General features: G+C 66.4%; 46 protein-coding genes (2 of these 46 only partly in view). 20 read left to right on the top strand and 26 right to left on the bottom strand.

Annotated elements, in window-relative coordinates; all coding sequences use genetic code 11:
• The 5 genes from astD to NP825_RS02740 form a co-directional block, all read left to right on the top strand.
• A protein-coding gene (gene astD / locus NP825_RS02760) for a succinylglutamate-semialdehyde dehydrogenase (RefSeq protein ID WP_257548190.1) crosses the window boundary here: on the top strand, positions 1–234 show its end. Its footprint begins 1,197 nt before the window's first position; the window shows 234 of its 1,431 coding nt (coding positions 1,198–1,431); its start codon lies off the left edge, out of view; the stop codon is at positions 232–234.
• An 86-nt stretch (positions 235–320) separates the two neighbouring features.
• Positions 321–1,199: a MurR/RpiR family transcriptional regulator gene (locus NP825_RS02755; RefSeq protein ID WP_257548189.1), complete on the top strand. Its 879-nt coding sequence runs from the start codon at positions 321–323 to the stop codon at positions 1,197–1,199.
• A gap of 159 nt (positions 1,200–1,358) precedes the next feature.
• Entirely contained in the window at positions 1,359–2,393 is a 1,035-nt protein-coding gene (locus NP825_RS02750; protein WP_257548187.1) for a 2-oxoadipate dioxygenase/decarboxylase family protein, read from the top strand.
• 5 nt (positions 2,394–2,398) lie between these two features.
• Positions 2,399–3,790 carry an FAD-binding oxidoreductase gene (locus NP825_RS02745; RefSeq protein ID WP_257551264.1) on the top strand — a complete coding sequence of 464 codons (1,392 nt, stop codon included), beginning with the start codon at positions 2,399–2,401 and terminating at the stop codon, positions 3,788–3,790.
• A gap of 5 nt (positions 3,791–3,795) precedes the next feature.
• Complete coding sequence (locus NP825_RS02740; protein WP_257548185.1) at positions 3,796–4,998, top strand: aspartate aminotransferase family protein; 1,203 nt, start codon at positions 3,796–3,798, stop codon at positions 4,996–4,998.
• Between the two features lie 40 nt (positions 4,999–5,038).
• Here the strand turns inward: NP825_RS02740 and NP825_RS02735 are convergent, their stop codons facing one another.
• The 6 genes from NP825_RS02735 to NP825_RS23550 all read right to left on the bottom strand — a co-directional run bounded on the left by NP825_RS02735 (position 5,039) and on the right by NP825_RS23550 (position 14,289).
• Positions 5,039–6,463 carry an amino acid permease gene (locus NP825_RS02735; RefSeq protein WP_257548183.1) on the bottom strand — a complete coding sequence of 475 codons (1,425 nt, stop codon included), beginning with the start codon at positions 6,461–6,463 and terminating at the stop codon, positions 5,039–5,041.
• A 119-nt stretch (positions 6,464–6,582) separates the two neighbouring features.
• Positions 6,583–8,925, bottom strand: coding sequence for a TonB-dependent receptor (locus tag NP825_RS02730; protein WP_257548181.1), 2,343 nt, complete (start codon positions 8,923–8,925; stop codon positions 6,583–6,585).
• Positions 8,926–9,031: 106 nt separating this feature from the next.
• The gene (locus NP825_RS02725) at positions 9,032–10,042 is read right to left on the bottom strand and encodes a DUF1611 domain-containing protein (protein ID WP_257548179.1); all 1,011 of its coding nucleotides are present in this window, start codon (positions 10,040–10,042) and stop codon (positions 9,032–9,034) included.
• 11 nt (positions 10,043–10,053) lie between these two features.
• Positions 10,054–11,574, bottom strand: a complete 1,521-nt coding sequence (locus NP825_RS02720) for an amidohydrolase family protein (protein WP_257548177.1) — start codon at positions 11,572–11,574, stop codon at positions 10,054–10,056.
• A gap of 325 nt (positions 11,575–11,899) precedes the next feature.
• Positions 11,900–12,346 (bottom strand): Lrp/AsnC family transcriptional regulator, encoded by a 447-nt coding sequence (locus NP825_RS02715; RefSeq protein ID WP_257548175.1) that lies wholly within the window; start codon positions 12,344–12,346, stop codon positions 11,900–11,902.
• Entirely contained in the window at positions 12,346–14,289 is a 1,944-nt protein-coding gene (locus tag NP825_RS23550; protein WP_306998141.1) for an isoaspartyl peptidase/L-asparaginase, read from the bottom strand. Before NP825_RS23550 ends, NP825_RS02715 begins: the two co-directional genes overlap by 1 nt.
• A gap of 126 nt (positions 14,290–14,415) precedes the next feature.
• Here NP825_RS23550 and NP825_RS02700 point away from each other — a divergent pair, with 126 nt between their 5' ends.
• From NP825_RS02700 to NP825_RS02680, 5 genes are all read left to right on the top strand, one after another.
• Positions 14,416–17,229, top strand: coding sequence for a TonB-dependent siderophore receptor (locus tag NP825_RS02700; RefSeq protein WP_257548173.1), 2,814 nt, complete (start codon positions 14,416–14,418; stop codon positions 17,227–17,229).
• A gap of 158 nt (positions 17,230–17,387) precedes the next feature.
• Entirely contained in the window at positions 17,388–17,891 is a 504-nt protein-coding gene (locus NP825_RS02695; protein WP_257548171.1) for an RNA polymerase sigma factor, read from the top strand.
• Entirely contained in the window at positions 17,888–18,910 is a 1,023-nt protein-coding gene (locus NP825_RS02690; RefSeq protein WP_257548169.1) for a FecR domain-containing protein, read from the top strand. Before NP825_RS02695 ends, NP825_RS02690 begins: the two co-directional genes overlap by 4 nt.
• Before the next feature lie 93 nt (positions 18,911–19,003).
• Positions 19,004–22,180: a TonB-dependent receptor gene (locus tag NP825_RS02685; RefSeq protein ID WP_257548167.1), complete on the top strand. Its 3,177-nt coding sequence runs from the start codon at positions 19,004–19,006 to the stop codon at positions 22,178–22,180.
• 75 nt (positions 22,181–22,255) lie between these two features.
• On the top strand, positions 22,256–23,077 hold the full coding sequence (locus tag NP825_RS02680) for a phosphatase PAP2 family protein (RefSeq protein ID WP_257548164.1): 822 nt from the start codon (positions 22,256–22,258) through the stop codon (positions 23,075–23,077).
• 26 nt (positions 23,078–23,103) lie between these two features.
• Here NP825_RS02680 and NP825_RS02675 read toward each other — a convergent pair whose 3' ends face one another.
• From NP825_RS02675 to NP825_RS02660, 4 genes are all read right to left on the bottom strand, one after another.
• Positions 23,104–23,514: a low affinity iron permease family protein gene (locus tag NP825_RS02675; RefSeq protein WP_257548163.1), complete on the bottom strand. Its 411-nt coding sequence runs from the start codon at positions 23,512–23,514 to the stop codon at positions 23,104–23,106.
• 62 nt (positions 23,515–23,576) lie between these two features.
• Positions 23,577–24,668: a prolyl aminopeptidase gene (pip, locus tag NP825_RS02670; RefSeq protein ID WP_257548162.1), complete on the bottom strand. Its 1,092-nt coding sequence runs from the start codon at positions 24,666–24,668 to the stop codon at positions 23,577–23,579.
• 12 nt (positions 24,669–24,680) lie between these two features.
• Positions 24,681–25,385 (bottom strand): histidine utilization repressor, encoded by a 705-nt coding sequence (gene hutC / locus NP825_RS02665; RefSeq protein WP_257548161.1) that lies wholly within the window; start codon positions 25,383–25,385, stop codon positions 24,681–24,683.
• A complete protein-coding gene (locus NP825_RS02660) occupies positions 25,382–26,734 on the bottom strand; it encodes a formimidoylglutamate deiminase (protein WP_257548160.1) in 1,353 nt (450 codons plus the stop codon). Before NP825_RS02660 ends, hutC begins: the two co-directional genes overlap by 4 nt.
• An 84-nt stretch (positions 26,735–26,818) precedes the next feature.
• Here NP825_RS02660 and hutI point away from each other — a divergent pair, with 84 nt between their 5' ends.
• The 5 genes from hutI (at position 26,819) to NP825_RS02635 (ending at position 32,695) form a co-directional block, all read left to right on the top strand.
• Complete coding sequence (hutI, locus tag NP825_RS02655; protein WP_257548159.1) at positions 26,819–28,027, top strand: imidazolonepropionase; 1,209 nt, start codon at positions 26,819–26,821, stop codon at positions 28,025–28,027.
• Positions 28,021–29,544 (top strand): histidine ammonia-lyase, encoded by a 1,524-nt coding sequence (hutH, locus tag NP825_RS02650; RefSeq protein WP_257548158.1) that lies wholly within the window; start codon positions 28,021–28,023, stop codon positions 29,542–29,544. The genes hutI and hutH overlap by 7 nt, the downstream gene beginning before the upstream one ends.
• Positions 29,544–30,341 carry an N-formylglutamate deformylase gene (gene hutG, locus NP825_RS02645; protein ID WP_257548157.1) on the top strand — a complete coding sequence of 266 codons (798 nt, stop codon included), beginning with the start codon at positions 29,544–29,546 and terminating at the stop codon, positions 30,339–30,341. The genes hutH and hutG overlap by 1 nt, the downstream gene beginning before the upstream one ends.
• A gap of 123 nt (positions 30,342–30,464) precedes the next feature.
• Positions 30,465–32,132, top strand: coding sequence for a urocanate hydratase (hutU, locus tag NP825_RS02640; protein ID WP_257548156.1), 1,668 nt, complete (start codon positions 30,465–30,467; stop codon positions 32,130–32,132).
• Positions 32,129–32,695, top strand: coding sequence for a HutD family protein (locus NP825_RS02635; RefSeq protein WP_257548155.1), 567 nt, complete (start codon positions 32,129–32,131; stop codon positions 32,693–32,695). Before hutU ends, NP825_RS02635 begins: the two co-directional genes overlap by 4 nt.
• A 169-nt stretch (positions 32,696–32,864) precedes the next feature.
• Here NP825_RS02635 and NP825_RS02630 read toward each other — a convergent pair whose 3' ends face one another.
• Complete coding sequence (locus NP825_RS02630) at positions 32,865–34,499, bottom strand: sulfatase-like hydrolase/transferase (protein WP_257548152.1); 1,635 nt, start codon at positions 34,497–34,499, stop codon at positions 32,865–32,867.
• Entirely contained in the window at positions 34,496–35,179 is a 684-nt protein-coding gene (locus tag NP825_RS02625) for a hypothetical protein (protein ID WP_257548150.1), read from the bottom strand. Before NP825_RS02625 ends, NP825_RS02630 begins: the two co-directional genes overlap by 4 nt.
• Before the next feature lie 110 nt (positions 35,180–35,289).
• On the opposite strand from NP825_RS02625, the gene NP825_RS02620 reads away from it, so the two are divergent.
• Positions 35,290–35,883, top strand: a complete 594-nt coding sequence (locus NP825_RS02620; RefSeq protein WP_257548148.1) for a TetR/AcrR family transcriptional regulator — start codon at positions 35,290–35,292, stop codon at positions 35,881–35,883.
• On the opposite strand, the gene NP825_RS02615 is transcribed toward NP825_RS02620, so the two are convergent.
• A complete protein-coding gene (locus NP825_RS02615) occupies positions 35,880–37,649 on the bottom strand; it encodes an arylsulfatase (RefSeq protein WP_257548146.1) in 1,770 nt (589 codons plus the stop codon). The genes NP825_RS02620 and NP825_RS02615 overlap by 4 nt on opposite strands.
• Positions 37,650–37,840: 191 nt before the next feature.
• Here NP825_RS02615 and NP825_RS02610 point away from each other — a divergent pair, with 191 nt between their 5' ends.
• Positions 37,841–38,569 (top strand): enoyl-CoA hydratase/isomerase family protein, encoded by a 729-nt coding sequence (locus NP825_RS02610; protein ID WP_257548144.1) that lies wholly within the window; start codon positions 37,841–37,843, stop codon positions 38,567–38,569.
• A gap of 118 nt (positions 38,570–38,687) precedes the next feature.
• Here NP825_RS02610 and NP825_RS02605 read toward each other — a convergent pair whose 3' ends face one another.
• The 11 genes from NP825_RS02605 to NP825_RS02555 all read right to left on the bottom strand — a co-directional run bounded on the left by NP825_RS02605 (position 38,688) and on the right by NP825_RS02555 (position 52,685).
• A complete protein-coding gene (locus NP825_RS02605) occupies positions 38,688–39,380 on the bottom strand; it encodes an N-acyl homoserine lactonase family protein (protein WP_257551260.1) in 693 nt (230 codons plus the stop codon).
• 62 nt (positions 39,381–39,442) lie between these two features.
• A complete protein-coding gene (locus NP825_RS02600) occupies positions 39,443–40,234 on the bottom strand; it encodes an enoyl-CoA hydratase/isomerase family protein (RefSeq protein ID WP_257548142.1) in 792 nt (263 codons plus the stop codon).
• A complete protein-coding gene (locus NP825_RS02595; protein WP_257548140.1) occupies positions 40,231–41,007 on the bottom strand; it encodes an SDR family NAD(P)-dependent oxidoreductase in 777 nt (258 codons plus the stop codon). The genes NP825_RS02600 and NP825_RS02595 overlap by 4 nt, the downstream gene beginning before the upstream one ends.
• A gap of 273 nt (positions 41,008–41,280) precedes the next feature.
• The gene (locus NP825_RS02590) at positions 41,281–42,612 is read right to left on the bottom strand and encodes a glycoside hydrolase family 1 protein (protein WP_257548138.1); all 1,332 of its coding nucleotides are present in this window, start codon (positions 42,610–42,612) and stop codon (positions 41,281–41,283) included.
• Positions 42,609–44,273, bottom strand: coding sequence for an MFS transporter (locus NP825_RS02585; RefSeq protein WP_257548137.1), 1,665 nt, complete (start codon positions 44,271–44,273; stop codon positions 42,609–42,611). The genes NP825_RS02590 and NP825_RS02585 overlap by 4 nt, the downstream gene beginning before the upstream one ends.
• 71 nt (positions 44,274–44,344) lie before the next feature.
• The gene (locus tag NP825_RS02580) at positions 44,345–45,238 is read right to left on the bottom strand and encodes an SDR family NAD(P)-dependent oxidoreductase (protein ID WP_257548136.1); all 894 of its coding nucleotides are present in this window, start codon (positions 45,236–45,238) and stop codon (positions 44,345–44,347) included.
• A gap of 99 nt (positions 45,239–45,337) precedes the next feature.
• Entirely contained in the window at positions 45,338–46,033 is a 696-nt protein-coding gene (locus tag NP825_RS02575; RefSeq protein ID WP_257548135.1) for a TetR/AcrR family transcriptional regulator, read from the bottom strand.
• 60 nt (positions 46,034–46,093) lie between these two features.
• Entirely contained in the window at positions 46,094–47,653 is a 1,560-nt protein-coding gene (locus tag NP825_RS02570; protein WP_257548134.1) for an AMP-binding protein, read from the bottom strand.
• The gene (locus NP825_RS02565; RefSeq protein ID WP_257548133.1) at positions 47,650–49,284 is read right to left on the bottom strand and encodes a carboxylesterase/lipase family protein; all 1,635 of its coding nucleotides are present in this window, start codon (positions 49,282–49,284) and stop codon (positions 47,650–47,652) included. The genes NP825_RS02570 and NP825_RS02565 overlap by 4 nt, the downstream gene beginning before the upstream one ends.
• A 21-nt stretch (positions 49,285–49,305) precedes the next feature.
• Entirely contained in the window at positions 49,306–51,609 is a 2,304-nt protein-coding gene (locus NP825_RS02560) for a TonB-dependent receptor (protein WP_257548132.1), read from the bottom strand.
• Positions 51,610–51,782: 173 nt separating this feature from the next.
• Positions 51,783–52,685 (bottom strand): hydroxymethylglutaryl-CoA lyase, encoded by a 903-nt coding sequence (locus tag NP825_RS02555; protein WP_257548131.1) that lies wholly within the window; start codon positions 52,683–52,685, stop codon positions 51,783–51,785.
• A gap of 124 nt (positions 52,686–52,809) precedes the next feature.
• Here NP825_RS02555 and NP825_RS02550 point away from each other — a divergent pair, with 124 nt between their 5' ends.
• Both NP825_RS02550 and NP825_RS02545 read left to right on the top strand, forming a co-directional pair.
• Complete coding sequence (locus NP825_RS02550) at positions 52,810–53,973, top strand: CaiB/BaiF CoA-transferase family protein (RefSeq protein WP_257548129.1); 1,164 nt, start codon at positions 52,810–52,812, stop codon at positions 53,971–53,973.
• A gap of 4 nt (positions 53,974–53,977) precedes the next feature.
• Entirely contained in the window at positions 53,978–54,682 is a 705-nt protein-coding gene (locus NP825_RS02545; RefSeq protein WP_257548127.1) for a glutathione S-transferase family protein, read from the top strand.
• Positions 54,683–54,967: 285 nt separating this feature from the next.
• Here NP825_RS02545 and NP825_RS02540 read toward each other — a convergent pair whose 3' ends face one another.
• Positions 54,968–55,693 carry a glutathione binding-like protein gene (locus NP825_RS02540; RefSeq protein ID WP_257548125.1) on the bottom strand — a complete coding sequence of 242 codons (726 nt, stop codon included), beginning with the start codon at positions 55,691–55,693 and terminating at the stop codon, positions 54,968–54,970.
• A gap of 2 nt (positions 55,694–55,695) precedes the next feature.
• On the bottom strand, positions 55,696–56,202 hold the full coding sequence (locus NP825_RS02535) for a DUF3237 domain-containing protein (protein ID WP_257548123.1): 507 nt from the start codon (positions 56,200–56,202) through the stop codon (positions 55,696–55,698).
• 125 nt (positions 56,203–56,327) lie between these two features.
• Between NP825_RS02535 and NP825_RS02530 the strand changes: the two genes are divergently transcribed.
• Positions 56,328–57,671 carry the 5' portion of a TonB-dependent receptor gene (locus NP825_RS02530; protein ID WP_257548122.1) on the top strand. 1,005 nt of this gene lie beyond the right edge of the window, so the window shows 1,344 of its 2,349 coding nt (coding positions 1–1,344); the start codon lies at positions 56,328–56,330; its stop codon lies off the right edge, out of view.

The following is a 57,671-nucleotide window of genomic DNA, read 5'->3' as shown; positions in this document are numbered from 1 at the left end:
TGGAATCGCTTCCTCGCCCGCTCGCGCGCGGGGGTGGTCAACCGCAACCGGCCGACGAACGGCGCCGCGTCGAACCTGCCCTTCGGCGGCTCCGGGGCGTCGGGCAACCATCGCCCCAGCGCTTGGTATGCTGCCGATTATTGCGCCTATCCGGTGGCGAGCGCCGAGGCCGCGTCGCTCCAGCCCGGGCAACCCGACCTTTCGCCCTTTCTGGAGCCCGGCCCCGCAGCGTAGCGCCGTTTGCCCGCCCGCGGATTGCTTGCTTCTCGATGACGTCAGATTTATGAAATCGCGATAGCAATGTTCCAATAGAGAGCGGAATGCCGGACATTTTCGAGCGCCTGGAAGCGGAAAACGAGACTTATACCGCGGCGGAGCGCCAGATTGCGCTCTTTCTGCTCAACAATCGCGACCTCATTCCGTTCGAGACCGCCGCCTCGATCGCCAATCGCCTCGGCGTCAGCGCGGTGACGGTGGGGCGCTTTTGCCGGATGCTGGGTTTCCAGCATTTCCGGGAGTTGAAGGAGCAATTGCGCAGCTCCGCGAACCTGCCCTGGCTGCAAGGAAATGAATTCCAGGAATTTCTGTCCGACTTCAGCGACAGCGACAAGCGCCGCAAGACGCTGGAGCGCGAAATCGAACTGATGGTCGCGGTGTACGAACGGTCCCAGAACAAGGTCTGGAAGGATGCGGTGGCGCTGATCGCGGCCGCCGAACGCGTCCAGATCGTCGGTTTCCAGACCGAACGGGGAATTGCGGCGCTGCTGGCGCATAATCTGCAATATGTCCGCCCCGGCATCGAACTGATCGACGGCTCTTCGGGGCATTTCGCCAATCTTCTGCTCGAGCGTCCCAAGGGCCGCTGCCTGATCATCATCGACATACGCCGCTATTCGAACCAGTCGCGACAACTGGCCGAAAAGGCGGTCGAGGCCGATATTCCGCTGATCATCATCACCGACACGCTGTGCGACTGGGCGCCGCGCCTGACCGCCCATACCTTGACCGCCGACGCCGACGGCGCGCTGTTCTGGCATTCGTCGGTGCCGATGGTGGCGCTGCTCAACCTGCTGATCAACGATGTGGTCGGCAAGAGCGGCGGACATGACGTCGAGCGCCGGCTGGAGCAGGTCAGCACGCTCTATGATGAATTCACCGGCTTTGTCCGCCCCGGCCGCAGCCGCGGCGCGCCGTCCTGAGGCGGCTCAGTAGCAGATAACGGCGGGCGACCGGCGGCCGTGTCCAAGGGACAGCAAGGAAACCTACATTCCGGCTGCGAATGAATAGCTGCGGATCGATTGATGGAATTTCGCCCGATTGCGCCGCATCGGGGGCGCACCACAATCGGCGAGGCACCCATGACGAACCAGATCAGGCCGCACCATTTGGAAGAGATGCTGGCGGCTATCGTCGGCCCCGATCGGGCCGCGCGCGCGCTCGATCGGATCGCCGTCCCGGCGGCGGTGGACTGGTCCAGGGCCGATGGCCGCATATCGGCCGCAATGCTGGCGATGACGCTCAATATCCTTCTGTTTTCCGACCTCTATGACCGGGTGCCGACGGCGCGCCGCTGGATCGAGGAGCAGGCTGCGGAGGGATCGGCGCAATGGCTCGACCATGGCGCGCTTCGCACGATCCGCTTTCCCGGCCGCGGAACCGGCGCGTTGCCCGGCGGCATCGATGCCTTTGCCCGCATTCTCCTCCCGCTGGGCTATGAGGCAGCGGCCGATTACCCCCTGCCCCGGCTCCGGATGACCGGCCGCGCATTCCGGCATCGCGACCTCCCCGACGCGGTGCCGCAGTTCTTCGTCAGCGAATTGCACGTCGACCAATTCGACGCCGTCTTCGTCGATGCCGCGAACCGGGTGTTCGGGTCGAGCCACGACCCGCTGTCGCCGCTGTCGCGGGCGTTGCTCGACCTTCTGGGCCAGCAGGGCTGGCTGACGCGCCAACAGGCCGGCGAACTGCTCCCCGCGATCGTGGGGGCCTTTTCGCGCACCCACGATATTCCGCACCTCGCGGATTATGACATTCTGCGCGCCGGCTCGTCCGAGGCGGCGTGGATTGCAACCGAGGGCAACGCCTTCAATCATGCGACGAGCCGCGTCGCGGATGTCGGCGCGCTGGCAGGGCAGCTCCGGCAGCAGGGCTATCCGGTGAAGGAGGCGGTGGAACATTCCGCGTCAGGACGCGTCCATCAAACGGCCTTCCGGGCGGACCCGGTATCGCGGCGCTTTCGCGACGACGATGGCGCGATCGTCGAGCGCGTGGTGCCCGGATCCTTCTATGAATTCATCACCCGCGACATCGACCCCGCCACCGGCCGGATCGATCTGGCGTTCGATAGCGGCAACGCCACCGGCATCTTCGCCGTGACGCGGGCGGCGGCGTGATCCGCATGGAGCCGTTGATCGCCGCACTGACCGCCCTTCTCGGTCCGAAGCATGTGATCGTCGATCCGCCCGACCTGGCCGGCCTCGCCCGCGATGGCCGCGGCGCGTTCGGCCGGCCCTTGTGCGCCGTGCGTCCGGCCACGGCCGCGCTCGTCGCCGACGCGCTACGATTGTGCGGAGACTTCAGCGCGGTCGCGGTGCCGCGCGGCGCGGGCACGGGCCTGTCCGGCGGAGGCTGCGCCGACGACAGCGGATCGCAGGTCGTGATCCTGACCGACGGGCTCGGCGGCGCGATCGAGATCGATGCGGCGAACCGGACCGCGACCGTCGGTGCGGGTGTCCGTCTCTCGGCACTCAACGCGGCGGCACGCGACCACGGCCTGTTCCTGCCCATCGACCTGGGGGCCGACCCGTCGATCGGCGGCATGATCGCGACCAATACCGGTGGCGCGCGCTTGCTGCTCCACGGCGACATGCGCCGGCACGTTCGCGCGATCGAGGTGGTGCTGAACGATGGCGAGATCGTGCAATTGGGAAGCCCGCTGTGGAAGGACAACAGCGCCCTCGACCTCAAACAGATGTTCATCGGCGCGGGCGGAACGACGGGGATCGTCACCGGCGCGACGATCGCGCTCACCCCCCTGCCCCGGCATCAGGTGACCGCGATGCTGGCGCTGGCCGACGCGCGATCTGCGGTCGATCTGCTCCTGTCGGCGGAAAGCCACTTCGGGACGCTGCTGACGGCGTTCGAGGGGATGTCGATGGCGGCCGTCCAGGCCGCGCTGGATCATGTCCCTGGTCTCGCATCCCCTTTCCCGCATGCCCAGCCCGGCTATGTCGCGATGCTCGAACTGTCCGGAAATGCGGTGTGCGATACGGCGACGCTCGAAACCGCGCTGGCGGAATGGTGCGCGCCCTTCCTGCAGGAGGAGGGGCCTGTTATCGACGCGGTGGTCGACAGCGGGGGACGGCACTGGGCCGTCCGCCACGCCATTACCGAGGGCATTCGCAGCCGGGGCAGCGTCATCGCGTGCGACATCGCCGTGCGGCGCGGCGACATCATGGCATGCCGCGCGCATCTGCTGACCGAGGTCGCCGCGCGCTGGCCCGACCTCGCGGTCCATGATTTCGGCCATATCGGGGACGGCGGGCTGCACTTCAACCTGGTCTGGCCGCATCAGCTGGGCGCCGCACCCACGGGCCTGGCCGAAGCGGTGCGGACGTGCGTTTTCGACATCGTCGTGCGCCATTACGGCGGCAGCTTCAGCGCCGAGCACGGCGTCGGCCCGCGCAACATCGATCATTACCGGCGGCTGGTTCCCACTTCGATCCAGACGCTTTCGACCCGGATCACCGATCAATTTTCCGCCCCGAATGCAATTCTTGAGCAAGGATGAAAGCCATGTCCATATCCCCCCTTCTGCCCGTCTATAATCGCGCCGAGCCGGTGTTCACCCATGGCGAGGGTGCGTGGATCGTCGCCGACGACGGCCGCCGCTTTCTCGACTGTGTGGCGGGTATCGCGACCAACGCGCTGGGCCACGCCCATCCGCGGCTGGTCGATGCGCTGACGCGGCAAGCCGGAAAATTGTGGCATATTTCGAACGTCTTTCGCGTGCCCGGTCAGGATGAACTGGCGAAGAAGCTGATCGCCGCCACCTTTGCCGACACCGTCTTCTTCGCGAACAGCGGAACCGAGGCGATCGAATGCGCGCTGAAGATGGCGCGCAAATATCACGCGGCCAAAGGCCGGCCGGAGCGGATCGACGTCATCGGCTTTGGCGGATCGTTCCACGGGCGCAGCTATGCGGCGGTGAACGCATCGGGGAATGCCGCTTATCTCGACGGCTTCGGCCCGCGCCTGCCGGGCCATATCCAGCTTTCGGTCGACGACCTGCCCGCGCTGCTCGCGGCGATTGCCGCGCCGACGACCGCCGCCGTCATCGTCGAGCCGGTGCAGGGCGAAGGCGGCGCGCGCGCGCTGTCCGGCGAATGGCTGCAGACGGTCCGCCGCGCCTGCACGGAAGCGGGCGTGCTGTTGATCCATGACGAGGTGCAATCGGGCATGGGCCGGACCGGAAAGCTGTTCGCGCATCAATGGTTCGACGACGCCGCCCCCGATATCATGGCGATCGCCAAGGCGCTGGGCGGCGGCTTTCCCGTCGGCGCCTGCGTCGCGACCGAAGATGCGGCCAGCGGCATGACCGCAGGCGCGCACGGATCGACCTTCGGCGGCAATCCGCTCGCCATGGCGGTCGCGAACGAGGCGTTCGACCTGATCAGCGCCCCGGGCTTCCTCGACCAGACGGTGGCGGCCGCCGCGCGGCTTCGCGCGGGGCTGGAGGACGTGGCGGCGCGCCACCCGGAGCTCGTGGTCGACGTGCGCGGCAAGGGGATGCTGATCGGCGTCAAGCTGACCGGCAACAATCGCGAATTCATGGCGATGGCCCGCGAAAAACTGCTGCTCGTCGCGGGCGGTGGCGACAATTGCGTGCGGCTTCTGCCGCCGCTGAACCTCAGCGAAGCCGAAGCTGACGAAGCGGTGGCCCGCTTTGAGGCGACACTGGAACTGGCGGGCGAGCGCTGGGCGAAACAGGCCGCCTGATCCGCGTTTCGGCGGGCAGACCCCCATTCCTGTCCGCCGATCAGTTCCCTCCCCCGTCCGTCCGCCGCCGGGGGCGCGAATAGGCGAGATAGAAGCCCGTCCCCAGCGCCATCCACAGCAGCAGCCGGATCCATGTATCCTCGGGCAGGCTGACCATCAGATAGAGCGTGCTGCATATGCCGATGACCGGCAGCAGCGGCGACAGCGGAACCCGGAACGGGCGCGGCGCGTCGGGAAGGCGTCGGCGCAGCACGAGGACGCTCCAGCACACGAAGGCGAAGGCAAGCAGCGAGCCGATCGACACCAGTTCGCCCAATATGTCGATCGGGAACAATCCAGCGATCAGCGCGCAGGCGAAGCCGACGATCAGCGTGCCGTGCACCGGGGTGCGGAATCGCGGCGAGATGCGGGCAAAGATGGGCGGCACCATCCGGTCCTGCGCCATCACATAGAGGATGCGGCTTTGGCCGTAGAGCCCCATCAGGATCGCCGAAGCGAGGCCGATCACGACGCCGACATTCACCAGCGAGCGCAGCCAGTCGAGATCGCCGCCCGCGGCCGCCAGTGCGACCGACACCGGGTTGGCGACGTTCAGCGTGCGATAATCGGCCATGCCGGTCATCACCAGCGCCATCGCGACATACAGGATCGTGCACACCGCCAGCGCGCCGATGATCCCCCAGCCGATGTCGCGTTGCGGATTGCGGCTTTCCTGCGCGCTGGTCGAGACCCCGTCGAAGCCGAGGAAAGCATAGAAGATCACCGCCGACCCGCGCAGCACGCCGCTCCACCCAAATTCGCCGTAATGGCCGGTGTTTTCGGGAATATAGGGGATGAAATGCGCTGGTCGGACATAAGCGGCGCCGAACGCGACGACCAGCAGGATCACCCCCACCTTGATGACCACCATCGCGATATTGGCGCGGTTGGTTTCCTTGATCCCGACGACCAGCAGCGCGGTGACCAGCCCGACGATCAGCGCCGCGGGCAAGTTGAACAGCGCGCCGGTCGCCACCGGATGCCCTGCCGCATCGAAATTGATCGGGGCGGCCGCGATCCATTGCGGAACAGGCACGCCGACGCTCGCCACCAGATCGACGAAATAGCTCGACCAGCCGACCGCGACCGTCGAGCAGGCGACCAGATATTCGAGCACCAGGCACCAGCCGACCGTCCAGCCGATCAGCGGCCCCGAACTGGCGAGCGCATAGCTGTAGGCCCCGCCGGACTTGGGCAGCAGCCCCGCCAGTTCGCCGTAGCAATAGGCGGTGCACAGGCAGACCGCCGCGGCGAGAAGGAAGGAGAGTGAAATGGCGGGCCCCGCATATTGCGCCGCCGCCGTGCCGGTGATGACGAAAATCCCCGAGCCGATCGTCGATCCGACGCCTGCCGCGATCAGGTGCCACAGGCCCAGATGCGGGCGCAGCGTCGGTTCGTCGTCGGTATCGACAAGAGTCTGTACCATGCTCGAAATCCCTCAATGCCGCCATCGACGATCGACGCGGCTCGTCGGCGAACGCCGCGCGGCGACGTTCGAGGTGCGCGTGTCCTGCCCCGTCGATCGAGGCGGGTCGCCGGTTGCGATCAGAATTCGGTGCCGATCTTCAGCCCGAAGAATTGCGGCTTGGTCGGATAGATGCGCCGATACGGCCCGCAAAAAGTCGTCGCGCAATATGTGTTGAGGCTGAGTTGACCGCGCCGGTCGAACAGATTCTGGACGAACGCCTCCACCTTCCAGTCGCCGATCGTCATGCCCGCGGACAGGTCGAAGGTCGCGAAGCCCTTCGTCGATCCGATCGCGGCGAAATCCTCGTCGGTCAGGAAGGATCGGGTGCCGTCCTGAAAGAACATCGACGCCTGAACGAACGCCGTCTTGTTCGCACCGGCCGGGAATTCGTAGCGCGCGGTCACATTGCCCTTCACCCGCGGCTGCACCGGCAGCCGGGTTCCCTTGGGCGCCGCCGCGGGAATCCCCGGAAGGCAGACGATGTTCTGCGTCACCGGGTCGATCTGGCAGAAATTGGTCGCCAGTCGCGCGTCGATATAAGCGATCGCCGCGACCAGGCTGAGGCCGTTCGCGCGGTAGGACAGATCGCTTTCCACGCCATAGATATTCGCGTCGCCCGCATTGTAGATATTGGTGATGCCGTTGTTGTTCAGCGGCACCAGCCCGAACTGCATGTCCTTCCATTTCTGGTAAAAGGCGGCGCCGTTGAAGGTGAAGCGTCCGAGTTCGGCCTTCCAGCCGATCTCGTGATTATAGAGCTTGTCGGCCTTGAACGGATCGACGTTGGGCCGGCGGTTGTTGCCGCCGGGCCGGAACCCGCTCGACAGCGTCGCATAAAGGAGCAGGTCGGGCGTCGGCTTCCAGCTCAGGTTGAACTTGTAGGTATAGCTGTCCTGCCGGGTATTCTTGTCGATGTTGATGCAGAGCTTGTCGGGTGTCGGTGACGGCCGAACACAGCTGTCGATCGCGCTGCCGGTGGCGATGCCCGAGAAGCCGACGATCGAATTCTTCGCCCGGAACCCGCGGACACCCGCCGACAGGGTGAGGTTGGGCCGGATATCATATTCGCCCTGCGCAAAGACCGCATAATCCTTGTCGACCCGGAAGACCCGGGTCATGAAGATCGAATCCGGGTCGCCGGTGCTGGCGGGAAACGGCGTCGCCCAGATCGGCGTGGGGATGCTGCCGATCCCGGCGATATCGTAGTTGGTCCGCGCCGTGTCGGTCTGGCGCTGATAGAAAAGCCCGGCGGTCAGCCTGAACCGATTCTGCGACGGCGACGAGAGGCGCAGCTCGTGCGTTTGCTTCGTATAATGATCGGACCCGTAGAAGGACTGCTGAGGGTCCAGGAAGCCGCCGTTCCCGTCGGGGAAGTAATTGGCGTAATAGCCATAGGTGTCATAGGCGACGGTATAATAGGAATAGTCGGACGTGCTGTCGATCTTGCGTTCGAAATAGCCCCCCGAATAGACCAGATCCCAATTGCTGATCTTGCCCTGGATCGTCAGCGCGGCCTGATACCAGCGATCGAGATTATGCGACGGGAAATAATCGGTGACGTTCAGATCGCCCTTGCGCGGGTCGAACAGAAACCCGCCATGGCTGAGCTGATGCTGGTAGATGAGCTGCGGAGTGACCGTCCAATCCTCGTTCAGGTCGATCCCCAGCGCGATCCGGCCGCCATAGGTTTCGACGTCGTTATAATCCTGTTTGACGAGGTCGTGGTTGTCGACGGTCAGATTGGTATCGGGGTCGGCATCGTCGAGGGTGAAGGTGCGGGTGCCCGGAATATTGTCGATATAGCCGCCCTCCTTCTGGTAGAAGCCGACCACGCGCACGGCAGCGAACGGCGAAAGCGGCAGGTTCAGATAGCCCTCGAGCGAACCACCGAAATCGCCCTTGCCGAACTTGTTCACCTGCGCATCGACCGACCCCGAAAAGCCGGACGGATCGGGCTTGTTGGTGATGATCCGCAGCGTGCCCGACAGCGAACTGGCGCCGAACAGCGTCCCCTGCGGCCCCGACAGCGCTTCGATGCGGGCGATATCGTAGACGTGGAAATCGACCGAGCCGTAGATGGTCGTGACAGGGATTTCGTCGATATACAGGCCGCTCGTCGGCAGCGACCCGGTCTGCAAGCCGTCGCTGCCGCTGGTGACGCCGCGAAAGATGATCTGCGACTGGCTGGGGCCATAGGATTGCGAACTGACGCTGGGCAAAAGCTTCTGATAATCGTCGAAGCTCGCAACCTGGGCATTTTCCAGTCGCGATTCACCCAGCGCCTGGACGCTGATCGGCACGTCCTGGAGATTCTGTTCGCGCTTCTGCGCGGTGACGATGATCTCGTTGTCCGTGCTCCTGGCACCCGCCTCCTGCGCCAGCGCGGTTCCCGAGGTGCATAGGCTGGTCGTTGCCAACATCGCGGCGACCGATGAGCAAAGGATTCTATTCGGACCGTTCATAAACCCTCCCGATATTTTCTTGTTTCCTCTGCCGCCGCTCCCTCGCTTGGGTGCCACGGTCAAATCATCCCCAATGGTCCCCCGCCAGTTGATCGACGATCGCGCTTGCCCCCCAGCGAAGGGGATCGCAGGCAGGCAGACCCGTCTCGTCCTCGGCGCGTTTCAGGGCATCGCGCGCCGCGGCCTCGTCCAGCCGCGACGTGTTCAGGCCGACACCCGCGCCCCGCACCGCCGGGTTGGTGAGGCGGGCGGCCGCCAGATGGACATCGAGCGCCTCGCGCAGCGACGGGCAGGCAAAGTCGCCTTCATAGCCTTGCAATTCCGCGCGACCGGCTTCGTGACAGATCACCAGGGCATCGGGCTGACTGCCGTGGACCAGCCCCAGCGTCACGCCGGCATAGGCGGGGTGCAGCAGCGCGCCCTGTCCTTCGATAATATGCCAATGGTCCGGCTCTGCCGCCGGCGACAGCCATTCGGCCGCGCCCGAAATAAAGTCCGCGACCACCGAATCGATGGCGATGCCGCGGCCGGTGATCATGATGCCGGTCTGGCCGGTCGGGCAGAAGGTCGCGGCCATGCCGCGGCGCGTCATCTCGCGCTCGAGGCTGAGCGCCGTATATTTCTTGCCCACCGCGCAATCGGTCCCGACGGTCAGCAGCCGCTTGCCGGTGCGCTTCTTCCCGGTTCCGGGCCGAAAGACGCGGTCCGGGCGGCGCAGATCATGCAGCGATCGCCCCGTCTCGCGCGCCGCCGCTGCAATCTCGGGATGATCGGCCAGCCGTTCGTGCAGCCCCGCCGCAAGATCCAGTCCGGCGCGAAGGGCCGTGACGAGGTGCGGCACCCAGGCATCGGCGATGAAGCCGCCGTCATTGGCAATTCCGATCACCAGCGTGCGCACGCCCGCCCCCTTGGCAGCGGCGATGTCCATGTCGGGAAGGCCCAGATCGACGCCGCATCCGTCGAGCCGGACCTGCCCCGCGCAGTCTTCCGGCCGCCATTGCGCGAGACCCGATGCGGTCTTGGCCCAGCCGATATCGGGTGCGTCGCCCAGGAAAAGGAGAAGGGGTGGGATCATTCGGTCCTCTGTCAGTTGGTGGTGGGCCGGGGTTGGCGGCGGATGATCTGGCCGGGCAAGGCCCCCGTGGAAGCGCCGTCGCGAAGCACCGCAACCCCGTTGACCCAGACCGCATGGATGCCGACGGGCGGCGCCGACGGATCGGCAAAGCTGGCTCCGTCGGCAATCGTCGCGGGGTCGAACAGGACGAGGTCGGCGGCCATTCCGGGCGCGATGCGGCCGCGATCGGCGAACCCCATATGGCTTGCGGCCAGACCCGTCATCTTATGGACGGCCTGCTCCAGCGTCAGCGCCTTGCGGTCGCGCACCAGCCAGGAATAGATGCGCGGAAACGCACCGGCGCCCCGGGGATGAAGGCCGGAGAGTTGTCCGTCCGAACAGATATTGCTGTGCTCCCAGCCGATGAACGCGGCGACGTCGTCGTTCGACATCGAGCGTGCGATCACGCTGCTGCCCTCCCCCTTGGCGGCCGCCTCGCGATTGAGCGCGAGAAACGCCTCCGCCGGGGCGATGCCGCGCATTCGGGCGACATCGGCGACCGTCTTGCCGACCAGCGACGGATCGGGCGGAAAGCCCGAGAGCGTGAGATCCTCAGGTTTCGCGAGATGGTCGAGCGCGAACTGCGCCGCCTTCAGATCGGTGAAGTCGCGCGCCGGCAGCAGCACGTCGAGGCTCGATTGCCAGCGGTCATAGGGATAGACGTCGGCGGTCACGTCGATGCCGTCGGCGCGCGCGGCGTCGAGGCGCCGAAGCAACGCCGGCGCATCACCCCACCGATCGACCGTTGCGATCTTCAAATGGGAAATCTGGACCGGCATCCCGGTCACCCGGCCGATGGTCAGCAGTTCGTCGATCGCGGCGTCGATGCCGACGTCTTCGCTGCGCATGTGGCTGATATACCGCCCGTGATGGTCCGCCGCGACCTGCGCCAGCGCCAGCACTTCCGCGTGGGTCGAATAGATCGCCGGCTCATATTCCAGGCCGGTCGACAGCCCGATCGCACCGTCGTCCATCGCCTGAGCGACGAGCGTCTTCATCCGCTCGATCTCGTCCGGGCGGGCGGCGCGCTTGGCGTCGGCGCCCATCACGGCCTCGCGAACGCTGCCATGGCCGACATAGGATGCGATATTGACCGCCGCCGGCCTGGCGCCGAATGGATCGAACAGCTGCGTGACTGGCAGCGCGCTGAAGCCGTCCTGTCCGACGACGATCGTCGTGACGCCCTGCCGCACCAGCGTGGACGCCTGCCGCGCCTCGGCGAGACCCTCATCATGATGGCTGTGCGTGTCGATGAAGCCGGGCGCGAGCGTTGCGCCATGTCCGTCGACACGCGCGTCGCCGGGTGCGGCACGACAAGCGCCGACGCAATCGATCCGCCCGTCGACGATGCGGACGGCGCCGGTGCGCGCCGGCGCGCCCGTCCCATCGACAATCGATATGTTGGCGATGAGCGTGCCCGCGCCTTCCCGCGCCGAAGCCTGACCCGCAACCATGATCAAGGGCAGGGCGCACAAGACCGCTTTCGTCCACATCGACCTCTCCCTTTGTGATAATAAATGAACTTATATTTTCTTATGTAATTTTTCTAACATGATTCTCCAGCCGACGCAAGAAGCAATCCATCGGGGGCCAAAGAACAGGCGGGGGCGGAGGCAAGGTGCGCGCACGAGCAATCGAACGGCGACGCCGCGCGGCTTCGCGGGGTATTGCCGGCAAGCGGCGTCGATGACGGATCCGACGCTGATGGTCGGACGCAAGGGAGGTTCTGGAGGATATCCCGCAAACGCGGGAGAAGGCGCGGATGAGGGGAAGAGAGGACGGCGTGTCAATCTTGTGGGATCACGCCCCCTTTTCCCATCATCGCTCGATCTTCGTCGCCAATATGACCGAGGTCGTGGTCCGCTCGACCCCGTCGAGGAGCCCGACGTCGTCGATCAGTTCGTTGAGCTGCCCCCCATCCTCGGCTTCGAGCATCGCGATGATGTCATATTCGCCGCTGATCGCGTGGATCGCCTGCACCTGCGGCAGCGCGGCGAGCGCCTGTTCGACCTCGCGGTGATAGCGCGGCAGCGTCTTGATCATCATGTGCGCGCGGACGCGGCTGGCGGCGAAGGCGTGGCCGAGGCGGACGGTGTAGCCCGCGACGACCTTGTCCTCCTCCAGCCGCGCGAGGCGCGAGTATATCTGCCCGCGCGAAATGCCGAGTTCCTTGGCGAGCTGCGCGATCGTCTGGCGGGCATCGTCGCGCAGCAGGGTGAGCAGCCGCTCGTCGATCTCGTCGAGACTGACACCGCCGCTCGCCATCAATCGGCCAGCTTCTCGTCGGCGAAAACCGCTGTTTCAGGAGACCCCCCGGCGCTCATCCGGCCACGATACATGCCGAGGTCGTTGATGGCAAAGGCGGGGTGCCCGTCGGGGCCCATCGCGATCAGCCCGCCGTCGCCGCCGATCGCGCCGACCGCCATGATCGTATCCTGCGCCGCGTCCTTCAGGCTCTCGCCCTTCCATGCGACGCGGTCGCAGACCTGCCGCGCCGCGCTCTCGCGAATGAAATATTCGCCCGATCCCGTCGCCGACACCGCGCACTGGCCGTTCTTGGCATAGGTGCCGGCGCCGATGATCGGCGAATCGCCGATGCGGCCCCAGCGCTTGCCGGTCATGCCGCCGGTCGAGGTCGCGGCCGCGAGATTGCCGTCGGCGTCGAGCGCGACCGCGCCGACAGTGCCGAACAAATGGGTCGGATCGACCGCGGCCTGCTGGCGTTTGCGCCACGCGAGCAGTTGCTGCCAGCGCTCCTCGGTACGGAACCAGCCGGGTTCGACCTGTTCGAGTCCCTGCTCGACCGAAAATTTGTCGGCGCCCGCGCCCGCGAGCATCACATGCGGGCTCTTGTCCATCACCGCGCGCGCGAGGTCGACGGGATGGCGCGTGCGGGTGACCCCCGCCACCGCGCCCGCCTTTTGCGTCTTGCCGTCCATGATCGCGGAGTCGAGCTCGTTACGGCCGTCGGCGGTGAACACCGCGCCGCGCCCGGCGTTGAACAGCGGATTATCCTCGAGCACCCGCACCGCGGCGGCCACCGCGTCGAGCGCCGGGCCGCCCCTGTCGAGCACGGCGCTGCCCGCGCGGAGTGCTTCGTCGAGACCGGCGCGATAGGCTTTCTCCTTCTCGGGGCTCAGCGACCCGCGCTCGATCACCCCGGCGCCGCCGTGAATCGCGAGCGACCAGCGCGGCACTTCGGCAATCGCGCCCGCGCGCGCGGCGTAATTGCGGACGAAGATGGGACGATCGACCTGCCCCGACGGCAGATGGACGACCGAGTCCGGCCCGACGCCGGTGACCCTGATCCGCGGCGCGTCGAGCGGGCCGCGCCCGGTCACGCCGCGCAGCCCCGCCCCGTCGACCACCCAGGCATAGCCGTCGGGCGCGGTCGCGTAGATGCGCCCGGTCCCGTCGGGCTCGACCGCGAGCGCGGCGCTTTCGTCGACCCCGAGCCCGATCATCGCGGGCGCATCGGCCGGGCGATCGGCCTCGGCCTTGGCGACGAAGGCGAACAGGCGGCCAAGCCGGTCGCGCTCCTTGAAATGGGTATCGGTGACGATTCCCTTGAGCAAAGCGAGGTGCAGGAAATCGCCCTCGATCGTGTTCGCGGGGCCGAACGGGTCGGCGAGCGCCGCGTCGCTGGTGATGCTGCCGCCGTCCATCGCGCCGTACAGCTTCTCGCCCTGCATTGCGAGCCCGGCGCTGGTGCCTGCAAGCGGCTTGCCCGCCGCGACATGCGCGTCGAGGATCTCGTTCACCGGGGTGCCGCGCCAGAAGCGGACATAGCGCGCCTGGTCGCCGCCGGCGATGAAGATGCCGTCGGCCTTGCGCAGCCGGTCGAGGATTTTCGGATCGGTCGATTGCGAACGATCGTGGAATACGAAGATTTCCGCCGACTGGATGCCGCCGACGTCGTGGAAGAATTCCTGCCCCATCTCCTTGCCGTAGGAGGCGCTGATCACGACGATATGGCCGTTCCCGGCCTTGGCGAAGAACCATTTCATCGCGTCGATATTACGGTCGCCGCCGCCCATCAGCAGCAGGCCGCCCGACACCGGCCCCGGCGTCTGCGTGCCGAGCTTGCCGAAGACATAATGTTCGACCGGCTGCACTTTCGCCTCCTTCGCGGCGGCGGGAACGAGCGGCAGCGCCGCAAGCAGCGCCAATAAAGTCAACAGCCAGTTCAGCCCGATCCTGCGCGGCATCTTGATCCCTTTCCTCGCCTCCGGTGACGACGTGATGTTACATAATGATCGCACCATTAGACAATATGATTTCCAGATGTGTCATATTGGTTGAAATTTTCGGCGATTTCTGGTCCAACGGATGACATGTCCGACCGCAGAATCGTCGCGGCGGAGCAGTCAGGGGTGTGTGGGATGACGGTTTTCGGCAAAAAGACTTTTCGCATATTGCTCGGCCTCGGCGCATCGCTGCCGGCGCTCGCGGCGCCGGCCTATGCGCAGGAGGCGTCCGATACGGGCGGCGAGGAGATCATCGTCACGGGGTCGCGCATCCCGACGATCAAGGATCAGGGCCCCTCGCCGGTCACGACGATCGATTCGGACACGATCCGCGCCAACGGCTATACCAGCGTTCCCGAACTGCTCGCGGCGATGACGCAGAACAGCGGCGAAACGCAGAGCCCGCAGTCGGGCAGCAGCGCCGACTTCACCCCCGGCGCGCAGCAGGTCGATCTGCGCGGGCTCGGCCCCAACCATACGCTGGTGCTGGTCAACGGCCGCCGCATCGCGGATTTCCCGCTGCCCTATATCGGCCGCAGCAACTTCACCGACATCTCGAACATCCCGGTCAGCCTGATCGACAAGGTCGAGATCTTGAGCGGCGCGGGGTCGGCGATCTATGGCTCCGACGCGATCGCGGGCGTCGTCAATTTCAAGATGAAGGAAAAGCTCGACGGGCTGACGCTCGACTATCGCCACGGGCGCACCGAGCATGGCGGGGGCATGTCGCACCGCTTTACCGCGACCGGCGGCTGGTCGTCGGGGCGCTTCAACATCGTCGGCGGCATCGAATATCTCGATCAGCGGCCGCTCTGGGGCTATGACCGCGCGATCCAGGACAGCACCGCCGACGCCCCCACGGCATCTTCGCAGGCCCCGCGGCGCACCTTCCTGCGCTACGACATAGAGAATGACACCTATATCGATCCCGGTGCCGCAACCTGCGCGCCGCTCGCCTATCTCAACCGCGGGACGACCATCTATGGTTCGCGCCCGCGCTACGGCGACTATGACGACGCGCTCGGCGACTATGGCCCGGGCTATTATTGCGGCAGCCGGGAATCGATCGGTTACGGCACGATCATTTCGGGCCGCAAGGGCTTCAACAGCTTCGGCACCCTCTCCTACGAACTGTCGGACAATGCGAAGCTGTTCGCCGATTTCCAGTTCGGGATCAGCAAGGTCCGTTTGATGTACGACGTGACGAGTTGGGGCTTCGAAAGCTCGTCGTCGAGCACGAACAACAGCTTCTACAATGCGTTCGACGGCACGATCGACGATTGGGAACGGCAGTTCACGCCGGAAGAGACCGGCGGCTTCGAAATGCAGCGCAGCAAGCAGACGACGTACAGCATCACCCCCGGCATCCGGGGCAATTTCGGCAAGAGCTGGAATTATGAGCTGTCGTTCAACTACAGCCGTTACCAGTCGGTGGTTCGCTGGCCGCAGATCATCAACCAGAAGGCGCAGGACCTGTTCCTCGGCCCCCGGCTCGGGTTCGACGAGGATAGCGGCTATCCGATCTACGACGCCGATCCGACGCGTCTCTATACGCCGCTGACGCGCGCGGAATATGAGAGCATCTCGGCCGATACCGTCTATCGCCCATACAGCTGGACCAGCAATCTGCAGGCGACGCTGACCAACGGCGAATTGTTCCAGCTTCCCGCCGGGCCGGTCGGCTTCGCGGCGGTCGCCGAATATGGCAAGCAGGGCTATAACCTCCGCCCCGACCCGCTCGCGCTCACCGACTATTATTACAGCTGGAGGGACAGCGACGGCGTCGGCAAGCGCAGCCACGCCGCGATCGGCGGCGAAATCCGCGTGCCGGTGCTGGAGTTCGTGACCGTGACCGGCGCCGGGCGCTACGACCATTTCCGCTTCGGCGGCGGCAGCACCGGCAAATTCACCTATAACGGCGGGCTGGAGGTGCGGCCGACGAACAGCCTGCTGCTGCGCGCCGCCTATGGCACCGCCTTCCGCGCGCCCGACCTCCATTATGTCTTCACCGGGCCGGGCAATGTCGAGGGCAGCGTCAACGACTATGCGCTTTGCGCCGCGGAAGGGCAGGACATCGAGGATTGCGATTATTCCGACATCGGGGTGGTCGTGAACCGCACGGGCAACCGCAACCTCAAGTCGGAAACCGGCCGGACGCTGACCGCCGGGCTCGTCTTCGCACCGTCGAGCCGGCTGCACGTCTCGGTCGACTATTTCCGCGTCACGCTCGACAATCAGGTCGACGACCTGAGCCTTGATACGCTCGCGCGCGCCGAAGCCGATTGCGACGCGGGCGACCTCGATCCAAGCTCGCCGACCTGCCTCGACGCCTATGCGCGCATCACCCGTTTCCCCAGCAATATCCAGGACGGTCAGATCGCGTCGATCCGCGTCAACCCGATCAACATCGCGCGCGAGAAGACGAGCGGCATCGACCTTGCCTTCCGCGGCAGCGTGCCGACGGGAATCGGCACCTTCACCCTGTCGCTCGCACACAGCCATGTGTTCAAGCACACGTTCCAGCAATATCCGGGCGATGCGTTCATCAACAAGCTGGCGGCGGACAGCGGCTATTATCTGCCGCGCGACAAGTCGAACGGCAGCATCACCTATGAAAATGAGGGCTTCCAGCTCACCCTGTCGGGCACCCGCCTCGGCAAGCTGCCCAACTATGACGAGGATGCCTATATCAAGGCGAGCTACCTGTTCAACGCGACGATGCAGTATGATTTCACCGACCATCTGCGCGGGTCGCTGACGGTGCGCAACCTGTTCGACAAGATGCCGGTGAAGGATCCGACCTGGTCGAGCTATCCCTATTACAACACAAGCTGGTTCGACAGCATCGGGCGGAGCGTGTTCCTGCAGCTCACCTACAAGCTCGGCGGCGCGGGCCTGTAGGATTGTCCGTCGATGAGCGAAACGGCATCGATGCGCAAAGCGTCGATGCCGCTTTCGCGGCGATGGGGATGACGCGGCTGGAATAATTGGTGTCCCTTCGGCGCCCCCATGCGTCTATGGGCTTATGCCCATAGTGTATCCAACGCCGCCGACCGCCCATGCAGCCCGCTAGAGACAAGCTGGATCTCGGCCGCCGCTGGCGCCCCGCGCTGCTGTCCTATTTCCTGCGGCGCGTCGGCGATCATGCCGAGGCCGAGGATCTGACGCAGGAATTGCTGGCGAAGCTGCTGGGACATGGCGACGGCGATTTCGCCTCGCCCGAAGCCTATATTTTTCAGATGGCGTCGAACCTGCTGGCCGACCGCGCCCGGCGGATGAAGGTTCGGTCGCGATATCGCGACATGGTCGGGCGCAGCGAGGAGATGGGAATCGATCCCATCGATCCGTTTCGCATTGCCGCGGGGCGCGCCGAACTTTCGACCCTGTCGCGCACGCTCGCCGCGCTGCCCGAGCGCACGCAGACGATCTTCATCCTCTATCGCCTCGAAAATCTGGGTCAGGACAAGATCGCCGAGGTGTTCGGCATATCGGTCAGCGCGGTCAAGAAGCATGTCGCGCGCGCCATGGCCGGGCTGATGAAGGATATGAGGAAAGCGCCATGAACGACGCGGCAAACCTCCGACCCGACGAGGATGCGGCCATGGAAGCGGCCGCGCTCTGGTGCATCCGCCTTGCCGAGGACGACCTGGCCCCGGCCGAATGGGATGAATTCGAGGCCTGGCTCGCTCTGCCGGGCCATGCCGACCTGTTGCAGGATGCGGCGCGCGTCTGGCGGGAATCGGGCGCGATCGGCGATTGGCCCGAGATCATCGCGCTGCGCAGCAAGGCGCTGTCGCAATTCCGCCAGCAGAGCCAGAAGCGTTGGCTGTCCGGCACGCCGGGACCGTTGCGCCGGGGCGCCGCCTGGGCGGCCATGCTGTTGCTCGCGGTGGCGACGGCCGGCATGTGGTATGTCACCCGGCCCGACGCGATCGAAACGGGCGTCGGCGAACGGCGGGTCGCGCTGCTCGACGATGGTTCGCATGTCTCGCTCGACGCGACGACGAGCATGACCGTGCGGATGAAGGACGAAGCGCGGCAGATCGAGCTGGTCGAGGGCCGCGCCAAGTTCGACGTGGCGAAGGATCCGCTGCGCCCCTTCACCGTCGCCGCGGGGGACAAGCTGATCGTCGCGGTCGGCACCTCATTCAGCGTCGAGCTGGTCGACGGCGAGGTGCGCGTGATCCTCTATGAAGGTCAGGTCGAGGTGCGCGACCGCGCCGATACCACGCGCTCGGCGGTGCCCGCGCGGCGACGGCTGATGATGACGGCGGGCAGCGAACTGGTCGACACGGTCGGATCGGCCGCGCCGCCGCAGGTCAGCCGCCCCGATCTGTCGCAGACGCTGAGCTGGGAACTGGGCCTGATCAGCTTCGACGACGAGCCGCTGGCGGGAGCGGTCGAGCGCATGAACCGCTATTCGGCGCGGCGCATCCGGCTCGCCGATCCTACGCTCGGCGCGATTCGGGTCGACGGCATGTTCCGCGCCGGCGACGTCGATGCCTTCGTCGAGGGCGTGACCGCGCTTCATCCGGTGCGGCAGCGCATCGTCGGCGACGAGGTGGTGCTGGAGTCGCGATAAAATCATGAGGGCAGATGTCCCTTTGCCGCGATCATGCGTCTTTCTGTTCGATCGCCCGGGATCGATCGGGCGCGACAGGGGGGAATGAAGCCAATGTTCAGCCATGCACTAAAAAGCTCGATCGCGGCCGCCGCGCTTGCCGCCGCGATGTCGTCGGTTCCGGCCATCGCGCAAGAACGCACCTATGATTTCGCGCTTCCGGCGCAGGATCTGCAGACGAGCCTGAAGGCTTTCGCCCGCGTCTCGGGGCAGCAGATCAGCTTCGACGGCAGCGCCGTCCGCGGCAAGCGCGCGCCCGCGCTCAAGGGCAGCTTCACCGTCCGCGACGGGGTCGCACGGCTGCTCGCGGGTTCGGGGCTCGAGGCGAGCCGGGGGCGTTCGGGCATCCTCGTCATTCGCCCGGCCGCGAAGATCGCCGACGCCTCGGGCGCCGCCTATTTCGAAGCGCAGGCTGCCGAAGCGCCCGCCGACGACATCATCGTCACCGGCAGCCGCATCGCGCGGCAGGTCGTCACGGACTCGCCGGTGCCGATCGTCGCGATCAACGAAGAGGATATCCAGTCCTCGGGCGCGACCGAATTGTCGGAGATCCTCGCCGATTATCCCGGCGTCACGCCGGGAACCAACCTCGCCAATTCGAACAGCCAGATCAACGCCGCGGGCATTTCGTCGATCGACCTGCGCAGCCTAGGGAGCGACCGCACGCTGACGCTGATCGATGGCCGCCGCACCGTGTCGAACCGCATCACCGCGAACACCGTCAGCCTGAGCTCGATCCCTACCCTGTTCGTCGAACGGGTCGAGGTGATCACCGGCGGCGCATCGGCGGTCTATGGCTCCGACGCGATCGCAGGCGTCGTCAACATCATTACCCGCGACAAGTTCGACGGCGTGCGTCTGGGCGGCCGCGCCGGCATTTCGAGCCGCGGCGACAGCCAGCGGCTCAACCTCGACCTGCTCGTCGGCCAGAAGTTTCTGGACGACCGCATGTCGCTGGTCGCCGGCGCCAGCTATGAGAAGGAAGCGGGCGTCATGGGCAGCCAGCGCGCCCGCACGCTCGAATCCTTGTCCTACAGCCAGAGCGCCGACGGCAATCCCGACAACCAGGGCGACCTCGGCATCAACCGGCCCGCGCGAAGCAGCAGCACGCCCGGCGGGCGCTTTCTGTCGAGCTCGACCGCGGGCGGCGGCTATTTCGTCTATGACGCGGACGGCAATCTCTATCGCGCCACCTCGAGTGCCGTGTATGGCTGGGAGACGCGCCCCGACCTTCAGTTCAGCGCGCCGCGCACCTCCTATCTCGCCGCGGCCAAGCTGACCGCCGATCTCGGCAGCGGGATCGAGGCCTTTGCGCAGGTCCAATATTCGAAGATCAAGACGCGCGCCGCGCGCGGCGGCGCCGAGACCGCGGCCTATGACGACGAGTTCGGCGATCCGAACGACCTCGACGAGGTCGGCCGCATCCCGCGGAACAATCCCTTCGTTCCCGCCGAAATCCGCGCCCTCGCTTCCTCGTCGGGCGTCCAATGGTCGCGGCGCTTCACCGAACTCGGCGATTATCAGATCCTCAACGATCGCCAGACGTGGCGCGGCTGGGCCGGGCTGCGCGGCAAGATCGGCGACAATTGGAACTGGGAATTGAGCTACGGCTACGGCCGTTTCCATCAGCAGCAGGACCGGATCAACGTCCTCAATTTCCAGAATCTGCAATATGCGCTGAACGCCGAATATGATCCCGCCGCGCCGGGCGACCTCAGCCGCGTGCGCTGCGTCGACGCCGATGCGCGCGCCGCGGGCTGCAAGCCGATCAACATCTTCGGCCCCGGATCGATCACCAAGGAGGCCGCCGATTATGTCCGCGCCGACCTGATCCTCGACGGGCTGATGCGCCAAGACGTGGTCCAGGGCTATATGAGCGGGGCGCTGTTCGAGCTTCCGGCCGGGCCGCTGTCGGTCGCCTTCGGCGGCGAATATCGCCGCGACTGGCAGCGCTCGACCACCGACCCGGTGACGCGGCAGGGCTTCGGCTCGGCGTCGTTCATCGCCGAATATGAAGGCAACATCAAAGCCAAGGAGGCCTTCGTCGAGGTCAATATCCCGGTGCTGCGCGACCAGCCCTTTTTCCACCGCCTGTCGCTCGACGCCGCTGCCCGCTATGGCGATTATAATATCCGCAACGTCGGATCGGTATTCAGCTATCGCTTCGGCGGCGAGTGGGCGCCGGTCGCCGATATCCGCTTCCGCGGCCAATATGCCCGCGCCCAGCGCGCGCCGACGGTCACCAACCTTTATTCGCCGCTGCGCGACGACGCCGATTCGGTCGTCGACCTGTGCAGCGGGGTGACCGCCGCGACGGCCGGAACGGTCGCCGACAATTGCCGGTCGATCCCCGGCATCGCCGCCGAAATCGCGGCAAACGGCGTCTTCCTGCAGGATACGACCGGCATCAAGGGCCCGTCGTCGGGCAATCCCGACCTCAAGGAAGAGACCGCCGACACGCTGTCGCTCGGCGCGGTGGTGACGCCGACCTTTCTTCGCGGGCTGTCGCTCACCGTCGATTATTTCAAGATCAAGGTGCGCGATGCGATCGCGTCGCTCGACGCCGACCAGCTGCTGCGCGAATGCCTCGGCAATCCCGACGGGCTCACCGACAATTTCTTCTGCAACGAAATCACGCGCAATGGCGAAGGCCAGATCACGCAGATCATCAACCGCGACCTCAACCTCAACAAGATCGTGCGCTCGGGGATCGACGTCGGGCTCGACTATCGCTTCGACGCACCCCAATGGCTGTCGTCGACGGGCAAGTTCGACGTCCGGCTGCTCTATTCGCGCCTGCTCGATTTCTACACCGTCTTCGACGGCGTGAACGGGGTGTCGACCACCGATTCGAAGGGCGAGATCGGGGCGTGGGTGAACACCGGCCAGGCGCAGTTCGGCTATCGCGACGGCGGCCTCCGCCTGCGCTGGAAGATCCGCTACACCGGCAAGGCGGTCGACAGCAACCAGCGGCTCGCGGTCGCCGAGGCGGCCGGGTCGAACCCGCCCTTCCTGCACATCGGCGACCGGGTGCGGCACGATTTCTACGCCAGCCTGGAGGTGCCTTCGGCGGGCCGCGACTTCCGCATCTATACCGGCGTCAACAATGCGTTCGACAGCAAGAGTCCCTTCCTGCCGACCGGCACGGTTTCGGGAAGCTCGCAGAATATCACCGGCGACTATGACGAGATCGGCCGCTATTTCTATGTCGGGTTCGAGGCGAAATTCTGATCCGCCGCGCGTGTTCCCGCCGCCGCGCTCCCGGCGGCGGGGCCCGTCCCATATTTTGACACTGGAGGTTAGCCGATGATCCGCCGCGCCCTGCTCGTCAGCCTTGCCGCCCTGTCGCTGATGGTTCCCGCCGCCGCATCGGCGCAGTCGCTCGAAGGCGTGAAACGCCCCGAGGGAGAGGCGAAACCCGAAGGCTATCTGGCAAAAGGCAGCGTCGATTATCGCCTGCTCGTCGGCCCGCCACCCGCGCCGGATTCGCTGCTCGACCAGATCGACATGAACATCTCGCAGCGCTTTCAGGCCGCGGTCGCGCCCGATCGTTGGGAAACCGCACAGCTCGACAGCAAGATGGTCTATCCGCGCTTCGCCGACGCCTTCGGACGGCCGATCGACCGCGCGCACAGCCCGCGGCTGATCCAGCTTCTCAACCGCGTCATGCGCGACGCCGCCGACCCGGTGTGGACCGCCAAGGAGATTTTCCAGCGCCCACGTCCCTATCAGCGCTATCAGCTCAACCGTCGCTGCGGCAGCAGCCCGATCCCCGCGCCGGACAAGGAGCCGCGCGGCGGGTCCTCCTATCCGTCGGGGCACACGGTCTATGGCTGGGCGACCGCGCTGCTGCTCGCCGAGGTCGCGCCGGACCGCGCGCCACAGATTCTCGAGCGCGGGCGCGACTATGCGCTGAGCCGCGTCATCTGCGGCTATCATTTCCCGACCGACACCGACGCCGCGCGCGCAGTCGCCGCGGCAGTGCTGACCCGGCTGCGCGAGGTGCCGGCTTTCCGCAACGACCTGCTCGCGGCCCAGGCCGAATATGATGCGGCCTCGGCCGCGCCAGCCGAACCAGCGCCGCCGGAAGCGCGTCCCGCACAACCTGTCGAGCCGCAAGGTGAGTGATGTCCGCGCCCCCGGGCGTCAGGACCCTAAAGCCGCTTGAGCAGCCGTTCGACCGTGGTGCCGTGGGCGCCCCCATCGCCCTCCTTGCCGGTCACGTCGGCCTCCAGCGCATCGCGGATCTTCTCGATCTCGGCATCGGTCAGATGCTCGATGCCGACAAATTCGTTGCGCGCCTTTTCGAGCACGCGCAAAATTTCGTCGAGCTTGGCCTGCATCGCGGCGCCGTCGCGGTTCTGGCTGTTCTGGATCAGGAAGACCGCGAGGAAGGTCATCACCGTCGTCGCGGTGTTCACGATAAGCTGCCAAGTGTCCGAATATTGCAGCAGCGGCCCGCTTGCGGCCCAGACGACGATGAACCCGGCCGCCACGATGAAAGTCGCGGGCTGACCCATGACATGCGCGGCGCGCGAAGCGATCCGCGTGAACAGATGCTGCATGGCTCTCCCTCTCCTGTCCGACAAACCGGAAAGGGAAACGCGCCGGGTCGCGGATCGCTCCGTCAGGCGCCCAGGCGCGGCAGCCCGTCCATGATCGCGGTGAGCGCCAGCGCATTCTCGCGCTCCATCGCGCTGTGCCCGGCGTTGGTGACGACATAGGTCGCGGGCTCGGCGCCCGCGCCGCGCAGCGCATCGACCAGCCGCGAGGCCTGCGTCAGCGGGCAGACCTGATCGAAGCGGCCGTGGACGATATGCACCGGGATCGACGCGAGCGTCGCGGCGTTGCCGAGCAGATGGCCGGGGGTGATGAACAGGTCGTTCGCGAAATAATGCGCCTCGATCTGCGCGAAACAGAGCGCGAAATCGGCGTCGCCGAACTTGCCCGTCGACGCGCTTTCGGGGATCATGTTCGAGATCACCCCTTCCCACAGCGACCAGGTGAGGGCGGCGTGGAGCTGCTTCGCGCGCTCTTCCTCGTTCGCGGGCACCATGTCGAAGATCGCCTTGTACGACGCCATGACGTCGCCGCGCTCCTCGACGCTCAGCACCGACAGCAGTTCACCCCATTCGTCGGGGTAAGAGATATAGGCGCCGGGCGCGGTCAGCGCATGGGGCGCTTCATGCCACCTCGCGGCATTGCCCTGATACAGATAGTCGAGATCCTCGGCCGCGCCGAGGAAGATGCCGCGCAGGATCAGGCTGGCGCAATGCTGCGGGAAAGCGATGGCATAGGCCATGGCGAGCGTGCTGCCCCAGCTACCGCCGAAGACGTGCATCCGGCCACCGATGCCGAGTGCGTCGCGCAGTTTCTCGACGTCGGCGATCAGGTCGGCGGTGGTGTTGTGGGCGAGCGCGGCCGCCGGACCCGCCGCAGCGACATTGGGCTCGCTCTTGCCGCAGCCGCGCTGGTCGAAGAGGATGACGCGATAGCGCGCGGGGTCGAAAAAGCGCGCCATCTCGGGCGAACAGGCACCGCCGGGGCCGCCGTGGAGGACCATGACGGGCTCGCCGTCCGCCGGGCCATATTCCTCCCAATAGATGCGATGCCCAGCCTCCGCATCGACATCGAGCCAGCCGTGCTTGCGCGCCTCGGCCGGCGGATAGGCCCAGCCGTCGCCGATCTTGCTGCTGGTTTGGAGACGCGAGAAATCCATGGCTCTTATCCTTCAGGGGCGAAAATGGGCGACGAGGGCATAGCGGTCGCCGGGATAGACCTGCCGTGCATAGGTGATGCGCTCCGCGCCGCGCCACGTCCAGCGTTCGAGCGCCATGCACGCCGCGCCCGCCGAAATGCCGAGCGCGACCAGTTCCTTCGCACCCGCATTGAAGGCGGTGATGCGGTGCTCGGCCTCGGTCCAGGGGACGTGCGCGAGGAGCCATGAGCCGGGCGGCTCGGCGGCAAAATCGATCTCGGCCGCCTCGGGCACGGCCGACAGGTTGATCAGGCGCCGTTCGAGCGCATAGGCGCGGCCGCCGGCATGGTGGCGGCATTCGAGCGCGAGCACCTCGCCGCCCTCGATCTGGAGCAGGCGCTTGTCCTCCTCGCTCGCGGCGCGAAGCTCGCGGCGGTCGAGGTCGAGGCGATAGGCCTCGCCCTGCGCGGCGATCTCGTCGCGGATGTCGGGGATTTCGAGCGCGGCGCGGTGAATGCGCGGGTGCGAGACGAAGGTGCCCGCGCGCCGCCGGCTTTCGAGCAGTCCCGCCTCGATCAGCGCGCGTAGCGCCCGGTTCACCGTCATGCGCGAGCAGCCATAGCTCGCCATCAGCTGATGCTCATAGGGGATGCGCGTTCCCGGCGCCCATTCGCCCGACATGATCCGCGCTTCGATATCGCGGCGGATTTGCGCGTGGATGGCGCTGCTTGGCTTCATCCGAGCAGCTTCGCCATCGCGGCGCGATAGCGCGCGTCGATCGCATCGCGCGCGACGTGGCGCCCGTCCTCGACCCGCTTGACGCCGCCGCGCCAGACGCAATCGACCCGGCGCCCGCCGCCGAAGATCCAGCTATCGAGGATCGCGTCGCCGGTGCGCCCGGCGAAAGCGGGGTCGTCGCCCCTCAGGCTGACGATGTCGGCGGCGGCGCCCACCGCGAGACCATCCGAACGCCGTTCGAGCGCCTGCCCGCCGCCCGCGAGTGCACCGCGGTAGAGGCTCGCCCCGGTCGACTGCCCCGCGCCGTCCGCGAGCAGATTGCGCCCGCGATGCGCGAGCCGCTGGCCATATTCGAGCAGGCGCAGTTCGGCAGCGGCGTCGATCTCGACATTCGAATCCGATCCGATCCCGAAGCGCCCGCCCTCGGCCAGAAAGTCGCGCGCGGGGAAGAGGCCGTCGCCAAGATTCGCCTCGGTGATCGGGCAGAGCCCCGCGACCGCGCCGCTGCGCACGATCGCGGTGCGCTCGGCATCGGTGATGTGCGTCGCATGGACGAGGCACCAGTCGGGGCCGACATCTGCGTGACCCATCAGCCACTCGACCGGCCGCGCGCCGCTCCACGCGAGGCAGGCTTCGACCTCGGGCACCTGCTCGGCGATATGGATATGGACCGGCGCGCCCTGCGCCATTGCAGTCACCGCCGCCAGCTCGTCCGCGGTCGCCGCGCGCAGGCTGTGCGGCGCGACGCCGACGACCGCCTCGTCGAGGCCCGCGACCGCCGCGCGCGATGCGTCGAGCAGTCGTGCATAGCGATCGACGTCGTTGATGAAGCGCCGCTGGCCGTGGGTCGGCGCGGCGCCGCCGAACCCCGAATGCGCGTAGAAGACGGGGAGCAGGGTCAGCGCGATACCAGTCTCGTCCGCCGCCGCCGCGAGCGCCTGCGCCATCATCCCGATATCGTCATAGGGTCGCCCGTCAACATCATGATGAAGATAATGAAATTCGCCGACGCGCGCGAAACCGCTTTCGAGCATCTCGGCAAAGGCAAGCGCCGCGATCGCCGCCATCCCCTCGGGATCGAGGCGGTCGACGAAGCGATACATGACCTCGCGCCACGTCCAGAAACTGTCGTCGCCTGTCCCCGCGCGCTCGGCGAGTCCCGCCATGCCGCGCTGGAAGGCGTGGCTGTGCAGATTGGGCATTGCGGGCAGAAAAATCGCGTGCCGCTCGTCGCCGGACGCGGCTTCGACGCCCGTTTCGATTACAGAAATCTTCCCTTTTTCAAAGGTCAGGCGGACGTTGCTACGCCACCCTTCCGGAAGCCATGCCTGCTCGCACCAAAGCGCCATCGATCATCCCATCTGGACATCTTTATCCGTCTGCCATTAATGTATATACATAATTGAGTCGGCCAGCAAGCAGGAGAGGGCCCGATGCATAGCGACCGCCTGTGGACCAACGCCCGACTTGCCACGATGCAGGACAGCCAGCCCGGCCTGGGCATCATCGAGAATGGCGCGGTCGGCATGGCGGCGGGCGCGATCACCTATGTCGGGTCGATGGTCGACGCGCCGTCGGCGGCCGAGACGATCGATTGCGAAGGCCGCTGGATCACGCCGGGGCTGATCGATCCACATACCCATCTGGTCTTTGCCGGCGACCGTATCGCCGAGTTCGAGCTGCGCCAGAAGGGGGCCTCCTATGAGGAGATTGCACGCGCCGGCGGCGGCATCGTGTCGACCGTCCACGCGACTCGCGCCGCGAGCGAGGCCGATCTGGTCGCGAGCGCCCTCCCCCGCCTTGACGCGCTGATCGCCGAGGGGGTGACGACGGTGGAGATCAAGTCGGGCTATGGCCTGTCGGCGGCGGACGAGGCGAAGATGCTGCGCGCCGCCCGCGTGCTCGGCAAGGTCCGGCCGGTGACGGTGCGCACGACCTTCCTCGGCGCGCACGCCCTGCCCCCCGAATATGCGGGCGACGCCGACCGCTATATCGACCTCGTCTGCGAGACGATGATGCCCGAAATCGCGGCGGCGGGGCTCGCCGATGCGGTCGACGCCTTTTGCGAAAATATCGGCTTCACCCCCGCGCAGACCGGGCGCGTGTTCGCCGCCGCCGCGCAGCACGGCCTGCCGGTCAAGCTGCACGCCGAGCAATTGTCGAACCAGCATGGCGCGGCGCTCGCGGCGCGGCACCATGCCTTGTCGGCCGACCATCTCGAATATCTCGACGACGACGGCATTGCCGCGATGGCCGAAGCGGGCACGGTCGCGATGCTGCTCCCCGGTGCCTATTATTTCCTGCGCGAGACCAAGCTGCCCCCCGTCGCCGCGCTGCGCGCCGCGGGGGTGCCGATCGCGCTCGCGACCGACTGCAATCCCGGCACCTCGCCGCTGACCTCGATCCTGCTGACGATGAACATGGCGGCGGTGCAGTTCGGGATGACCGTCGACGAGTGCCTGCTCGGCGTGACGCGCCATGCCGCGAAGGCGCTCGGGATGCAGGCCGAGGCCGGGACGCTGGAGGTCGGCAAGCATTGCGACCTCGCAATCTGGGACATCGAGCGGCCCGCCGACCTGGTCGGCCGCATCGGCTTCAATCCGCTGAATCAACGAATCTGGATGGGACAACAACCATGGTGACGATCACCCCCGGCGCGATGACGCTCGCCGACTGGAACGCGATCTACGAGGGGGCGAGCGCCGCGCTCGATGCGGGCGCTTGGGAGGCCATCGACCGGAGCGCCGCCGCGGTCGCGCGGATCGTTGCCAAGGGCGCGCCCGTCTATGGCATCAACACCGGCTTCGGAAAGCTCGCGAGCGTGCGGATCGCCGACGACGAACTGTCGACGCTCCAGCGCAATATCGTGCTCAGCCATGCCGCAGGCACCGGCGCGCCGTCGCCGACGCCGATCGTCCGGCTGATGATGGCGCTGAAACTCGCGAGCTTCGGTATGGGTGCGTCGGGGGTGCAGCGCGCGACGGTCGCGATGCTCGAAGCGATGCTCGTCAAGGGCCTGACCCCGGTGGTGCCGTCGCAAGGGTCGGTCGGCGCGAGCGGCGACCTCGCGCCGCTGTCGCACATGGCCGCGGCGATGATCGGCGTCGGTCAGATCGAGATCGACGGCAAGACATTGCCCGCCGCCGAGGCGCTAGCGGCGGCGGGGCTTGCGCCGCTCGACCTCGGCCCCAAGGAGGGGCTCGCGCTGCTCAACGGCACGCAATTCTCGACCGCCAACGCGCTCGCCGGGCTGTTCCGCGCCGAAACTGTCTTCCGGTCGGCCCTCATCACCGGCGCGCTCTCGACCGAGGCCGCCAAAGGCTCCGACGCGCCGTTCGACGCACGCATCCATGCGCTGCGCGGCCATGCCGGACAGCGCGAGGTCGGCGATGCGCTGCGCGGGCTGATGGCGGGGTCGGCGATCCGTGCTTCGCACGCCGTCGACGACCCGCGCGTGCAGGATCCTTATTGTTTGCGCTGCCAGCCGCAGGTGATGGGTGCCGCGCTCGACCTGCTTCGGCAGGCCGGAACGACGCTGGGCATCGAGGCGAACGGTGTTTCCGACAATCCGCTGATCTTCGCCGATACCGATGAAGCGCTGTCGGGCGGCAATTTCCACGCCGAGCCCGTCGCCTTCGCCGCCGACATGATCGCGATGGCTTTGTGCGAGATCGGCTCGATCGCCGAGCGCCGCATTGCGATGCTCGTCGACCCGGCGCTCTCGGGGCTCCCCGCCTTTCTGACCCCCCGTCCCGGCCTCAATTCAGGCTTCATGATCCCGCAGGTCACCGCCGCGGCGCTGGTCAGCGAGAATAAACAGCGCGCTTTTCCGGCCAGCGTCGACTCGATTCCGACCTCGGCTAACCAGGAGGATCATGTCTCGATGGCCGCGCACGGCGCGCGCCGCCTGCTCGACATGGCCGACAACGCGAGCGCGGTGATCGGGATCGAGTTGCTCGCGGCGTGCCAGGGGATCGACTTCCACGCGCCGCTGACATCGAGCCACGCGCTGGAGGCGGCACACAAGCATCTGCGTGCCGCGGTGCCGACGCTCGAAGACGACCGGCATTTCCACCCCGACATGGAGGCGGCGACCGCGCTGATCCGCTCGGGCAGCCTCGTTGCCGCGGTGCCCGCGCGGCTGCCGGGGGTCGGCTGATGGACTGGCTGCGCATCCATCGCGGCGATGCACCGCTCGTCGTCGCTTTCCCGCACGGCGGCACCGGCCTTGCGGGGCTCGACGAGCAATTTGTCTCGCCGTGGCACGCGCAGATCGACACCGACTGGTGGATTGCCGAGCTTTACGCCTTCGCCGCCGACCTTGGCGCAACGACGGTCGCGACCGACATTTCGCGCAGCGTGATCGACATGAACCGCGATCCCTCGGGCGCCTCGCTCTATCCGGGGCAGGCGACGACCGAGCTTTGTCCGACCACGACCTTCGACGGCGACCCGCTCTATCGCTTCGGCGAGCCCGACGAGGCGGAGATCACGCGGCGGCTGCATCTCTATCATCGCCCCTATCACGAGGCGCTGGCGGCCGAACTCGACCGGCTGCGGACGCGGCACGGCAAGGTCGTGCTCTACGACGCCCATTCGATCCGCAGCCATGTCCCGCGGCTGTTCGATGGCGCATTGCCGCAGTTCAACATCGGCACCAACGGCGGCGCCACCTGCGCGCCCGAACTCGAGGGCCTTGTCGCGGGCATCTGTGCCGCGAGCGGCGAAAGCCATGTCGTCAACGGCCGCTTCAAAGGCGGCTGGACGACGCGCCACTATGGCCGCCCCGACGACAGCGTCCATGCAATCCAGATGGAACTCGCGCAGCGCGGCTATATGGCCGAGCCCGCCGAGATCACCCACGCCAACTGGCCCTCCCCTCTCGATCCGAACCCCACGATCCTGCCCGTGTTGGAGCAGGTGATCGCCGCGACCCTCGACTTTGCGAAAGGATGACCCGCCCGAATAAATAGGGACTGTCCCTATTTAATTGCCGACACCCTCCGAACCCCGCCCACAAGCCGCCGAATAAATGGGGACTGTCCCTATTTATGGGAGCGCCCTTCCGAAAGGATCGTCATGACCCGTCTCGACAACAGCCGCGTGATCCGCCCCGCGACCGGCCCCGAAATCAGCGCGAAAAGCTGGCTCACCGAAGCGCCGATGCGGATGCTGATGAACAATCTCCACCCCGACGTCGCCGAGCGGCCCGAGGAGCTCGTCGTCTATGGCGGCATCGGCCGCGCCGCGCGCGACTGGGAAAGCTATGACAGGATTGTCGAGACGCTGAAGCGGCTCAATGACGACGAGACGCTGCTGATCCAGTCGGGCAAGCCGGTCGGCGTCTTCCGCACCCATGCGGATGCGCCGCGCGTGCTGCTCGCCAACTCCAACCTCGTCCCCGAATGGGCGAATTGGGAGCATTTCCACGAGCTCGATAAGAAGGGCCTGATGATGTACGGCCAGATGACGGCCGGAAGCTGGATCTATATCGGCAGCCAGGGCATCGTTCAGGGCACCTACGAAACCTTCGTCGAAATGGGGCGCCAGCATTATGGCGGCGACCTTTCGGGCCGCTGGCTGCTCACCGCCGGGCTCGGCGGCATGGGCGGCGCGCAACCGCTCGCAAGCGTGATGGCGGGCGCAAGCTGCCTCGCGATCGAATGCCAGCCGAGCCGCATCGAAATGCGCCTGCGCACCGGCTATCTCGACAAGGCGGCGAGCAGCATCGACGAGGCGATGGCGCTGATCGCCGAAAGCTGCGCCGCGAAGACGCCGATCTCGGTCGGGCTGCTCGGCAACGCCGCCGACATATTGCCCGAGATGGTCCGCCGCGGCATCCGCCCCGACCTGCTCACCGACCAGACCTCGGCGCACGATCCGGTCAACGGCTACCTCCCCGCGGGGTGGACCCTCGACGAGTGGTTCGCGAAGCGCGAGAGCGATCCCGCCGCGGTCGCGAAAGCCGCCAAGGCATCGATGGCGGTGCATGTGCAGGCGATGCTCGATCTGCAGGCGGCGGGGGTGCCGACGACCGATTACGGCAACAATATCCGCCAGATGGCGAAGGACGAAGGCGTCGAGAATGCCTTCGACTTTCCCGGTTTCGTTCCCGCCTATGTCCGCCCGCTCTTCTGCCGCGGCATCGGGCCGTTCCGCTGGGCGGCGCTGTCGGGCGACCCCGAGGACATTTACAAGACCGATGCCAAGGTGAAGGAGCTGCTGCCCGACAACGCGCATCTCCACCACTGGCTCGACATGGCGCGCGAGAAGATTCATTTTCAGGGCCTGCCCGCGCGCATCTGCTGGGTCGGGCTCGGCGACCGCCACCGGCTCGGCCTCGCGTTCAACGAAATGGTCGCGTCGGGCGAACTCAAGGCACCGGTGGTGATCGGCCGCGACCATCTCGATTCGGGGTCGGTCGCCTCGCCGAACCGCGAGACCGAAGCGATGCGCGACGGGTCGGACGCAGTCTCCGACTGGCCCCTGCTCAATGCCCTCCTCAACACCGCGTCAGGCGCGACCTGGGTCTCGCTGCACCACGGCGGTGGGGTCGGCATGGGCTATTCGCAGCACAGCGGCATGGTGATCGTCGCCGACGGCACCCCCGAAGCGGCGAAGCGGCTCGAGCGCGTGCTGTGGAACGACCCGGGCACCGGGGTGATGCGCCACGCCGACGCGGGCTATGACATCGCGCTCGACTGCGCGCGCGAAAAGGGGCTCGACCTGCCCGGCATATTGGGTTGAGCGGCGTCCGCCTGCTCCGCGTGGGGGATCACGCCGCGCGGCCGTGGAAGAATGGCGGCGGCGTTACGCGCGACGTCGCCGTCTTTCCCGAGGGGGCGGACGACGGGAGCTTTTTGTGGCGCGCGAGCGTTGCGACGATTGCCGCGGCGGGGCCTTTTTCGCGGTTTCCGGAGATCGATCGCACGTTGATGCTGCTGGATGGCGAATTGGTCATCAAGATCGGCGATGTAGCGCATCGCTTGCGCCCCGGCTCCGCCGCGCTGCACTTTACCGGTGAAGAGATGGTGAGCGCGGCGCCAGTTGGCGAGGCCTGCACCGTCCTGAACGTCATGGCACAGCGCGAGACCTTTTCGGCCAAGCTTGATCGATGGCAGGGCGCACGACCGACCTCGGCGGACTATCTGCTGCTGCTTGCCACCGGCACCGTCGGGGTCGCGGCCGACGGGCGCCGGTTCGACCTCTCGGCGCACGACGCGCTGCTGATCGACGGACCTGCCGACATTTCCCTTTCGCTCGACGGACCCGTTATCGCCGCCGAAATCTTCCACGCCTCGACCGACTAAGGTCGATGGAGATTCAGATTGCACCCGTCCCTCATCGTGTGTCCCCGCGAAGGCGGGGACCCATCTCCGATCGGCTCAAAATGGCACCGGCCGGAGATGGACCCCCGCCTTCGCGGGGGAACACCATTTTTTTCGAAATCGAGGCGATAGAATCCGAATCCCGCAGGTCTTAGTTCGTCCAGTAGATATAATCCTGCCCGTCCTTCCACGGCGTGTTGAGCGGCACGTCGATGCGGATCGGCCCTTCGATCAGTCCCGGCCAGATCGGTTTCGCCATGCCCTTGTTCTGCGCCTCGATCATCGCGCGAAGCTCTGCCACGCGCTGCGGCTGCTGTGCCGACACATCGTGCCGCTCGGTCGGATCGGTGGCGAGGTCATAGAGCCGCGCCTTTTCGGGCCGCTTGGTCACCTGCAATTTCCAGTCGCCCATCCGCACCGCGCGATAATCGCCCGAGCGCCAGTACATCGCGGTCCGCTTCGCGGGGCCGGCAAGGATATTCTCGCTGTCCATGATGCGATCGGTCGGCAGCTTCGCGCCCGCCGCGGCGGCAATCGTCGCGAAAATGTCGAGATGCCCGGTCAGGTCGGCGCGGGTCGATCCGGGCGCGATATGCCCCGGCCAGCGCATGAACAGCGGGGTGCGGATGCCGCCCTCGAAGAAGGTCGCCTTCCACCCGCGATAGGGCGCGTTGAGATCGGCGATGCCATTATACCAGGCGCCGCCATTGTCGCTGGTGAAGATGACGAGCGTATTGTCGTCGATTCCGGCGCGCTTCAATTCGGCCATCACGTCGCCGATCCGCCGGTCGAGTTGCGCGATCATCGCGCCATAGACGCGCGTCTTGCGGTCCTTGATCTGCGGGAAATTCGCATAGTCTTCCTTCGTCGCCTGAAGCGGTGTGTGCGGCGCATTGAAGGCGAGATACATAAAGAAGGGTCTGTTCTTGTTCGCGTCGATTGCCTTGATCGCCTCGTCGGCGAAATAGTCGGTCATATGCCCCTTGACGTGAAAACGCTTGCTACCGTTGAACGTCACCGCCGGGCGCAGATTGGCCCAGATGAAGCGGTCGATCGGATCCCACGGCAGTTTCGCGTTGACCCCGTCGGGATCGTCGTCGTCCAGATATTTGGCGCCGCCCGCAAGCACCGCGAGGCTTTCGTCGAAACCCTGCGCCTGCGGCTGCAGCTTCGGCGCCTCGCCGAGATGCCATTTGCCGATGTGCAGCGTGTGATAGCCCGCCGCCTTCACCGCCTCGGCAATCGTCACTTCGCTCGCGGGCACGCCCATGTCGGGATAATCGGGGATGTCGTCGGTGATCAGTTCCTTGTGAAAGATCGGTTTCAGCGGCCCGATACCGCTGCCGTGGGTCAGATTCTCCGCGAATGCCACCGGCACCGCGGTATATTCGAAGCCGAAGCGGGTCGGATAGCGTCCTGTCATCATCGCGGCGCGCGAAGGCGAGCAGGTCGCGTTGGCGGCATAGGCGGTGGTGAAGTTCAGGCCCTGATGCGCGATCGCGTCGATGTTCGGGGTCTGGACGATGCCGCCCGCGACGCCGCCGCCGTTGAGGCTGATGTCGTTCCAGCCCATGTCGTCGGCGACGATCAGGATGATGTTCGGCGGCCGCTTGCCTTCCGGTGCGCTCGACGGCCCCGGCTGCCAGGCGACCGGGCGGTTGGGCTGCACCGGGTCGCGCCAGTCCTGAAGCAGGCCGGGAAGCCGGTATTTATTCGCCTGAAAGCCCCAATAGCCGCCCGCACCAAGCAGCGCGAGGACGCCGAGCGCCACCCATCTCTTCTTCATGCCGTCCCCCCTGCGAATGTCAGTATCATGATGTGAGCGAGCGCCGCCGCGAGCGCGAGCGTCAGCCCGACCGTGGCGCGCGGGCTCGCGTAAAAGGCGATCTGGCGCTGCGTCGGAAAGGAGAAAGTCGCCTCGATCCCCAGTGTCTTGTTGAGATGCGCGGCGCGGAAACGCGGGTCCGCCGCCATGCGGACGAGGTCGCGGCGGCTGCGATAGCGCATCGTCCCGACGAGCGACCAGCCGGGGTCCGCAGGCGTGTTCCACGCATCAATATAGCCGCCGACCTTGCGTCCGACGAACACGGGATGGCCGCCGCGCGCGATCAGTCCGCGCACGAAAGGCTCCGAATAGCGGCGCAACCATTCGTGCCCCGCGCGCGTCTCGCCACTCGCCGGATCGGTGACCGGGCCGGGGCGCGTGCGGACGAGATTGACCATCACGAATTCGCGGCCGTCGTCGGCCTCCAGAAAAGCGCGCAGCCGACCGGCGTCATTTCCCGTCTCGACCAAGCGCGGGCCGAGCGTCGCCAGAAAATCGTCGACTTCTTCCCGGCGCAAGGGCCGGCGAATCCCGTCGTAGAAAAGGAGGAAACCGAGCCAGAGCAGCAGCGCACCGCCCCATATCGCCCCCAGCATCGTCGCCTGCCCGCCCATCGTCCCCACCCACCGGCCTGTTGCCAATAATATTATGGCACTATATGTGTCACTATATGCGAAGGGGCGCAAGATGGTTCGACACGGCCATTGACGCGCGTCGCAAGCTGCGCCAGCGCAGAAGCATGGAGGGGAAAGTGACAGCCGAGCCGGCCGAAGAAGGCACGCGGATCGACGGGCGGCGCGAACGCGGCCGGTCGAGCCACAAGCGCATCGTCGCGGCGATGATGGACCTGATCGAGGGCGGCGACCTGATGCCGAGCGCGGCGCGCGTCGCCGAGGAGGCGGGCGTCGGCCTGCGCACCGTGTTCCGCCATTTCGACGACATGGACTCGCTCTATCGCGAGATTTCGCGGATCGTCGCCGACCGCATCTGGCCGGTGATCACCGCGCCCTATGCCGACCCCGACTGGCGCGCCAATGTCCGCGACCTCACCCGCCGCCGCGCGCGGGTTTTCGAGACGATGCTGCCCTTCCGCCTCGCTGCCAACATCAAGCGTTATCAGTCGCCTTTCCTGATGGGCCAATATGCGCAGGTCGTGACGATGGAACGCGACCTCGTGCTGCGGCTGCTTCCGGCCGAAGCAAGCGGCAATCGCTATCGGGTCGAAGCCTTATGCGCGGCGCTTTCGTTCCAGAACTGGCGCGCGATCCGGCAGGATCAAGGCCTGTCGGTCGAGGACGCCTCCGGCGTTGTCGCATATATGGTCGAAGCGCTGATCGAGGATTAGGCTCCGGATAAACGACGGCGACGGCGCTGACGCCAGGCCCAGATCAGCGCCACCAATCCGATCAAGACCCCGCCGAGCACCAGTCCCGCCTGGATCGCGCGCTTCTTTCCCTGCTGCCGCCATGCATAGAGATTGATCTGCTCATCGGCGGTATAGCCCGCGGGCATTTCGAGCACGCCATTGTCCTTGGCGAAGGCCGCATAGTCGGCGCGCATCGCCGCGAAACGGTCGGGCATCGCGGTCGCCAGATCCTTCGTTTCGCCCGGATCGCTCTGGATATCGTAGAGCCGCCACTGGCCGTCGCCGGTCGGCGGAAGGTTGCGGACGAGCTTGTAATCGCCCCGGAACAGGGCGGCGTTGCCCGACAGTTCATAGCCGATCGGCGCGTCGCCATGGACGCTGCCCACGCCGCCCGCGAGCATGGGGACGAGGCTGCGTCCGGCGAGCCGTTCGACCGGGCGGCCGTTCCATGTGCCGTCCTGCCCCGCCACCCCCGCAAGGTCGAGCAGCGTCGGCAATATGTCGGTGACATGCGCAAGGCCGCCGTTGATCGCGCCCGCGCGGACCTGCGAATGGCCGGGCCAGGCGATGATCAACGGCGCGCGCAGCCCGCCTTCGGTCGCGCTGAACTTATAGCCCGACAGCGGCGACGAGGCGGCGCTCGCCCAGCCCGGTCCGATCGCGCTGAAGCTGCCGCGGCGGCCGATGTTCGCAGTCGAGGTGTCATATTCCATCCCGAGGAACAGCCGGTTGCGCAGGCGATTGTAGGGATCGGTCGGCTCCGCCCCATTATCCGACAGGAAGACGAAGATCGTATTGTCGTAATCGCCGGTTGCCTTGAGATGCGCGACGAGCCGCCCGACCTCGCGGTCCATCGCGGTCGCCATCGCGCCATAGGCCTGCATCACGCGGATTGCCGCCGCGCGCTCTTCGGCATCGAGCTTCGCCCAGTCGGGGGTCGTCTTCATCGTCACCAGCGCCGTGCTCGCGGGCATGATGCCGAGCGCGACCGCGCGCCTCGCCCGCGCTTCGCGCAAGGCGGTCCAGCCTTCGCGATACATCGCCGAATAGCGCGCGATGTCGCTGTCGGGCGCCTGCACCGGGATATGGTTGGCGAGGAAATTGACCGACGCGAGGAAGGGCTTCCCGCTTGCGCGGTCGGCCTCGATATAGTCGATCATTTTCTGGACGACGAATCGCGACGAATAATAATCCTTCGGCAGCGTCGCAGGCTTGCCGTTCTCGGTCCAGGCGGCGGTGTCGTACATGCCCTCGATCGGCCGCTGCTCGAAATTGTCGGCGCCGGCGTCGGCGAGGCTGAACGCGCGGTCGTAGCCGCGCGCGCCCGGAAGCCGCTTCGCATCGCTGCCGAGATGCCATTTGCCGGTCAGATAGGTGCGATAGCCCGCCGCCTTCAAAAGCTCTGCGATCGTCACGACGCGCAGGTTCATCACCGTGTCGTAGCCGGGCTTGCCGCGATGCGCGTCGGGGATCGTCTCGGGCATGTTGCCGAGCCCGGCGCGGTGGTTCATCACCCCGCTCTGCAGCATCGCGCGCGTCGGCGAGCAGGAGCCCGCGACGTGGAAGTTGGAAAAGCGCATCCCCGCCGCCGCGAGCGCATCGATGTTCGGGGTCGCGATCTCGCTGCCGAACGAACCGACATCGCTGAACCCCCAGTCGTCGGCGAGCAGAAGCACGATATTGGGATGGTGCGGCGGCGCCGAACTGGCCGAGGCCATAGCCGGCGCCGCCGCAAGCAGGGTCATCGAGGCGACAAGGGCGCTTCGCCCCCGGGCAATGCAGCCGGCCCCCCGCCCGGCTTTTTCACGCATCGCCATCGCCGTCCCCCCTGCGTAAGTTTTGGCACTTGTTATGTCAAAAGATTGCAAAGTCAATGCTCTTGGCACGCCCGGCCATTCCTGCTTGGACGGCACGGAACCGAATAAGGGAGAGTGAGATGACCCAATTGGTGCTGCGCGACGATGCCGACGGCATCGCGACGCTGACGCTGAACCGCCCCGACAAGCGCAACGCGCTGAACCTCGCGCTGTGGGGCGAACTCGACGCGCACGCCGACGCGATCGCCGACGCGGGCGAACGGATCGGTGCGGTGATCCTGCGCGCGGCCGGGCCGGTCTTCTGCGCCGGCAACGACCTCAAGGAACGCGGGCTCGAAGCGCCGCGACCGCATTATCAGGCATCGATCGTGACCAAACTCGCCGAACTGCCGCAGCCGCTGATCGTCGCGGTGCAGGGCGGCTGTTTCACCGGCGGGCTGGAACTGGCGCTCGCGGGCGACATCATCGTCGCGGGCGAGAGTGCGCGCTTCGCCGACACCCACGGCAAGTTCGGGCTGGTGCCGATCTGGGGCATGAGCCAGCGGCTGCCGCGCCGCGTCGGCGAATGGAAGGCGCGCGAGATCAGCTTCACCGGCCTGCCCGTCGATGGACGCGAGGCGGCGCGGATCGGCCTCGCCAACCATGTCGTCGCCGACGCCGAGCTCGATGGGACGGCGCGGGCGCTGGCCGAAGCGATCGCCGCCCAGTCGCGGCACAGCGTCTTCGCCTACAAGCGGCTCTACCGCGAGCAGGCCGACCTGCCGCTGGGGCCGGGGTTGGCGCATGAGGTGTTCAACAGCGCAGGCGTCGCGCCCGATTTCGCCGAGCGGGTGGCGAAGCAGTTTTAAGCCCACATCCTCGATTGAAAAATTGCGTGTCCCCGCGAAGGCGGGGACCCATCTCCCACCGGATCAGAATAGCACCGACCGGAGATGGGCTCCCGCCTTCGCGAGAGCGCAGAGCTTGTTAAATGACCGGCTTTCCCTCCTCGACGCTCGCCCATTGGCGCCCGTCGTGGCCGAAGAGGATATGCGCGCCGGCGCGGCGACGGCGGTCCAGAAAGCCCATCGTCTTGAGGCCCGCCTCGCGGTCGACCACCGCCTTTTGTAGCACCATCAAATCGAGGTTGCGCTCGGTGTAGCAGCAGTCGGCGGCGAGCAGTATCTCGCGCCCGCTCGGCAAGGTGACGATGACGCTCTGGTGGCCCGGCGTATGGCCGTATGTGGGGACGATCCGCACGCTGCCGTCGCCGAACAGGTCGAGTTCGCCGTCGATCGCGCGCACCGGCTGGCCGGTGGCATAATCCTCGGCCTCGTAAAGCCCCGGCTCCTCGACCGCCTGCGCCGCTGCGAGCTCGCGCGACTGGACGATCATCGTCGCGTTGGGCAGACTGGCGTTGCCGCCGCAATGGTCGATGTGGAGGTGCGAGTTGATCACCCAGTCGATGCTCGCCGGGTCGACGTCGATGCTCTTCAGCCGCGCCGCGATCTCCTGCCCTTCGAACCATTGCAGCCCGAACTTGTTCGGCGGCAGCGCGTCGGCAAGCGTGCGGCGATAGCGCACCCCCATGCCGCTGTCGAACAGCGCCCGGCCCTTGGGATGGTCGATCAGATAGGAAGGAACCGGGCCCTTGAGATAATCCCCCTCCTCGCCCTCGATGAAATAGCCCGGCCGGCACTGGAACTAGCCGGTGTTGAAGGCATAGAGGGTGAGCGGGCCGGTCACCGCTCGCGATACTCGGGCGGCCGCTTGCCGAGGAAGGCGGCGAGCGCTTCCTTGTGATCCTCGGTCGCCGACAGGATCACCTGCTGCCGGTCCTCGATCGCCATCGCGGCGTCGAGGCTTTGCGCGTCGATATTGAGGTTCAGCGCCTGCTTCGACAGGCGCAGCCCCCACGGGCTCGTCGCCAGCATCTCGTCGGCGAGCGCGAGGCCGCGATCGAGCAGTGCCTCCTCCTCGACGATCTCGCTGACCAGCCCGGCACGTAGCGCGCGCTCGGCGTCGATGAAGCGACCGGTCAGGATCATCTCCGACGCGAGGCTGGCGCCGACGAGGCGCGGCAGGAAATAGCTCGACGCCATGTCGCAGCCGCCGAGCCCGATGCGGATATAGGCCGCGTTGCAGCGAAACGACGGCGAGGCATAGCGCACGTCGGACGCGAGCAGCAGCGACAGCCCGCCGCCCGCCGCAGCGCCGTGGCCGAGCGCGATGATCGGCTGCGGACAGGCGCGCATCTTGCGATAGATGTTGCCGATGCTCGTCTGGGTGCGCAGCGTGCGCAGCACCGGCGTCTCGTCGGTGGCGCGATCCTCCTGAATGTCGAGCCCGGCGCAGAAACCGCGCCCGGCGCCGCGCAGGATGACGACGCGGACCTCCTTGCGCTCGGCGAGCCCGCCGAAATAATCATTGAGTTCGTCGACCAGTCCTTCGCTCAGCGCATTCAGTCGCTCGGGCCGGTTGAGTGTCGCGATCTCGACCTGCCCGCGCGCCTCGACGAGCAGTTCGCCGCTCACAGCGTCTGCCCGTCGTCGATGGTGATGACGCTGCCGGTGATCCCCTGTGCGGCGTCCGAGCAGAGCAGCAGCAGCGGCGCGTGGAGGTCGCTCGGCGGGCGCAGGCGCTGGCGCGGGAAAGTCGCGACGAACTTCTTGCCCGCCTCGCTGTTGAACAGGTCGGCGGTCATCTCCGACTCGAAATAGCCGGGCTGGATGATGTTGACGCTGATCCCGCGCCGCGCCCATTCGCGCGCGAGCGCCTTGCCCATGTGACGCACCGCCGCCTTGGTCGCGCCATAGACCGAGGTCGCCGGAAAGACCTTTTCGGCGGTGATCGAGCCGATGAGGACGACGCGGCCGTTTTGCTTGTCACGGCTGCCTGCCGCTTCGAGACGGCGCGCGCCTTCGGTCGCGGTCAGGAAAACGCCGCGCACGTTGGCGGCGAACAGCCCGTCGACCTCTTCGACCGTCAGCGCCGTCGCCACCTTCTCGGTCGCGACCCCGGCGTTGGCGACGATCGTGTCGACGGTGCCGAACGCCGCCTCGGCGGCGTCGTAAGCGGCCTTGGTCGAGGCTTCGTCGGTGACGTCGAGGCTGACCGCGATCGCTTGACCGCCCGCCGCCTCGATCGCCGCGACCTGCTCGGCGAGTTTGTCGGCGCGCCGCGCCGCAAGCACGACCTTCGCGCCCGCCGCCGCCAGCGCGTGCGCGAAACCGGCGCCGAGCCCCGACGACGCGCCCGTCACGAGCGCGACACGCCCGGTCAGATCAAAGCGGGGCTGCTCGGCCATTTCCTGTTCCTTTCGCTGTTTCCCTTATCGGCTCTGGCTTGGCTTTGGCGCCAATTGACGTTTACGTCAACCAGCCGCGACGGATGCCGAAGGGGGTTGACGATCGATATTTGTTCCCCTATTGTTCTTCCTGTGCACACACAACCTGTTCCCCCGTCGCGGCCACCGAGTGTGGCGGACGGGGGATAAAGGCCCCTCCTTCCTGACATTATCCGGACAGCATGGATTCCGGTTGCCCGCGCGGCGGCCGCGCCCGGTCCTGGATGCCTGACCCTAGATAAGGTTCGCGCGTGCGATCGCGGCGAAATGGAAAGCACTCGGGCGCGGCGTGCGCCTGAAGCTCTGTCGGTCGACCGCGGCGAGCCCGAACGGAACCGCATAACCCGACGTCCATTCGAAATTGTCGAGAAGCGACCAATAGATATAGCTGTGCACCGATATGCCTTCGTCGAGGCATTTGCGCACCCCGTCGAGCGCGCGATCGATGAAGGCGATGCGGCGGGCGTCGTCGGCCACCGCCACGCCGCTTTCGGTGACATAGATCGGCTTGCCGATCGTGCGGTGTGCCCAGCGGATCGTGTCCGCCAGCGCCTGCGGATAAAATTCATAGCCCGACAATGTCAGCTCGGCGCCCTGCGGCGGCGCAACCATGCCATGCTCGTCGAAGCGGAGGCGCGTATAGCATTGCACGCCGAAGAAATCGGCGTGGCTGCGCGCGACATCGACCCAATCGCCATAGAGGCGCCGCTCATAGTCGGCGACGAGCGACGGCGCGCCCACCGACTGGATGTCCTGCGTCGTCAGCGTGATCCCGACCGGCAGCTCGGGGCGTGCCGCCTTGATCGCCTCATAGGCGAGCCGGTGCGCCTGCTGCATGATCGGGGTCGTGACCGCGGGATCGGCGAAGGCGAGGCGCGAGAATTTGGGCGCGCCGGTCGCCGCGACCAGCGCCGCCTGCGCCTCGCGCTGCAACGCCGCGCCCGCTTCCGATTGCGGGAACAGCGCGACGAGCAGGCCGATATTCGCTTCGTTGAACGTCGTCACCAGATGCATCAGCCCGCCGAGCCGTTCGGCGACGGTGCGGCAATAGCGCGCGAAAAGCTGCGGTGCGTCGCTTGCCTCGAACCCGCCGCGCCTCGCGAACCAGAGCGGCACGGTGAAATGGCTGAGCGTGACGACCGGCGCGAGCCCGCGCTTGCGGCACGCGGTCAGCACCCGCGCATAATGGTCAAGCTCGGCGTTGGAGAAATGGCCCTCGCTCGGCTCGATCCGCGCCCACTCGATCCCGAGCCGATAGCAGTTGAACCCGAACGTTTCGGCCAGCGCGAAATCCTCGTCATAGCGATGATAGCTGTCGCACGCGTCGCCCGAGCGCTCCTTGAACAAGGTCGGCCGGATATTTTCGGCGAGCCACGCATCGCTATTCGTGTTGTTGCCCTCGCTCTGATGCGCCGAGATCGCGGCGCCCCAGAGGAAGCCCTTGGGCGCGGGCTTGCGCTGCGTCGCGGCGGATGCGTTCGCCAACAGCGCGGGCGCCGCCGCCACACCCGCCGCCGCCTGGATCAGTGCGCGGCGGCCGATCGCCCCCGCCCCATCCCCGCTCATGCCTCGATGTCCCGCTTGTAGGTTTCGGGCAAGAACAGGATGCCGACGACCGCGGTGACCGCGGCGATCACGACCGCATACCAGAGCCCCTGATAGATATTCCCCGTCGCGGCGACCATCGCGAAGCCGATCGTCGGCATGAAGCCGCCGATCCAGCCGTTGCCGATATGATAGGGAAGCGACAGCGAGCTGTAGCGGATGCGCGCCGGAAACAGCTCGACGAGCAGCGCCGCGAGCGGGCCGTAGACCATCGTCGCGAGCAGCCCGAAGGTGCAGAGGATCAGGAGCACCCGGCCCTTGTTCACCCGCGCCGGATCGGCCTTGTCGGGATAGCCCGCCGCGTCGAGTTCGGCCTTCGCGGCGGCGTCGAAGGATGCGACCGCGGCGGCGCGGCCCGCCTTGTCGAGCCCCGCGGGGTCGGGAACCGCGAGCGTCCGCGCGCCGATCCGCACCGAGGCGACCGTTCCCGCCGACGCCGCGACATTGGCATAGTTGATGCCGTTCTTCGCGAGATAGGATTTGGCGATGTCGCAGCTCGTCGCATCGAAGCTGTTGCTGCCGATCGGATCGAACTGGAACGAGCATTCGCCGGCATAGGCGGCGACCTGCACCGGCGCGCGCTCGACCGCCGCCGCCATCGCCGGATTGGCCGCGACGACCAGCGCCTTGTAGAGCGGGAAATAGACGAAGACCGCGATGGCGCAGGCGGTCATCATGATCGGCTTGCGCCCGATTTTGTCGCTGAGCCAGCCGAAGAAGATGAAGCTGGGGATGATGATCGTCAGCGCGGCGGCGACGAGGAAATTCGCCGTCGCCCCGTCGACCCGCGCGATGCGCTCGAGGTAAAAGAGCGGATAGAGGTGCGCGGCAAAGCCGATCACCGCCTGCCCCGCGACCGCGCCGAACAGCGCGATGAGCACGATCTTGAGGTTGCGCCACTCGCCGAACGCTTCCTTGAGCGGCGCTTTCGAGGTCGCGCCGGCTTCCTTCATGCGCTGAAAGACCGGGCTTTCCTCGAGCTGGAGGCGAATCCACAGCGCGACCGACAAGAGGACGATCGAAAAGAGGAACGGAAGCCGCCAGCCCCAGTCGTTGAAGCTGTCCTCGTCCATGAACAGGCGCAGCGTGACGACGAAGGTCGAGGCGAGGATCAGCCCGATCATCGCGGTCGTCTGGATGAAGCTGGTGTAGAAGCCGCGCTTTCCGGGCGGCGCATGTTCGGCGATATAAACCGCCGCGCCGCCATATTCGCCGCCGATCGCGAGGCCCTGGAGCAGGCGCAGCAGCATCAGGATGATCGGCGCCGCGACCCCGATCGTGTCGTAGGAGGGCAGGAAGCCGACCGCGAAGGTCGACAGCCCCATGATCGCCATGGTGACGAGGAAGGTGTTCTTGCGCCCGACGACGTCGCCGACGCGCCCGAACACCAGCGCCCCGAACGGCCGTACCGCAAAGCCCGCGGCGAACGCCATCAATGCGAGGATGAAACCCGTGGTTTCATTGACCCCCGAAAAGAAATGATGCGAGAGCACGCTAGCGAGCAGGCCGTAAAGATAGAAATCATACCATTCGAACACCGTCCCCAATGACGAGGCGGTGATGACGAGAGTCTCGTTCTGGCGCTTGCCCTCGGCGGGCAGCATTTCGCTGTCGGTTACCATCTTCCTCTCCCTTCAGACCGGCAGCGGCGGCGGGCTCTTGACCGGCCCGTCCGCCACGCTCCCGGGGAATATCAGCGTTGGACCGCCATCGTCGGCGCGGTAACGCCCGCGCTCGCGAGCTCGCGCTCGGCCTGCGTGAAGCCATAGGCCGGCACGCTTTCGCCGCGCCGGTCTGCAATGCGATCCCATTCGGCGGCGACGCGCGTCGCAGCATCGTCGCCGCGCCCGATGAAGGCGCCGCCCGTCAGCGTGACGTTCGCGGCCGCGAAATGACCGGCACCGGCGCACAGGATCGCGCGCGTCGGCGCGTCCTCGCCGACGAGCGCGAGCAGGCCCGGGCTCACCGCCTCGGGCGCGAGATGCGCAAGCGCTTCGGGCGCGAGGACGCCGTCGGTCATCGCGGTCGCCGCGGTCGGCGCGAGACAGTTGACGCGGATGCCGTATTTCTCGCCCTCGAGCGCGAGGGTCTGCATCAGCCCGACGAGCGCCATCTTGGCCGCGCCATAATTGGCCTGCCCGAAATTGCCGTAGAGCCCCGAGGAGGAGGTCGTCATCACGATGCGGCCGAAACGCCGCGCGCGCATCTGCTCCCACACCGCCTTCGAGCAGATTGCGGCGCCCATCAGATGAACCTCGACGACGAGGCGGAAGTCGGCGAGGTCCATCTTCGCGAAACTCCTGTCGCGCAGGATGCCGGCGTTGTTGACCAAAATGTCGACACCGCCCCAGGCGAGCGTCGCCGAATGGACCATCGCCGCGACCTCTGCCTCGTCGGTGACCGATGCGGGAGCTGCCAGCGCTTCGCCGCCCGCCGCCGCGATCTCGTCCGCGACGCGCCCGGCCGCGTCGGCCTGCATGTCGTTGACGACGACGCGCGCGCCGTGCCGCGCGAGCATCAGCGCGTGCGCGCGGCCGAGGCCGCCGCCCGCTCCGGTCACGATCGCGACCCGCCCATCCAGTTGCATAGCGTTCCTTCCTCGCTGCATATGATAGTAACTCACTTGTGAGTGAATAAAAACCCGAAAGCCTCGTCCCCCAGCGGGTCCGGCGGCCTCCGTCCGCGGTCAGCCGGCCCTGGCGTCCTTCCTCTGTTCGCAGATCTCGCGAAAGCCCGCCGCCATGAAGCGCGCCATGCGCTGCTTCACCGCCTCATAATCGTCCGAATGGCAAAGCCCCTGCGACAATTTGTCGATGCGCCCCGTCCGCGCGAGCGTCAGCATCAGCGCGCCGGTCACGAAATGATAGCCCCAGAAAATATCCTCTTCGTCGGATTCGGGCAGCGCCTTCTTCAATATGTCGATCAGGCGTAGCACCACCGGGTCGAAATATTTGTCCATGAACTCGGCGCCCTCGGGGCTGTTCGACGCCTGCGCACCGAAGGCGCCGTAATTCTTCCATCCCTCGCCGCCCTGGATGTAAAGGTCGAGGTCGGTATCGAGGAAAGCGTGGAGCGCGCCCTCGACGGTCGGCTGGCCGCCGGCCGCGCGGTCATAATCGTCGAGCGCCTGCATCCGCTTGTCGATCGTCACGACCGCGCGCCGCGCGAACACCGCGTCGAACAGCGTCCGCTTGTCGTCGAAATAATAGTTGAGCAGCGTGTGATGGACGCCGACCTGCTTGGCGACGTCCTTCAGCGTCACGCCGTGAAAACCGTGCTTCGAAAACAGGAGTTCGGCGGTGTCGAGAATCTGCTCCATCATTTCGGCGCGTTGTTCCGCCTTCGATGGCCGCTTTACCGCGCTCTTTGCATTCGACGCCAAATTCTCTTCCTTCCGCACCTTCTCAGGCGGCCGCGATCCTAGGGTCAAGCCCTAGGGCGCCTACACCTGTCCATATTCGGCCCGCAATTGCATTTTGTCGATCTTGCCCGTCGGCGCGAGCGGCATCGCGTCGAGCCGCACGACCGCGTCGGGAATCCACCATGATGCGACCCGCCCGGCGAGCGGCGCGAGCAGTTCGGCGTCGCTGACCGCGGGTTCGCTGGTTTCGACGAGCAGGATCGGGCGCTCGCCCCATTTGGGGTCGGACCGCCCGATCACCGCGGCGAGCGACACCTGCGGCAGCGCGCCGACCAGCGCCTCGATTTCGGCGGGATTGATCCATTCGCCGCCCGATTTGATCAGATCCTTGGCGCGACCGGTGATGACGAGATTGCCCGCCCCGTCGATCCGCGCCAGGTCGCCGGTATCGAACCAGCCGTCGGCGTCGGTCGCGGGCTCGGCCTGCCCGAAATAGCGCTCGACGACCGAGCCGCCGCGCACGCGCAAATGCCCCTCGGCGCCGCGCTGTTCGGGAAGCGCGCGGCCTTCGGCATCGGTGAGCAGCAGGTCGATGCCCATCGCCGGTCGGCCCGAAAGCGACGGCCGTCGCGCGGGGTCGCCCGGCAATGCGGCGGTGCCGAGCGGCGACAGCTCGGTCATTCCCCAGCTCGTCTGCACCTCGACCCCCAGGCATCGCTCGATCCGGTCCATCAGCGCGGGCGGCATCGACGATCCGCCGACGAGAATGCGCTCGAGCGTCGGCACTTCGCCGCCCTCGGCCTCCAGATGTTCGACCAGCCCGAGCCAGACGGTCGGGACGCCGACGGCGGCGGTCACGCCCTCGGCCCGGATCAGCCGCGCCAGATGCGCGCCGTCGCTGTGGCGGCCCGGCAGCACCAGCTTCGCGCCGACCGCCGGGGCGGTGAAGGGAATGCCCCACGCATTGGCATGGAACATCGGAACGACCGGCATCACCGCGTCGCGCGCCGTGATGCCGAGAACATCGGCCTGAAGCTGGCGCATCGTGTGCAGGAAGCAGCCGCGATGGGTATAGGTGACGCCCTTCGGCGCGCCGGTGCTGCCCGAGGTGAAGCAGAGCCCCGACGGGCTGGTCTCGTCGAAATCGCCCCAGACGGCATCGGCCGGCGCGGCGGCGACCAGCGGCTCGATCGCCCCCTCGCCCTCCGCAGTATCGAGCAGCAGGATATGGCGCACCGTGCCCAGATTGCGCACGGCATCCTGTGCCAGCGGCAGCAGGTCGGGGCTCGCGAGCAGCACCGACGCCTCGGACTGGGCGAGCATCGAGCCGAGCTGCGCCGGGGTCAGGCGCGGATTGAGCGTGTGGCAGATCGCCCCCATGCCCATGATTCCGTACCAGGCCTCGACATGCCCCTGCGTGTTCCAGGCGAGCGTCGCGACGCGGTCGCCCTTCGCGATCCCGAGGGCCGCGAGCGCCCCCGACACGCGCAGTGCCCGCTCGCGCAGCGCGGCATAGCCGATGCGCCGGATCCGACCCTCCGCCTCCGCCGACACCACTTCGGCGCCGGGGTGCCATTTCGCGGCATGGGAGAGGAATTTGTCGAGCGTCAACGCATAGGTCTGCATCGATCCGTCGATCATTGGCACCCCGCGGCTTTGGGGGGCAAGGGCGGCGACATCACGCCGACATTCCAGTTCCACGCGATATTGCCGGCGGCGCGGCGGCGGCAGACCACCGCTTCGTGGAGCGCGGCGGTACCGGGGAGGAGATTGTGCCCGGCGCGCGGCACGTCGGCGATATGCAGGAAACCGCGATTGTCGGCATAGGCCGGCCAGTCGGGCCCGCCCTTCGCGCGCGGCCGGCCGGCCCTGGCAAAGCTCGCCCAATAATCGCCCATTGCCTCGCTCAGCTTCCGCTCGGCGAGATTGTCCGGAATCTTCGGCCACAGCGGCGGCGTCCGCGTCGCGGTGCCGAACACATAGGGCAATTCGGCGGCGTGAAAGCCATGGAGATTCCATTCCTCGGTCGCCGGATAGCCATGGTCGAAGAAATAGAGATAGGCACCCTGCCCCAGCGCCGCCTGATCCGACGCCAGCCGCTCCGACGTCCAGCCGTACATTGCGTCGCGGGTCGCGGCGAGCATGCTCTCCTCGATCGCCTTCGCCGGATAGCGCGCCAGGAACAGGTCGGCGAATTCGCCATAGCCGGCGCGGATGGCGGCTTCATAGGCGGCGGCGTCGGCAGGCGGCTTGGGCAGAAGGAAGCGGAGCGAGCGGATTTCGCCGCTGTTGAAGCCCGCGAGCATCGGCACCGGCGCCTGCTCGCCCTTGTCGAACGTGTCGACGAGCTGGCGCGGCACGACCTTGCCGTCGATATTCGGGAACGGGAAATAGCCGGTTGCCGGAACCTTTTCGGCGATGTCCGCCGCCGGCAGCGCGCGCAGCGCGGCAAGATCGGCGGCGCCGAGTTTGGCGGCGAGGTCGACGCCCTGCGCCTCGGCGGGGATCATGCCGTTGATCGCCTCGTGGAGCGCGGGCGCCGAGACCATATAGCCGCTTTCGGCGATCGCCTTGTGGAACAGGCCCCGCGCCGGGGGCGCCGCCATCAGATACATGACGCTGAGCGCACCCGCCGATTCCCCGGCGATCGTCACATTGCCGCCATCGCCGCCGAACGCGCCGATGTTGCGCTTGACCCATTCAAGCGCCGCGACCTGATCGAGCAGGCCGTAATTGCCCGAGACATGATCGGACGCCTCGGCGCTGAGCGCCGGGTGCGCGAACCAGCCGAACATGCCGAGCCGGTAGTTGATCGTCACCACGATCATCCCGCGCCGCGCGAGCGCGCTGCCGTCATAGAGCGGGTCGGCGCCCGACCCCGACGACAGGGCGCCGCCGTGAATCCAGACGAAGACCGGCGCGCCCTTCGCATTCTGCGGCGCCCAGACGTTGAGCGACAGGCAATCCTCGCTCATCGCCGGCAGATCCCACGCATAGATGCTGGGTCCGCGCGGCTTCGGCTGCATACAGGCGGCGCCGAACTTCGTCGCATCGCGCGTGCCGTCCCAGCGCGGCAGCGCCGCCGGCGCGCGCCAGCGGCGCTCGCCGACGGGCGGCTGGGCATAGGGAATGCCGCGAAACACCCGCATATCGCGCTCCTGCACCCCGCGCACCGCTCCGTCGGGCGCATCGATCACCGGATCGGCGGCCGCGACCGGCGCGGAAAGCAGGGCCGCGAGCAGAAGTGCGAAGGGGCTGAAGCGAGCGATCATCGGCCGGTCCCTCGTCATCGGTCAGAAGCGATAGTCGGCGCGCACACCCACCGTCCGCGGCCGCATCCGGGCGTAGCGCCCGTCGAGAAAGGCTTCCGGATGGACATAGGTGATCGACTTGTCGTCGAAGAGATTCTCGACATAGGCGGTCAGGTTGAGCGCCCCCAGCTTCGTGCCCGCATAAAGGTTCACGTTGGTCCACGCCTCGGTATAGTCATAGGTCGGGCTGACCGCGTTGGGATTGCCCGGCACGTTGGGGAACTGGTTCGGGAACGACCCCGCGTGCGACACATTGACCGCCGCGAACGCGGTCTCGCTGTCGCCGACGGGGAAATCATAGCGCAGCGTCGCCGACCCCTGGAAATGCGGCGAGGCGAGCCGGGTGCCCACTTCGGCGCCCGAGATCGCCGCCTCGAGCGCCGACAGCTTGGTCACCTTCGCTTCGTTGAACGAGCCGTTGAGCGCGAGGCTGAGCCCCGCGAGCGGCCGCGCCATGAACTCGAATTCCAGGCCATAGCTCTCGGCCGCGCCGATATTGGTCGCGAACTGGATCGAATCCGACACGCGGTTCGCCTGGACCTGAATATTCTTCCAGTCGATATAATAGCCGGCCAGATTGGCGGTCAGGTCGCCGCCGAACCAGCGCCCTTTCAGCCCGACCTCGTAATTGGTCACGCTGTCCGACTTGGCGCCGTCGGGAATGACGATGTCGTTGGGGTTGATCGTGCTGACCAGACCGGCGCGCGCGTTGACCACCGGCGTGCGGAACCCCGTCGAGACGGTGGCATAGGTGGTCAGGCTGTCGACCGGCTTCCACGACACGCTGGCCTTCCAGGACAGGCGGTCGTCGGAAACCTTCAGCCCTTCGGCATAGGGGATAGGCGTCGTGCCGCTGAACGGCGGGATGAACCCGCCGCAAAGCGCGGTGAACGCGCGGCAATAAGCAACGGTCAGATAATTGCTGTTATAGCCGCCGCCGCGCGTGAAGCTCTGCACCTCGGTATTGCCGTAGCGCAGCCCGCCGGTGATCCAGAATTTGTCGCTGAAGCGGAAGGTCAGCTCGCCGAAGCCCGCGATTTCGCTCTGATCGGTATAGCTGTTGAAGCGCTGATAATATTCATCGGGAAGCCCGACGATATTGTTCGCCGCCAGATATTCGGGCGTCGAGCGATAGGCGAAATCGACCGTCCGGCGCTTGTCGTAATAAAAGAAGCCCGCGACCCATTGCAGGGGGCCGTCGTGGCGCGACACCAGCCGCGTCTCCTGCACGAACAGGTCGTCATAGCCGTATGCGTCGAGCGCGAAGGGAAAGGCCTGCGCATAGGTGCCGGCCAGATCGACATAGAAGGAGGCGTCGTAATTCGACAGCGTCGTCGAACTGATCAGCTCGGCAAAGTCGAACTCGTAATTGACCGTGAGATTGTAGTTGGTGAGCTTGCCCTGGAAGAGGTCTGGGCGATCCGAATTGCGGACGAATTTGCCGAGCAGCGGATTGGTCAGGCCCGAATCCGCGGGCTTGCTGTTCTCATAGGAGACGAGCAGCTTCACCTTCATCCGGTCACTCGGCTGGAGCAGCAGGACGGCGCGGCCGCCATAGGCCTCGAGGCTGTTCGAATCCTTGATGCCGGTGCCGATATTGTCGATCCAGCCGTCTTCGTTGCGATAATAGCCCGAGACGCGAAGCCCGATCTCGTCCTTCATGATCGGCAGGTTGATCATCGCATTATAGCGCTGGCGCAGCGAATTCGAGCCGGTGAGACCCAGGTCGACGCTCGCCGAGGCCTGAAATTCGTCGAGGTCGGGACTCTTGGTGATGATCCGCATCGCCCCCGCGAGCGAGTTCGACCCGAACAAGGTCCCCTGCGGCCCGCGCAGGAATTCGACGCGCTCGACATCATAGAGATTGGGGTCGAGGATCGTCGAATTGCCGTTCGCCGAAATCGGCAGCTCGTCGACATAGATGGCGACCGCGCTTTGCAGCCCGGCCGAATAACCGTTGGTGTTGATGCCGCGCGCGGTGAAATTGTTGAAATTCTGGGTCGGCCGGTTGACGACCACGCCGGGGGTGTTCTGCGCGATCCCCTCATAGCCGACGATCCCCAGATCATCGAGTTCCTTCTGACCGAAGGCGGTGACGCTGAGCGGAACATCCTGAAGCCGCTCGGTGCGGCGCGTCGCGGTGACGATGATATCCTTGCTGTCGTGGGTATCGGCGCGGACGCCGGTATCGGCGGGTGCGTCGCCATCGGTAGACTGGGCCAGCGCCGAAACAGGTAGCGCGAACAAGGCGACCGCCGATGCGGACGCGAAAAGCTGAGCCTTCATACAAACTCTCCCTCCCGTCGGCGGTCGTTGCCACCGATCTGGGGAGGTTTATCCGTCACATTCTCGGAGGAGTCAATATTCACTATCGTGTGTGTGAATAAAATTCCCGATGACCATCGAGCAGCGATGCGCCCGAAGCGCGTGGCGGCAGAAATAGCGGAAAACTTGGGCCGTCAGCTCGGAAAGGCGGGGGCCCGGCTCACCATTGCGGGCAGCGGGCGCGCCATCACGCCGCCGAGCCAGCCCGCCGCCTCGACCACCCGCGGCAGGTCCAGCCCGGTCGCCACGCCGCTGCGTTCGAGCAGGTAGACGACATCCTCGGTCGCGACATTGCCCGCCGCGCCCGGCGCGAAAGGACAGCCGCCGAGGCCGCCGAGCGAGGCGTCGACCGTCGCCGCGCCCTCGTTCACCGCCGCCCAGACATTGGCGAGCCCGCTGCCGCGCGTATTGTGAAAATGCACCCGCACCGGCAGCGTGCCGACCGCCGCGCGCACGCGCCCCACCGTCTCGGCAACCTCGGCCGGGGTGCCGGCGCCGATCGTGTCGGCGAGCGCGATCTCGCGCGGGTCGGCTTCGGCCGCGCGCTTCGCCATTTCGACGACACGGTCGATCGCGACCTCGCCCTCGAACGGGCAGCCGAAGGCAGTGGCGATGGTGATCTGTCCGCCGCGCCCCGCCGCCTTCGCCAGACCGACGATCTCGATCGCGGCAGCGAGCGATTCGTCGGAGCTCTGCCCCTGGTTGCGGATGCCGAACGAATCGCTCGTCACGCACACCGCGCCAAGCTCGTCGATCCGCCCCGTCGCCAGTGCGCGCTCGGCGCCGCGGCGGTTGAGCACCAGCCCGATATAGGTGACGTCGTCGCGCTCGGGCAGCATCGCCACCAGAGACTCGGCATCGGCGAGTTGCGGCACTTTCTTGGGATTGACGAAGCTCGTCACCTCGATCCGCCGCGCGCCATAAGCTATGGCGCGGCGGATCAATTCGGCCTTGTCGGCGGTCGAGACGATCGCCGATTCATTCTGCAGGCCGTCGCGCGGCCCGACCTCGACCATTTCCACGCTGCGATTTTTCACCATATCGGTCCCGAACATTTCCCGAGTCATTTAGCAGGTTGAAAATTACATAGCATTCTAAGTATACAATGGCCATGGGCGGCGTGAGCCTGTTTCTATCAGGCCCCGACCCGAAAGGAACGACATGACGAACGCAAGCGGCGGGGGAGCGCTGGACGGAATCAAGGTGGTCGAGATGGGGCAGCTTATCGCCGGCCCCTTCTGCGGCCAGTTGCTCGGCGACATGGGGGCCGAGATCGTCAAGCTCGAACCGCCCGAGACCGGCGACCAGATGCGCCACTGGGGCCAGGGCGACCGCCCAAGCTGGTGGCGCGTCATTGCGCGCAACAAATATTCGGTCGCGGTCGACCTGCGGTCGGAAGAAGGCCAGGCGCTCGCGCGCGAACTGATCGCCAAGGCCGATATATTGATCGAGAATTTTCGCCCCGGGACGCTCGAAAAATGGAATCTCGACCCCGCCGAACTGCGCAAAGCCAATCCGGGGCTGATCGTCGTGCGCGTGTCGGGATACGGCCAGACCGGCCCCTATTCGAAGCGCGCCGGCTTTGGCGGCATCGGCGAGGCGATGGGCGGCTGGCGTGGCATCGTCGGCTATCCCGATCTGCCGCCCGCGCGCATGGGCGTGTCGATCGGCGACACGCTTGCCGCCACCTACGGTTGCCTCGGCGCGCTCGCGGCGCTCCACCACCGGAGCAAGACCGGCGAAGGCCAGATCGTCGATTCGGCGCTCTACGAAGCGGTCCTGCAGGTCATGGAGTCGACCGTCGCCGATTATTCGGCGAGCGGGGTGAAGCGGCGGCGCACCGGGTCGACGCTGCCCGGCATCGCACCGTCGAACGTCTATCCATGCAGCGACGGCGAATATCTGATCGGCGCGAACCAGGACGGCGTCTTCGCGCGGCTGGCCGAAGCGATGGGGCGCCCCGAGCTCGCCACCGACGAGCGCTATGCCACGCATCGCGCGCGCGGGGCGCGGCAGGAGGAGCTCGACGCGCTGATCGGCGACTGGACGAAGACGATGACGATCGAGGAGCTCGAAGCGAAGATGATCGCGGCCGGCGTTCCGGCAGGCCGCGTCTACGACGCCGAGGACATGCTCGCCGACCCGCATTTCGCCGCACGCAAAGCGCTGGTGACGGTCGCGGACGAGGAGCTGGGCGAGATTCGGATGCAGGGCGTCTTCCCCAAGCTGTCGGCGACGCCCGGCGGCGTCCGCCGCCCTGCGCCGCTCACCGTCGGCCAGGACAGCGCCGAGGTGCTCAAACGCTGGCTCGACCGCGAGGCGTGACGCGATGATCACCCTTTACGGCGGCCCGACCCCGAACGCGCGCAAGATCGCGATCGCGCTGCTCGAAATGGACCTCGCGTGGCGGCTCGAGCCCATCGACATCCTGGCGGGCGAACAGCTCACGCCCGAATTTCTCGCGCTCAATCCGAACAACAAGACCCCGGTGATCGTCGATGACGACGGGCCGGAGGGGCCCGGCTTCATACTGTGGGAGACGGGAGCGATCCTCCTCTATCTTGCGCAAAAGACCGGCCGCTTCCTTCCCGAAGATCCGGTGAAGCGCGCGATCTGCTGGCAATGGCTGATGTTCCAGGTCTCGGGCGTCGGCCCGATGTTCGGGCAGGAGGCGCATTTCACCCATTATGCCAAGGACCGGCACCCCTATGCGATCGAACGCTACAGCCGCGAGGTCGACCGGCTGATGATGGTGCTCGACAAAAGGCTGGGCGAGGCCGAGTGGTTGGCGGGCGACGATTATACGATCGCCGACATGGCGACCCTGCCCTATCTCCGCCGCCAGTTCATCGACAAGGCAGGCCGCTTTCCGAACGTCGAGCGCTGGGGCGCCGCAATGCTCGCGCGCCCGGCGGTCGCTGAAGGGATGCAGGTCGGCGTCGCGCGCGCCGAGACGATCGAGGGCGGCCTCACCGGCTTCACCGACGAACATCGCGCGATCCTGTGGGGCGACCGGCAGCATGTGAAGCGGTAGAGGGCGGCTGGCGAATGGCAGCGTTGGGGTGGGGAGCGGCCCCTTCCTAATTTTCGTCATTCCCGCGAAAGCGGGAACCCAGAGTGGGGTCAGCCGACGCACGCTCGGGGTTCCCGCTTGCGCGGGAATGACGAGGATAAGAGATGCTGCGCGCGACTTTCAGACTCTCGTCATCCCGGACTTGATCCGGGATCCATTCGTCCGGCGCCGAGAGAATGGATCCCGGATCAAGTCCGGGATGACGATGTTACTCAGGCCGCCTTCGGTCGCAACCGCCCCTACCCCTCAATCCCCCTTCACCGCGGCATGGTTCGCATCGCCGAACATGTTCGACCATTCCCGCGCGTCGAGCGTCTGGTGCCGCCCGATATATTTGGCTGGCGCCTTGAGGTCTTCGCGCCCCGTCGCGCGCGCGACCGCGGGCCGCTCGCGGATGCGTTCGAACCAGTCGCGCGTCGCGGGCCAGTCGTCGAGCCCCATGCCCATGATGAAGGCCGAGGCGCGGCCGGGCCAGATCGCCATGTCGGCGATCGTATAGTCGTCGCCCGCGACATAGGCGCTCTTCTCCAGCCGCCGTTCGAGGACGGTGAGCAGCCGCGTCACCTCCTTCGTATAGCGTTCGACGGCATAATCCTGTCCCGCCGGGGCGTAGCGCAGGAAATGGCTCGCCTGCCCGCCCATCGGCCCGAGCCCCGCGACCTGCCAGGTCAGCCAGGACAAGGTCGCCGCGCGCGCGGCGCCCGATGCGGCAAGGAAGCGCCCGTCCTTCTCTGCCAGATATTGGAGGATCGCCCCCGATTCGAAGACGGTCACCGGCTCGCCGTCGCTTGCCGGGTCATGGTCGACGATCGCGGGCAGCTTATGGTTCGGATTGATGCGCCCGAACGCCTCGGTCAACTGATCGCCGTTGAAGATGTCATAGGGAAGGACGCGATAGGGCGCACCGATCTCCTCGAGCATGATCGCGATCTTCTGCCCGTTCGGGGTCGCCGAATAGTGAAGGTCGATCATCGTCAGAGAATCTCGTGGATCACATGGCGGACCCCGAAATCGGTGCGCTCGCCGACACCGACCGCGAGCACGCCGTTCAGCCAGCCATATTGTTCGCTCGCGGTTTCGAACACAGGGGCGATTCGCAGATAGTAGCGCGACGAGTCGGCGTCGGGCACCGCGGGATCGGCAAAGGTCGCGCGAACATCGTCGGGAATGATGCTGCGACCGGTATAGCTCAGATAGATGAGGGCGCCGTCGTCGGTCTGCCACACTGCGCGGGCGTCGAAGGTGCCGGCCGAGGCGGCCTCACCCAGGCGTCCGCCGCGCGACCAGTTGCCGCCGCCGGGCAAAACGATGCCGTTGATTCGCGGCCCGAAAAATCGCCCGCCGGTGATGTAACCGAGCCGCTGATCACCGAAGGGCGAAGCGCCGATCGCGATCAGTCCGCCGCCGACTTCGAACTCGACGGTGCACAGGGGACGACTCGCCAGAGCCGGCGAAACGAGGTGCTGATTTTCTTCGGTCATGCATGCGAATCCTTCTTCCAGCCTATGGACAAGCATAAAACAATTAGTATACTAAGGGTCAATCAGATTGACGGATCGGGACCTCTTTTTCGATACCGCGGCATACACTCAATGGGAGGGTGACCATGAAAGCTCATAATCGGATTCTGCTGTCTGGCGTCGCGACGATCGCTACGCTTCTTGGCGCCGCCCCGGCGATGGCGCAGGACGAGGGCGCTTCGGAAAGCGGGGGTTCGGACGATATCGTCGTCACCGCGCGCTTCCGCAACGAAACGATCCAGAACGTCCCGCAGGCGATTTCGGCGTTCGACGAGCGGAGCCTGACCGCCGCCGCCGCGCGCGACATCACCGACCTGGCCCCCTCGACCCCGAACATCAGCATCCAGCCGGTCGCGACCTTTTCCAATTCGGCGGCGATCTTCATCCGTGGTCTTGGCGCGCAGGGCATCGAATCGACCGAGGAAAGCCCTGTCGGCGTCTCGATCGACGGTGTCTACATCACCCGTCCGGTGGCAACGATGCTCGACACCTTCGACCTCGACCGGATCGAAGTGCTGCGCGGGCCGCAGGGCACGTCGTTCGGCAAGAATTCGCTTGCGGGCGGCATCGCGGCTTATACCAAGAATCCCGGCCGCGACTGGGGCGTGCAGGCAGAGGTCACCGTCGGCAACTATGGACGGATGGACGCGCGGGCCGCGGTCGACATGCCGCTGATCCAGGACAAGCTCGCGGCACGGCTCGTCCTCAACAAGGAAACCTATGACGGCTATTTCACCAATCGCGTGAACGGCAAGAAGATCGGCGGGCAAGACCGGCTGACGCTGCGCGGCACGATCGTCTTTACGCCCACCGACAATCTCGACATCAATCTCAAGGCCTTCCTCGTCCGCGACCGGTCGAGCGCGCCGGGCGGCGATGCGGCGCCCAACAGGAGCCAGCTGCTCTATACGATATTCGGGTTCGAGGAACCCGACGACGGCGCCTTCACCATCGGCCGCGACTTCCCCGCCAACCACGACACCGACCAGCTCGGTTTCATCGGCAATGTCGGGCTCGACCTCGGCTCGTGGCAGGTCAAGTCGATCACCGGCTATATCGAGACCGACGATTTCAACGACAGCGACTACGACCAGTCGGAAATCTTCTTCTTCCCGACCTTCCGCACCCAGTCGCATCGCCAGTTCAGCCAGGAGCTGCGCCTGCAGTCCGATTTTTCGGATCGCACCGACGCGCTCGCCCGGCTCAACCTCGTCTTCGGCGGCTATTATCTGAAGCAGAGCTTCGAACTGGCGCAGGCATTCCCGACGCTGCCGGTGCTGCTCAACCCGGCCCTGAAGTTCGGCAGCCAGGATTTCGTGTCGCAGGACAACAGCTCCAAGGCGCTGTTCGCGCAGGCGATCTATGGCATCACCGACCGGCTGAACATCACGCTGGGCGTCCGGCAGAGCTGGGAATCGAAGGATTATTTC

The sequence above is a fragment of the Sphingopyxis sp. DBS4 genome (genome assembly GCF_024628865.1).
Taxonomy (GTDB): Bacteria; Pseudomonadota; Alphaproteobacteria; order Sphingomonadales; family Sphingomonadaceae; genus Sphingopyxis.
This window is presented reverse-complemented; position numbering and strand designations above follow the sequence as displayed.

What these genes read in the sequence shown, in the direction of transcription:
- NP825_RS02700 (WP_257548173.1), top strand. Translation starts at nt 14,416, where the DNA reads ATGTCCGACCGCAGAATCGTCGCGGCGGAGCAGTCAGGGGTGTGTGGG.
- NP825_RS02570 (WP_257548134.1), bottom strand. Translation starts at nt 47,653, where the DNA reads ATGATCGACGGATCGATGCAGACCTATGCGTTGACGCTCGACAAATTC.
- hutU (WP_257548156.1), top strand. Translation starts at nt 30,465, where the DNA reads ATGACCCGTCTCGACAACAGCCGCGTGATCCGCCCCGCGACCGGCCCC.
- NP825_RS02690 (WP_257548169.1), top strand. Translation starts at nt 17,888, where the DNA reads ATGAACGACGCGGCAAACCTCCGACCCGACGAGGATGCGGCCATGGAA.
- NP825_RS02660 (WP_257548160.1), bottom strand. Translation starts at nt 26,734, where the DNA reads ATGGCGCTTTGGTGCGAGCAGGCATGGCTTCCGGAAGGGTGGCGTAGC.
- NP825_RS02715 (WP_257548175.1), bottom strand. Translation starts at nt 12,346, where the DNA reads ATGGCGAGCGGCGGTGTCAGTCTCGACGAGATCGACGAGCGGCTGCTC.
- NP825_RS02595 (WP_257548140.1), bottom strand. Translation starts at nt 41,007, where the DNA reads ATGGCCGAGCAGCCCCGCTTTGATCTGACCGGGCGTGTCGCGCTCGTG.
- NP825_RS02540 (WP_257548125.1), bottom strand. Translation starts at nt 55,693, where the DNA reads ATGATCGACCTTCACTATTCGGCGACCCCGAACGGGCAGAAGATCGCG.
- NP825_RS02720 (WP_257548177.1), bottom strand. Translation starts at nt 11,574, where the DNA reads ATGTGGACGAAAGCGGTCTTGTGCGCCCTGCCCTTGATCATGGTTGCG.
- NP825_RS02755 (WP_257548189.1), top strand. Translation starts at nt 321, where the DNA reads ATGCCGGACATTTTCGAGCGCCTGGAAGCGGAAAACGAGACTTATACC.
- NP825_RS02550 (WP_257548129.1), top strand. Translation starts at nt 52,810, where the DNA reads ATGACGAACGCAAGCGGCGGGGGAGCGCTGGACGGAATCAAGGTGGTC.
- NP825_RS02675 (WP_257548163.1), bottom strand. Translation starts at nt 23,514, where the DNA reads ATGCAGCATCTGTTCACGCGGATCGCTTCGCGCGCCGCGCATGTCATG.
- NP825_RS02610 (WP_257548144.1), top strand. Translation starts at nt 37,841, where the DNA reads ATGACCCAATTGGTGCTGCGCGACGATGCCGACGGCATCGCGACGCTG.
- NP825_RS02685 (WP_257548167.1), top strand. Translation starts at nt 19,004, where the DNA reads ATGTTCAGCCATGCACTAAAAAGCTCGATCGCGGCCGCCGCGCTTGCC.
- hutG (WP_257548157.1), top strand. Translation starts at nt 29,544, where the DNA reads ATGGACTGGCTGCGCATCCATCGCGGCGATGCACCGCTCGTCGTCGCT.
- NP825_RS02725 (WP_257548179.1), bottom strand. Translation starts at nt 10,042, where the DNA reads ATGATCCCACCCCTTCTCCTTTTCCTGGGCGACGCACCCGATATCGGC.
- NP825_RS02735 (WP_257548183.1), bottom strand. Translation starts at nt 6,463, where the DNA reads ATGGTACAGACTCTTGTCGATACCGACGACGAACCGACGCTGCGCCCG.
- NP825_RS02590 (WP_257548138.1), bottom strand. Translation starts at nt 42,612, where the DNA reads ATGAGCGGGGATGGGGCGGGGGCGATCGGCCGCCGCGCACTGATCCAG.
- NP825_RS02740 (WP_257548185.1), top strand. Translation starts at nt 3,796, where the DNA reads ATGTCCATATCCCCCCTTCTGCCCGTCTATAATCGCGCCGAGCCGGTG.
- NP825_RS02745 (WP_257551264.1), top strand. Translation starts at nt 2,399, where the DNA reads ATGGAGCCGTTGATCGCCGCACTGACCGCCCTTCTCGGTCCGAAGCAT.
- NP825_RS02535 (WP_257548123.1), bottom strand. Translation starts at nt 56,202, where the DNA reads ATGACCGAAGAAAATCAGCACCTCGTTTCGCCGGCTCTGGCGAGTCGT.
- NP825_RS02560 (WP_257548132.1), bottom strand. Translation starts at nt 51,609, where the DNA reads ATGAAGGCTCAGCTTTTCGCGTCCGCATCGGCGGTCGCCTTGTTCGCG.
- NP825_RS02585 (WP_257548137.1), bottom strand. Translation starts at nt 44,273, where the DNA reads ATGGTAACCGACAGCGAAATGCTGCCCGCCGAGGGCAAGCGCCAGAAC.
- NP825_RS02730 (WP_257548181.1), bottom strand. Translation starts at nt 8,925, where the DNA reads ATGTTGGCAACGACCAGCCTATGCACCTCGGGAACCGCGCTGGCGCAG.
- NP825_RS02545 (WP_257548127.1), top strand. Translation starts at nt 53,978, where the DNA reads ATGATCACCCTTTACGGCGGCCCGACCCCGAACGCGCGCAAGATCGCG.
- hutH (WP_257548158.1), top strand. Translation starts at nt 28,021, where the DNA reads ATGGTGACGATCACCCCCGGCGCGATGACGCTCGCCGACTGGAACGCG.
- NP825_RS02580 (WP_257548136.1), bottom strand. Translation starts at nt 45,238, where the DNA reads ATGCAACTGGATGGGCGGGTCGCGATCGTGACCGGAGCGGGCGGCGGC.
- hutI (WP_257548159.1), top strand. Translation starts at nt 26,819, where the DNA reads ATGCATAGCGACCGCCTGTGGACCAACGCCCGACTTGCCACGATGCAG.
- NP825_RS02750 (WP_257548187.1), top strand. Translation starts at nt 1,359, where the DNA reads ATGACGAACCAGATCAGGCCGCACCATTTGGAAGAGATGCTGGCGGCT.
- NP825_RS23550 (WP_306998141.1), bottom strand. Translation starts at nt 14,289, where the DNA reads ATGCCGCGCAGGATCGGGCTGAACTGGCTGTTGACTTTATTGGCGCTG.
- NP825_RS02630 (WP_257548152.1), bottom strand. Translation starts at nt 34,499, where the DNA reads ATGAAGAAGAGATGGGTGGCGCTCGGCGTCCTCGCGCTGCTTGGTGCG.
- NP825_RS02615 (WP_257548146.1), bottom strand. Translation starts at nt 37,649, where the DNA reads ATGACCCTGCTTGCGGCGGCGCCGGCTATGGCCTCGGCCAGTTCGGCG.
- NP825_RS02565 (WP_257548133.1), bottom strand. Translation starts at nt 49,284, where the DNA reads ATGATCGCTCGCTTCAGCCCCTTCGCACTTCTGCTCGCGGCCCTGCTT.
- NP825_RS02680 (WP_257548164.1), top strand. Translation starts at nt 22,256, where the DNA reads ATGATCCGCCGCGCCCTGCTCGTCAGCCTTGCCGCCCTGTCGCTGATG.
- NP825_RS02695 (WP_257548171.1), top strand. Translation starts at nt 17,388, where the DNA reads ATGCAGCCCGCTAGAGACAAGCTGGATCTCGGCCGCCGCTGGCGCCCC.
- hutC (WP_257548161.1), bottom strand. Translation starts at nt 25,385, where the DNA reads ATGAAGCCAAGCAGCGCCATCCACGCGCAAATCCGCCGCGATATCGAA.
- pip (WP_257548162.1), bottom strand. Translation starts at nt 24,668, where the DNA reads ATGGATTTCTCGCGTCTCCAAACCAGCAGCAAGATCGGCGACGGCTGG.